This is a genomic window from Arthrobacter sp. 10N44_2 (assembly GCF_056394385.1).
This window is the reverse complement of sequence record NZ_JBFTHT010000013.1, coordinates 57,672-113,222: the sequence shown is the minus strand read 5'-3', so window position 1 is coordinate 113,222 and position 55,551 is coordinate 57,672. Positions and strand designations below refer to the sequence as shown.

The following is a 55,551-nucleotide window of genomic DNA, read 5'->3' as shown; positions in this document are numbered from 1 at the left end:
GGGCACGGCGTGGCCACCACGAGGACCTCCGCGAAGCGTTCCGGGCTGCCGCTGATGATCCAGCCCACGGCGCCGAGCACGTACGCGAGGGCCGTGAACGGCACGGCATAGCGGTCAGCGAGCCGGACCATGGGCGCCTTGCTGTCCGCCGCCTCCTGCACGAGGGCGACGATCCGGCTGTACTGCGAATCCTCCATGCGCGCCGTGACCCGCATCCGGACCGCGGCCTCACCGTTCAGCGAACCGCTCATGAGCCCGTCCCCGGCGGACCGCTCCACCGGCAGGCTCTCCCCGGTGAGCGATGACTCATCGAAAGAGCCGGACTCGGAGAGCAGGACGCCGTCCAGCGGGACCACCTCGCCGGGCCTGACCAGCAGGACGTCCCCGATCTCGACGTCGGCGGCCGCCACGTCCTCGTGTTGGCTCTCCGTTGGGGTTCCGGCTGTGTGGGTTCCGGCGGCGGCAGAGCCGTTGCGCTCCCGATGGGCCGTCTGCGGGACGCGTTCAAGCAATGCGGTGAGTTCGCCCTTGGCCCTGCCGGCGGCGTAGTCCTCAAGGGCAGTGCCGCCCGCGAGCATGAGTACGACGATCATCGAGGCGACGTACTCGCCCACCAGCACGGTGCTGACGATTGCGGTGACGGCCAGGATGTCGATGCCGAACTGGCCGCCTGCGAGCCGGCGCGCCATCCCGACGGCGAGGTAGGCCGCCACGGCCAGGGCATAGACGCTCGCAGCGGCCCGGGCTATGCCTTCCTGCCCGGAGAACAGCAAGACCAGCACCGCCAGCAGGACGACGAGGGTCCCGGCCACGAGCGGATACCGGAGTACGAATTTCACGGATGTTCCGCCTTAGCTTCGTATCAGTTTTGGCGTCTCCCTGAATCCTACTGCGCGGCCGCGCCCGGCTTGCCGGGGACGGCCTCCCGGACCGTCCCCGGACGCCGGCATGAGAGGCTGGAAGAGCATCCGTCCCGATCAAGCGGGCCGGCGCGCAGGGACCCGATACATGCAATGGGCGCGGCGCAGCACAAGCGATGCCAGGAGGAATGACGTGCGAAGCAGTTCAGAGACCGTCGACACCCGGACCGCCCTGGTGGTGGGGGCAAGCGGAATTGCCGGATCCGCCTTGGTGGACAGGCTCGCCGAGGAGGGCTGGGACGTGGTGGGGCTCTCCCGCAATCCCCTTCGCCGCCGTGACGTGCGCCATGTGAGCGCGGACCTGACATCCGTGGAGAACCTGCGCGAGGCCCTGGCAGGTGTTTCGCCCACCCATGTGTTCTACACCGCCTGGTCCAGGCGGAAGACCGAGCAAGAGAACATCGACACAAACGCGGGCATGCTGCGGGACGTCCTCGCCAGCCTCAACGGCAAGCCTGTGAAGCACGTGGCCCTCATGACCGGGCTGAAGCACTATCTGGGCCCGTTTGAGGCGTATGCGGCCGGGGAAATGCCGGACACCCCCTTTCGGGAGAGCGAGCCGAGGCTGCCGACGCCGAACTTCTACTACGCCCAGGAAGACGAGTTGTGGGCTGCGGCCGCGAAGCAGGGCTTTGGCTGGTCCGTGCACCGGGCGCATACGGTGATCGGACATGCGGTCGGGAACGCCATGAACATGGGGCTCACCCTCGCCGTTCAGGCATCCATCTGTAAGGACCTGGGCCAACCGTTCATCTTCCCGGGCTCCGAGACGCAGTGGAACAGCCTCACGGACATGACCGACAGCGGACTGCTGGCGGACCACATGATCTGGGCGGCCACAGCGGACAACGTTGGCGACCAGGCCTACAACATCGTCAACGGCGATGTCTTCCGCTGGCGGCGCATGTGGCCTGCGCTGGCCGACTACTTCGGGGTCGAGCCGGTAGGTTACAGCAACGAACCGCGGCCGTTGGGGCAGCAAATGCGCGGCATGGAAGGCGTGTGGTCGGCCATCGCCGCCCGCCATGGGCTGGCCGAACCCGACCTCGCGCAGGTCGCCTCCTGGTGGCACACGGACGGCGACCTGGGCCGGAATCTCGAGGTGGTCACGGACATGAGCAAGAGCCGGCTTGCCGGTTTCACCGGGTACCGCCGCACGGAAGACGCATTCCTGCAGCTGTTCGACCGGTACCGTGCGGACGGCCTGATTCCGGCGGCCTCCTAGGCTGCGGCACGGGCGGGGCCTTTGAGCCCTAGCCTGCCGTAGTGCGTGGTGCCAAGGTGAAACATGGGGTCCATGACCGCGGGCCGCCGCCGGCTGTTGGTGATCGCGGCCGTGGTGGTTGCGCTGCTTCTGGCCGCCGGTGCCGCGGTCGTGCTGCTTCAGGCGGCGCCGACGGCGTCACCGCCCCCATCTGCGCCCGTCACCGCACCGGTATCCGGACCCGTCAGCGCAAGTGCCTCCGGGGCCGCGCCCCCTGCCTCCCCGTCCCCTGAACCGACCTCGGCATCGCCGGCCCCGGACACCAGCGGGCCAGTTCCGGCCGAGCCGGTTCCCGTCCCCCCGCCGAGCCGGGCACCGACGGCTCCCGCTCCCGTGCCCCCCGCGGCGCGGTTCCCCGCCGCGCTCGCCGGCCACGACGTCGAGACCATCCCGGGCGCCGGGACCGTAGTGGCCCTGACCTTCGACGCCGGCGCCAACGCTGCCGGACTGCCGAGCATCCTGCAGAGTCTCGCAGCCGCGGACGTACGGGCCACGTTCTTCCTTACCGGCAGCTGGGCCGCCGCGAACCCCGGAAGCGTGGCGGCGATCGTCGCCGGCGGGCACCGGGTGGGCAACCATTCCATGACCCATCCGGCCTTCACCGGGCTGCCCGACGCCGGCATCAAGGACCAGGTCCGATCGGCCGAACAGGCCATCCGGGCGGCCGGGGCTGACCCGCGGCCGCTCTTCCGGTTTCCCCTCGGCGACCGCGACGCCAGGACCATCGCCACCGTCAACAACCTCGGCTACCTTCCGGTGCGCTGGAGCGTCGACACCCTGGGCTGGAAAGGCACCAGCGGCGGAGCGACGGCGCAGCTCGTCGCGGACCGCGTCCTGGCGGGCCTGCAGCCGGGGGAAATTGTCCTGATGCACATCGGCTCCAACCCCGACGACGGCACCACGCTGGACGCCGCTGCCCTGCCCCAGCTGATCAGCCGCATCCGCCAGGCCGGCTATGGCTTCACCACCCTCGACGCACTCCTGGGCTAAGGGCGGGCCCAACGCCACTGTCGCGGCGCACCGATCGCTGATAGGACAGGGCCATGACGGAGTCGCCCACAGTTGCCGCCGCGCTGGCTCCCGTCGATGCCGTGATCTTTGACCTCGACGGCGTCGTGACCGATACCGGCGAGCTCCGCGCGGCAGCCTGGAAACAACTCTTTGACGACGTCATGACGGACCCCCGGCTTCCCGCGGACGCGAGGCGCGCGCCCTTCACGGACGATGACTTCGCACGCTGGATCGAGGGCCGGACCTGGGAGGACGGCGTGGCCGCATTCCTGGCCTCGCGCGGGGTCCCCATTCCCCGCGGCTCGCCCGCGGACGGCCCGGACGAGTGGACGGCGTTCGGACTCGCGCAGCGCCAGAACGGAATTTTCGAAGCCATGCTCGCGGGCCGGCCCGTGCCCGTTTTCCCCGGCACCGTGGCGCTGCTCGAGCGGCTCCGGGCCGGGCGGATCCCCGTGGTCCTCGCCACCTCCAGCCGGAACGCCGCCGCGATCGTGGCCGCCGCGGGCCTTGGCGAGGTCTTTGACCACATCGTGGATGGCCAGACGGCCCTGGACCACGATGTCGCCGGAATGCCGGCGCCGGCTTTGGTCCTCGAAGCCGTGCGCCGGCTGGAGATCACCCCCGCCCGGGCCATGGTGATCGCCGACGCCGCAGCCGGCGTGGAAGCCGGGCGACGTGGGGGATTCGGGCTCGTGGTCGGCCTCGACCGGGCCGGGCGGCGGGCTGCGCTGGAAGCCGCAGGCGCCGACGTCGTGGTTGAAGACGTCAGCGAACTGGACATCGGGCTGGTCATTACGCACCCGTGGCTGCTGGTGTACGAGGGTTTCGATCCCGCCCACGAAGGGCACCGGGAGGCGCTGACCACGCTCGGCAACGGCTACCTCGCCACCCGCGGCGCCGCCCCGGAACACCGCGCGGGGGACGCCCACTATCCCGGCAGCTACCTTGCGGGCGTCTACAACAGCCTTGCGAGCGTCGTCCAGGGCGTAGAAACCGTGGATGAGCACATGGTTAACATCCCGGACTGGCTGCCGCTGGATGTCCGGGTGGGCGACGGTGCGTGGTGGTCCGGCGGCGGCCTGACGCTCCGCAGCGAGCGGCGCACCCTGGACCTCAAGCGGGCCCTGCTGAGCCGGGAAGCACTCGTGGCGGACGACGCCGGACGGCAGCTTCAGGTACTCCAGCGCCGGCTCGTGTCCATGGCCGAGCCCCACCTGGCCGCACTGGAAACCACGCTGACCGCCGTCGGGTGGAGCGGGTCCATCAGCATCCGCAGCGGCTGCGACACCGGCGTCACCAACTCCAACGTGCCCGAGGACGCCCAACTGGCCAACCGGCACCTGACAGGGGTGGCGGTGTCCTCGTCGGAGGACGGTTCGGACGCTGCTGAGCTGACGGTTCAGGTGCAGACGTCCGGGAGCAGGATCGGGATCGCCCTGGCACTGCGGACCCGGATTTCCGGCGGCGGGGTGCCCGTCGGGGCCGGCGCAATTCCCGAGGTGGCAGGAGGGATGTACAGCCACCGCTTCGAGCTGCAGGTCACTGACGGTATCCCCGTCACGGTCACCAAGGCAGCGGCCGTCGCCACCTCCCGGGACCACGCCGTCGCCTCGCCACTCTCAGGGGCGCTCGCGGTGCTGTCGCGCGCACCCCAGGAGTTCGACGCGCTGCTGGCGGACCACGACGCGGCATGGCGCCTGCTGCTGGCACCGTTCATCATCGAATCCGATGCCACGTCCCAGGCCCAGCTGATACTGAACCTTCACGTTTTCCATCTGCTGCAGACACTCACCACCCACACAGCCGAGCTCGATGCCGGGGTCCCGGCCCGGGGGCTCCACGGGGAAGGCTACCGGGGGCACATCTTCTGGGATGAACTCTTCGTCTTGCCGGTCCTGAACTCCCGGCTGCCCGCGGTGGCCCGCGAGCTGATTGACTACCGCTGGCGGCGGCTGGGAACCGCGCGGGACGCGGCCCGGAAGGCCGGGCTGCGCGGCGCGCTTTTTCCGTGGCAGAGCGGCAGCGACGGCACCGAGCAGACACCCAAGTTCCTGTTCAACAAGCTCTCCGGGCACTGGATGCCGGACTACTCACGCCTGCAGCGGCATGTCGGACTGGCGGTCGCCTACAACGCCTGGCAGTACTTCGAAGCAACCCAGGACCGGGGCTGGCTGACCCGGCACGGCGCCGAGATTGTGGTGGACGTCGCCAGGCTGTTCGTCTCCCTGGCGGAGCACGACGCCGCCCAGGACCGGTTCCACATCAAGGGCGTCATGGGCCCGGATGAATACCACACCGGCCCCCCGGGCAACCCCGGCGGCGGCCTGGACGATAACGCCTACACCAACATCATGGCGGCCTGGGTATTTGACCAGGCGGTCTGGATCATGCATTCAGTACAGGGTTTCGACATGGAGGAACTCCGGGCACGGCTGGGGATCACGGGCACGGAAATCGACGCCTGGGCGCACCTGAGCCGGCGCATGTTCGTTCCCTTCCACGACGGCGGCATCATCAGCCAGTTCGACGGTTACGGCGCACTGCGGGAACTCGACTGGAATCACTACCGCCGCGCCTACCGCAACATCGAACGGCTGGACCTGATTCTCGAAGCCGAAGGGGACACCACCAACCACTATCGGCTGGCCAAACAGGCGGACGTCCTGATGCTCCTGTATGTCCTGGGCGAAGACCAGCTCCTGGGGTTTCTGCGCCGGATGGGCTACGACGTCGAGCCGGCGCAGATCGCGGCCACCGTGGACTTTTACCTGGCCCGGACCGCGCACGGCTCCACCCTTAGCCGGGTCACCCATGCCTCGGTGCTGGCGCAGCACGATCCGGAGCGGGCGTGGGCGACATTCCGGGAAGCCTTGGACACGGACCTGGACGATACCCAGGGCGGCACCACGCGCGCGGGCATCCATTTGGGCGCCATGGCAGGCTCGATCGACGTGGTCCAGCGCAGCTTCGCCGGGCTACGGATCACCCGGGACGCCTTGGACTTCACCCCGCGGCTGCCGGCCGAGCTGTCCCGGGTGGAGTTCCAGGTCCGCTACCGTGACCAGTTGCTGTCCGTGCACCTCGGGCCGGACCTGCTGCGGGTGTCCGCCGCCCCGGGGGACGCGGCTCCGGTGCTGGTGCGGGTGGGCGTCGAGAAGGTGCTGCTCCGGGCGGGCCAGGAGCACGAGTTCCGCCGGGACGCCGGGACGCCCGGCTGACGCGCCGAAGCGTGTCCCCGGCGTTGTCGTGGTGACTTGCTTGCGATGGTTCCGGGCTATGTCGTGTCCATGTGCAGCACGGCCGCTCCGGTGATCCGGTCCTCCGCCAGGTCCCGCAGGGCCCGGTCCGCGGCCTCGAACGGGTAGGCCACAGTGGTCGGGCGGAGCGGGATCTCGGCGGCGATCCGGAAGAACTCCTCGCCGTCGGCCCTGGTGTTGGCTGTGACACTGCGCAGCTGGCGCTCTTCGAAGAGCTCGTCGGCGTAGTGCAGCGGCGGAATATCGCTCAGGTGGATGCCCGCGACGGCGAGCGTCCCGCCGCGGTCCAGGGCCCGGAGCGCAACCGGCACCAGCCCGCCCGCGGGGGCGAAGAGGATCGCGGCATCCAGGGGATCGGGCGGTTGTTCCTCGGCCCCGCCCGCGAACGTCGCGCCGAGGTCCAGGGCCAGCGCGCGAGCCTGCGCGGACCGGGTCATGACGTACACGCGGGCACCCCGGTAGAGGGCGATTTGGGCCGCCAGATGCGCGGAGCCGCCGAACCCATAGATGCCCAGCCGTCCGCCGATTGGCAATTCGGCCCGGGTCAGGGCCCGGTAGCCGATGATGCCTGCACACAGGAGCGGCGCAGCCTCCTCATCGCTGAACGTCTCCGGGATCCGGTAGGCGAAGTTCTCCGCCACGGTGATGAGCTCGGCGTACCCGCCGTCGCGGTCCCAGCCGGTAAACGTGGGGGACAGACAGAGGTTTTCCTGGCCGCGCAGGCAGAACCGGCAGGCGCCACAGGTGCCGCCCAGCCAGGCCACGCCCACCCGTTCGCCGATGCCGAACCTGGCGGCCCCCGGTCCCTGCCCGATCACCTCACCCACTACCTCGTGGCCCGGGATGACCCCGGCGTGCCGCGGCGTGAGGTCGCCCTCGGCCAGGTGCAAGTCCGTGCGGCACACACCGCAGACCCGCACTTTCAGCAGGACTTCACCGCGTCCCGGCACAGGATCCGGGCGGTCGGTGGCCACGAGGGGGCCGCTGGACATGGGCCCCGGAAGTCCAACTTGCCATGCTCGCACCGCGGCCTCCTTCTTTGCAGCGTCTGCAGGTCCGAATCGGTTGCGCTCGCGGCGGCTAGCGGGTGACCAGCACGTTGCAGCGCGCCTTGTGCAGCACGGCGGAGACCGTGTTGCCGGCTCCGGCCGCAGGGTTGTGGGTCCCGAGCACCAGGACGTCGGCGTCGTCCGCGGCGTCGAGGAGCTCCCGGGCCCCATGGCCCTCACGCAGGGCGCCGGTAACCTCCAGCCCGGGCGCCATCCCGCGGGCCTCGTCGATGGCGCGGTCGAGCAGCTCCTGGCCGTGGAGCAGGGCATGGCGGCCGTGCTCTTCCCGTGCCCCGCCGCGCAATGGATCGACGTGGACGAGGTGCAGCGGGGCGCCGAGGACTTTGGCCAACCGGATGGCCTCGGCCACCGTGGCGGGGCTGCGGGGCGAGGCATCGACTCCCACCACGACGGGGTGGGCCCGTCGGCGCGGGCGCCGGATTATCATTACCGGGCAGGGTGCCGAGCCGGCCAGATCGATGCAGACCGAGCCGGCCACCTGGCCCAGGACGGCGCCGAGGCCCCGGCTGCCCACTACCAGCAGCCGTGCGTCCCGGGAGGCGTCGCGCAGCACGGGTGCCGGGAGCCCGGCCTCCATGACGCCGTCGACGGCGGGGCCCGGACGTTCCGGCTCCTGCCCGGTAACGGCGCGCTCGGCCCCCAGCGGTGCGCCGCCGGCCGCTTCGCGGGCGGCGCCGCGTGCCAGCTCGATGCCCTCGGCGAGGACGGCTTCCGCGGAATGCCGCAGCCCGCTGCCGGCCACGCCCTTGACAGGGCCCAGGTTCTTGGTGAAAACCGGCCAGACCCAGGCGTGGATCACCAGGAGGTCCAGCCCGGCCGCGGCCGCGTATTCGGCCGCCCAGCGAACGGCGAGTTGGGCGGCCCCGGACCCGCCGTAACCGACCGCCACGGTGCCGCCCTGCTGCCCTGTGGGTGCCGACATTATTCCTCCCGGCTCGTCGGACGCACCCCTTCGCCCGGCACTATGTGCAGCCCCAGTAGAACCCTGCGGCCCGGGAATGTGTAGGGGCTTTGGTCCCGCGGGCTGGCCGCGCCCGGGGCCGCCGGTGGGGCCGCCGGTGAACTAGGGTTGAAACATGCACAATGCGGGGGATAGCTGATGGCCAAGCGGGGCAAAGGGCGGGGCGCCCAAACCGCCGGGCCGGGAGTGGTGGAAGTGCCCAAGGGTTCCCGCCCGGCCGGTCCTTTGGCCGGGGTGTACTACATCGATACCGGGGACTGCGAGCTGATCCCGGACCAGGACAATTCCACCGGCTGGCTCCTGCGCATCAACGGCGTCATGAGCTCGCACATTGACCTCGCGGACCCGTTGTTCCTCGACTTCGAGTACATGCGCTGGATGGCAGCCCTGGTGGAGTCGCGCTGGCCGCGGGAGCCTGGGCCCAAGCTGCGCGCCCTGCACCTTGGCGGGGGAGCGTGCTCACTGGCGCGCTATTTCCACGCCGCCTACCCGGACGCCCGCCAGGTGGTGGTGGAGCTGGACGGCAAGCTGGCCGACTACGTCCGGGGCTGGTTCGACCTGCCCAAGGCGCCGTTGCTGCGCCTGCGCGTGGGAGAGGCCCGCGAGGTCACCGAGAGCCTGACCCCGCAGACCCGGGACCTGATCATCCGCGACGTCTTCGCCGGCTCGCTGACCCCGCGGCCGCTGACCACCAGGGAATTCATCGAGCACGCCAAGCGCGTCCTGGCCCCCGGCGGGATATATGTGGTCAACTCCGGCGACGCCCCGGACCTCAAGAATGCCCGCGAGGACGCCGCCACCATCGCCGACGCCTTTGCCTACACCGTGATCATCGCGGATCCGGCCATGCTGAAGGGCCGGCGCTACGGCAACATGGTCATGGCCGGCAGCGATGTCCCGTTCGACGACGACCCCGGCCTCGCGCGGCGCCTGCTCGGCGGTGCGGTGCCGGCCCACATCTGGAACGACGAAAAGGTGCGGGCGTTCGCGGCCGGCGCCGTCGTCCGGCATGACCCGAAGTCGCCCGTTCTCGCTGAGCCGGCCGCGGAACCGCCCGTTCTCGCTCAGCCGCCCGCCGAGCCCCCGGCTGGGCCCCGCGCAGGGACGCCGACTGCTCCGTAGCAGCCCTTTTGCGGCACTATATTTGCGGCACTATAGAGGCGGCTACGGAGCAATCGATGGGGCTGCTCCCCGGCCCAGCAGGGCATCGCGGTGCGCCGCGGTCTGCTCCCGCAGCGCCTGCACGAGCGCGGCCACCGCCGGCCGGCGCATCGAATCGGGCCGGAGCACCATCCAGTAGGGCAGCAGCTCCGCGAATTCCTCCGGCAGGAGCCGGACCAGGTCCGGATGCAGGTCGGCCGCGAAACAGGGCAGGAACCCAATCCCGGCGCCGGCCCGGGTGGCCTCCACGTGGACGAAGACGTTGGTGGAGCTCAGCCCGTCCCGCATGGTGGGCACCAGCCGCCGCGGGGCGTCCAGATCGTCCACCTGCAGCATCGAATCGACGAAGTAGACCAGCGAGTGGGCCGTCAGTTCCTCCACGGTGGCCGGGGTGCCGTACTCGGCGAGGTAGCCGCGGGAGGCGTACATTCCCAGCATGTACTCGCCGAGCCGCGCGGCCTCTGCCCGGTGCACCTGCGGCTCGCCGACCACCACCTCGATGTCCAGGCCGGACCGCTGCTGGAGCGCCCGGCGCGTCACGGTGATGATCTCGACGCTGAGGCCGGGATGGTCGCGGCGGAGCCGGGCCACGGCCGGGGCGGCGATGTAGGCGCTGAATCCATCCGTCGCGGTCATCCGTACGACGCCGGTGATGGGGTCCGGGGTGTGCCCGGGCTGCTCCAGGGTGCGCACGGCGCTCTCGACCTGCTCGGCCACCCGAACGGCCTCGGCACCGAGCTCGGTGAGCTCCCAGCCTCCCGAGGCGCGGGAGAGCACGCGGCCGCCCAGCGCCTTCTCCAGCGCCGCGATCCGGCGGGAAACGGTGGTGTGGTTCAGTCCGAGCGTCTGTGCCGCCGTCGTGAATTTCGCCGAACGGGAGACTGCGAGCAGGACCAGCAGGTCATCGGGATTGGCGTTCATATCTGCAATTCTGCACATAGCGGGTGCTGGTTTGGCCATTGAATCGCCGTGGATGTGCGGTAATACTCAATGAAGCCATTTCAGTGCTGTGCGTCACAGCGCGTGTCACCGTGGACACTAAGGAGAATCAGATGAGCGTAAACGAACGCTCTGCAACAACCGCCGCAGCACCCGCATCCAAGGGTTCCGGGCTCAAGAAAATCGTCGCCGCATCGATGGTGGGAACCGTCGTCGAGTGGTACGAATTCTTCCTCTACGCCACCGCCGCCACCCTGGTGTTCGGCAAGTACTTCTTCCCCGCCACGGGCAACGAACTGGACGGCATCATCCAGGCGTTCCTGACCTACGCCGTCGGTTTCGTGGCCCGCCCCCTGGGCGGCATTGTCTTCGGCCAGATCGGCGACAAGCTCGGCCGCAAGCCCACCCTGCAGCTCACCATCATCATCATCGGTGTCTCCACCTTCCTGATGGGCTGCCTCCCGGGCTTCGCCACCCTCGGCTACCTGGCGCCGGCGCTGCTGGTCCTCCTGCGCTTCATCCAGGGCTTTGCCCTCGGCGGCGAATGGGGCGGCGCAGTCCTGCTCGTCGCCGAGCACAGCCCCAACAAGTCCCGTGGCTTCTGGTCCAGCTGGCCCCAGGCCGCCGTTCCCGTCGGCAACCTGCTGGCCACCCTGGTCCTGTTCATCATGTCCAACGTGCTCAGCTCCGCCGACTTCCTCAGCTGGGGCTGGCGGGTGGCGTTCTGGCTTTCCGCCGTGATCGTGTTCGTCGGTTACTACATCCGCACCCACGTCTCCGAATCGCCCATCTTCCTCGAGGCCAAGGCCCAGCTGGAAGAGGATCAGTCCGCCAGCTACGGCGTCCGCGAAGTCATCCGCAAGTACCCCAAGGGCATCCTGCAGGCCATGGGGCTCCGGTTCGCGGAAAACATCATGTACTACCTCGTGGTCAGCTTCGCGATCGTCTACCTGAAGTCCGTGCACAAGTACGACACCTCCTCGCTGCTGCTGGCCCTGCTGATCGCCCACGTCGTCCACTTCCTGGTCATCCCGCAGGTCGGGCGCCTCGTGGACAGCTGGGGCCGGAAGCCGGTCTACCTCATCGGTGCCGTCACCGGTGCCACCTGGCCGTTCTTTGCCTTCCCGATGTTCGATACCCGCAACCCGGTGATCATCGTCTTGGCCGTCACGATCGGCCTGTGCCTGCACGCCTTCATGTATGCCGGCCAGCCGGCCCTCATGTCGGAGCTGTTCCCGACCCGGATGCGCTACGCCGGGGTCTCCCTTGGCTCGCAGGTCACCTCGATCTTCGCCGGTTCGCTGGCGCCGCTCCTGGCCACCCAGTGGCTCAAGGACACCGGCTCCTGGCTGCCCACCGCGATCTACCTGCTGGTCGCCTGCGCCATCACCACCGTCGCAGTGCTGAGCCTGAAGGAAACCAAGGGCATCGCGTTGGAGGACGTGGACCGGGCCGACGCCGAACGCGAAGGCCTGCCCGTAGCAGCCACCCGCTGAGCTGCTTGAGTTTTGGGCCGGCTCCAGCCACGCTGGAGCCGGCCGCCTCATCGAATTTTTGACACGGAAGGCTGAGTTATGGAAAACACGCTGAACGGACGCAAGGCCCTGGTCACCGGCGGCGCCGGCGGGATCGGCGCGGCGAGCGTCCGGGCCCTGGCGGCACGCGGGGCCAAAGTGGTGATCGCGGATAGGGACGAGGCCGCCGCCGCCGCGCTCGCCGACGAAATCGGCGGCACCGCGTGGGCCGTCAACCTGCTCGACGTCGAATCCCTCCAGACGCTCAGCCTGGACTGCGACATCCTGGTGAACAACGCCGGAATCCAGCGCATCAGCCCCATCGAGGAGTTCGATCCGGCCGACTTCCGCCGCATCATCACCCTCATGCTGGAGGCCCCGTTCCTGCTGATCCGGGCCGCGTTGCCGCACATGTACGCCAACAACTTCGGCCGCATCATCAACCTGTCCTCCGTGCACGGGCTCCGGGCCTCGCCGTTCAAGAGCGCCTATGTCTCGGCCAAGCACGGGCTCGAGGGCCTGAGCAAGGTGACGGCCCTCGAAGGCGGGGCGCACGGGGTCACCTCCAACTGCATCAACCCCGGCTACGTCCGCACGCCCCTGGTTGAATCGCAGATCGCGGACCAGGCCAAGGTGCACGGCATCCCGGAGTCCGAGGTGCTCGCCAAGATCATGCTGACCGAATCAGCGGTCAAGCGGCTCGTGGAGCCCGAGGAAGTGGCGTCCCTGGTGGCGTGGCTGGCATCCGACGACGCCGGCATGGTCACCGGCGCCAGCTACACGATGGACGGCGGCTGGTCCGCGCGGTAGCCCGTCGCCGCTCAAACCAACGCGGGGTCAGCTACGGCCCATTCGGAGGGCATTAATGGGCGCTAATTGACCCCGCGTTGTGCTGCTGGAGTTGAGCGGCTGGAGCAGCGCGCTAGTCCTTGGTGCCTGTCAGGGCCAGCGTGCCGCCCAGCCCGATCATCATCACGCCGCCGGTGGTGCTGAGAGCGGCGATCCGCCGGGGGGAGCGGGCAAACCAGTGCCGGGCCGTCCCGGCCGCGAGGGACCACGTGCTGTCCGAGACCAGGGCAATGAGCAGGAAGACCGCACCCAAGGTGGCGAGCTGCACAGGAATCGCTCCGGCCGAGTAGTCCACGAACTGGGGAAGCACGGCCACGAAGAACACAATCGACTTGGGGTTGGTCGCGCCGACGATGAAGCCCTCCCGGAGCACGCGGGCGGTCGAGGCCGGGTTCGAGGTCGACGCCGTCGCCGCGCCGCCGCCGCGGTGCCGGATCGCCTGGATCCCGAGGTAGACCAGATAGGCGGCGCCGGCGAATTTCACCACGCTGAACAGCAGCAGGGACTGGGCCAGCACCCCGCCGACGCCCAGGGCCACGGCGGCGATCTGCACCACCTCTCCGGCCGCGTTTCCCAGAACGCTCAACAGCCCGCCCCTGCGTCCCAGGGCCAACGTCCGTCCGATCACGAACAGCACGCTGGGCCCCGGGATGGCGATGAGCACCAGGGCGGCAAGGGCAAAGGCCAAGAGGTTGGTGGCGGGGACCATGCCTGATCCTAACCCCGTGAGGGCCCGCCCGGGAGCGTCTTAATCCCTTGGGGGCGAGGCACCATCACCGCCCGGCGGGAACCTGCGGGAGCTGGGCGGTTTCGTCGACCAGTTCCGCCCGCGCCCGGCCGTGGCCGCGGACCCAGAGGCGGTAAGCGAGCACCAGGACGCCCAGCCAGGCGGCGCCCACGTACAGCGCCACCCGGGTGTCCTCGAAGGCACCCAGAATCACGATCACCAGGGCCATGAACGCGATCGTCAGTATGGAGGCGGCGGGCCACCACGGCGACGGGAACTCCGACGCCGGCAGGCACTTGCGGGCGATCTCGCGTTTCATGGCGACATGGGAGGCCAGGATCATGGCCCAGACCCAGACGGTCGCGAAGGTGGCGATCGAGGCGATCAGCAGGAAGACGTCTTCCGGGATCACGGCGTTCAGCACCACCCCCACCAGCAGGATGCCGGTCATCATTACCACGGTCATCCACGGCACCCCGTGACGGGAAACCTTGCCGAAGCTCGCCGGTGCGTGGCCCTGCCGGGCCAGGCCGAAGAGGATCCGGCCGGCGCCGAAGATGTCGCTGTTGACTGCCGAGAGCGCCGCCGTGATCACCACGGCGTTGAGGATGTGGGGTGCGGCGGGGATGCCCAGGCCGCTGAAGATCTGCACGAAAGGGCTGCCGTTGCTGCCAATTTCGTCCCACGGAAACAGGCTCATCAGCACGCCGAGGGTCAGCACATAGAACAGCAGGACCCGGACGGGCACGGTGTTGACGGCCTTGGGGATGACCTTTTTCGGATCGGCGGCCTCACCGGCGGTGATGCCGAGGGTCTCCACGCCGCCAAACGCGAACATCACCACGGCGAAGGAGGCAAGGAGTCCTTCGAATCCGTTCGGGAACAGGCCTCCGTGGTCCACGAGGTTGCCGAGCCCTGGTGCCACGGTGGCGCCGCCGGCCTGGAAACCGAAGACGATGATCGCCGCCCCGCCCGCGATCATGGCGATGATGGCCGCCACCTTGATCAGGGAGAACCAGAATTCCAGCTCGCCGAACACCTTGACGCTGAGCAGGTTCAGGGCAGCCAGGAAGAAGATGATGGCCAGAATCCAGACCCAGCGCTCCACGCCGGGGAACCAGAATCCCATGTAGATGCTGAACGCCGTGACATCCGCGATGGCCACGATCGCCATCTCAAAGACGTAGGTCCAACCGGTCACAAACCCGGCCAGCGGTCCCAGGTAGCGGCTCGCGTACTGGCCGAAGGACCCGGACACCGGATGCCGCACCGCCATCTCGCCGAGGGCGCGCATCACCATGAAGACCGCGGCGCCGCCGATCATGTAGGCCAACAAGACGGCGGGCCCGGCCTTCTGGATGGCGGAGGCGGAGCCGTAGAACAGCCCCGTGCCGATCGCCGAGCCCAGCGCCATGAAGCGGATGTGGCGGACGTTGAGTCCCCGGCTGAGTACGGAGTCGACGGCTGCGCCGACGGCGGTGGCAGCGCTGCCGGTGCCGGCCTCGGCAGGAGCCGCCTTCGTAGCGGTTTGGGCTTGTTGCATGCGAATACCTTCTCGTCATTGGGAGGGGGATCGCCATCCAGCAGACCATGTCCGGCCTTGCTGTGAGGAGTCTCACGGGAACTTCGTGTCTTTGATTTCAGACTGTGCGGCGCCCCCGCGCGCGGAGCCGGCCGCCGCCGTCGAACCCCAACCGGCGGGGGAGCGGCGAAAGAGCTTGACAACATGTCAGGATTTCTTCACATTCAAGGTGTCGCCCGGCGCATGCGGTTACGGAATGGCGAGCTGACCCAGAGGAGAAGCACCATGAAAGCGATCGTCCAGGATGTTTACGGTTCCGTTGAGGTGCTGGAACTGCGCGACGTCGACGCCCCGGTGCCCGGCGACGACGACGTGCTGATCCGGGTCCGGGCCGCCGGCGTCGACCAGGGCGTCTGGCACCTCATGACGGGCCTTCCGTACCTGACCCGTGTGGTCGGCTACGGGCTCAGGAAACCGAAGACCCGGATCCGGGGCCGGGCCGTGGCCGGCCGGGTGGAGGCTGTCGGCCGGAATATCGTCGGCTTCCGGACCGGGGATGAGGTGTACGGCACCTGCGAGGGATCCTTCGCCGAATACGCGTGCGCAAAAGAAGGCCGGCTCGCGCTGAAGCCGAAAAACCTCAGCTTCGAACAGGCCGCCGCCGTCCCGATCTCGGCCGTCACGGCCCTGCAGGCGCTCCGGAACGCCGGCAGGATCCAGGCCGGGCAGGAGGTCCTCGTCATCGGCGCGGCCGGCGGTGTCGGCGCGTACGCCGTACAGCTCGCCAAGGCGTTCGGCGCGCAGGTGACGGGGGTGTGCAGCACCGCGAAAACCGATCTGGTCCGCTCCATCGGCGCGGACCACGTCATCGACTACACACATGACGATTTCGCAGACGGATCCCGGCAATTCGACCTCATTGTGGACACCGCCGGCAACCGCCCGCTCACCGTCCTGCGGCGGGCGCTCAAGCCGAAGGGCACGCTCGCGATCGTCGGCGGGGAAGGCGGAGGGCGGCTGACGGGCGGATTTCAACGCTCGCTCGGCGCCGGGCTGCTCTCCGTGTTTGTCGGCCAGCGGCTCAGAGGCGTCATGGCTGCAGAGCGGGCGGAGGACCTCCGGTTCCTGACCGGGCTCATCGAGGCGGGCGCGGTGACCCCGGTCATCGGCAAGAGCTACGCCCTGGCGGACGCGCCGGCGGCAATCCGGGACCTGCGTGATGGACACCTCCGCGGGCAGGCCGTCGTCATCATTTGAGCCCGCTTGCCGGTTGGCCGGCGTCACGGTTTTGGGCGGAGCCGCCTAGGGCGTTCCGGTCCGGAAGCGGGTCACGTACTGCCGCTGCCAGGGGGTTTCCACTGTCCGGCGCCGGTACTGGCGGCGGACGTAGGACACTGCCTGGCCGGGCGGGACTCCGTCCAGGATCGCGATGCAGGCCAGTGCGGTGCCGGTCCTGCCGATCCCGCGCCAGCAGGCCACTTCAACCCGTTCGGTCTCGGCCCGGCGCCAGGCCTCCCGGAACGCCTCGAGGGCATCCGGCTGGTCGACCGGCAGCCGAAGGTCGGGCCAGGGCACCCATCGGGACTCCCACCCCACGGGCGGCGGCTGCTTGCCCAGCAGGTACACGCCGAACTCGGGAAACGGCCCGGCCGGAAGCGGATAGTGCAGGCCGCGCCCACGAATGAGCCGGCCGGACGGAAGAGCCATGATGCCGTCCGCGGAAGTTTCCCACGTGTGCTTCATGAACCCGATCGTAGTCTTTCCCGCCGCCGGTTGTCCGTGACACGGAACGGCCGGATGTCAGCGGTATCCGGAGGCGTCGGCGTGGAGTCCTGCTTCCTGGACCTCCACGAGGTACCTCCAGCAGTCCGGCTGCGAGCCGTCGGTGTCGGTGAAGCCGTACTCGCGGGCCAGCGCGCCGGACGAATACGAGCCGCCCGTGCGGCTGAGCACGTGGGGGTCCGCCGCCAGGGCCGCGACCGCACGCCCGACGAACAGCGGGCTTTCCGAGATCGCGGCAAAGTGCGGCTGCGTCCCGGCGGCCTCCCGCCAGTTTGCCTCGGTGACGCCAAAGTGTTCGAGCATCATCTCCGAACGCATCCAGCCGGGCGTCAGCGCCACCGCCGCGCAGCCGGAGGATCTCAGCTCCTCCGCCTGGCTGAACGCCAGGCGGAGCACCGCGGTCTTGACGAGGTCGTAAAAGACGGAGACCCGGTAGTGCTGTGCGTTGTACTCGCGGGTGCCGTCGGTCATCTCCACCACCAGGCCGCCGGGGCGGCGGGTGAGCAGCGGCAGCGCGAAGTGGCTTGTGATGAGGTGGGTGTCCAGACCGAGGTGGAGCATCTGCAGTCCGGCATTCAGATCGTGGGCCCAGAGCGGGGTGTTCCATTCGATGAAGTCCTCGCCGCCCCAGATGTCGTTGACAAGGATGTCCAGGCGGCCCTGCTCGGCGTCGATCCGCTGCACGAGGGCTTCCACCTCCGCAGCCTGGCGGTGATCGACCTCGATGGCGATTCCAGTGCCGCCAGCGGTGCTGACAAGCCCGGACGTCTCCTCGATCGTCTCGGGCCGGTTGTAGTCCGAACGGTGGCGGGAGGTCGTGCGGCCGGTGCAGTACACCACCGCTCCTGCCTCGCCGAGGGCGACGGCGGTGCCGCGGCCGGCGCCGCGCGTGGCCCCGGCAACCAGGGCGACCCTGCCCGACAGTGCTGCATCCACGTCTGTGCCTTCCCTCCGGAACCATCCCGCATGGGGCTCAGCCGGCGACGGGCTGTTTCCAATGACCGGGCATACCACGGGGAAGCCGGCGCCCACATTCATCGGAACACCGGGGGGCTGGCCGGGCTAGGGGCGGAAGGCCCGCCGCAGGTATGTGGCCTTTGTCCGGCATTCCAGACAGCCGTTCCTGTGCGAGGCTGTCGGTTGACCGTCGCCGGGCGCATGCTTAAGTACGGGATACCGGACACCACCGACCCTGAAGAGGATCCATGCCACCCACCAGTACTGCCGTGAGCCCCGCCGCCGAGACTTTGTCGGCTGCGACCGACGCGACTCCGGCGCAGTCCGCCGCGACTTTGTCCGCAGCGCCTGACACACCCGCGCCCAAGGCCGTCCACCGGGCCGCCGGAACCAAGGCGGCGTCGAAGGTGCCGGCCGCCGAGAACACGCTGCGCATCCTCAAGCTGCTGGCCTCCCGGCGCGGGCCGATGGCGGCGTCGAACATTGCCACCGCGCTGGGACTGCCGCGCTCCAGCGTCTACCACCTGCTCGGGGTGATGGAGGCGAACGGCTTCGTGCTGCACCTGCACGAGGAGCAGCGCTACGGCCTGGGCATCAGCGCATTCGAACTCAGCTCGGCCTACTCCCGGCAGGAGCCGCTGTCCCGGCTGGGCCGGCCGATGCTCGCCTCGCTCGTGGACGTGATCGGCGAAAGCGCGCACCTGGCGGTGCTGCACGGCCGCGACGTGCTCTACATCGTGGAGGAGCGGGCCAAGAACCGGCCGTCCCTGGTGACCGACGTCGGCGTCCGGCTGCCCAGCCATCTCACGGCCAGCGGGCGGGCCATCCTCGCCGCGCTGCCGAAGTCGCAGGTGCGGGCGCTGTACCCGAACGCTGCCGCCTTCACGGCCCGGCACGAAACCGAATCGCCCATCATGAAGTACTCCGCGCTGTCTTCGCATCTGGACCAGGTCCGCCAGCGCGGCTACGCCACCGAACACGGCGAGGTCACGCCCGGATTCGGTTCGATCGCCGCCGCCGTGACCGACCACGTGGGGTGGCCCACCGCCGCCGTCGCCGTGACGTTCCTGGAGGACAAGCTGCCCGCGGATCAGTGGCCGGTCCTGGCCGCCCGGGTCCAGAAGGTCGCCAACGAGCTCTCGGTCCGGATCCACGGCCGTCCCGCCTGACCGGTTGCCCCATCCCACCCCACCCCCGGTTGCGCTGTCACTTAGGGCTCCCATTCGCCCTTTTTGGCAACCGGAAGTGATAGCGCAACGGGGGAGGGGAAGGGTCTGGAATCCCGGACAGCACCCCTCCGGCAGGCCTGTTTCCGCGGCCGCGAAGGGGCTTTAGTTGATACAGAACCTCATTCCTCCGGATACACCAGGACACCAGTCCGAACAGACATCATCCGGCCACATATCCAGCGACAAAGGAGACCCTCATGGCACCCGCCGATTTCACCACCGGTGCCCGCCCGGTCAAAGCAGCCCGCGGCACCGAGCTCACCGCCAAGAGCTGGCAGACGGAAGCCCCGCTGCGCATGCTCATGAACAACCTCGATCCCGAGGTCGCCGAGCGCCCCGATGACCTGGTGGTCTACGGCGGCACCGGCCGCGCCGTCCGGTCCTGGGCCGCGTTCGACGCCATCACCCGCACCCTGGAAACCATGGAAAAGGACGAGACCCTGCTGGTCCAGTCCGGCAAGCCGGTTGGCGTCTTCCGCACCAACGAATGGGCACCGCGCGTGCTGCTGGCAAACTCCAACCTCGTCGGCGACTGGGCGAACTGGCCCGAGTTCCGCCGGCTCGAGGCCGAGGGCCTGATGATGTACGGCCAGATGACCGCCGGGTCCTGGATCTATATCGGCACCCAGGGCATCCTGCAGGGCACCTTCGAGACCTTCGCCGCGATCGCCCGTAAGCTCACCGGGGACGAGAACGGCACGCTCGCCGGCACCCTGACCCTCACCGGCGGCTGCGGCGGCATGGGCGGCGCCCAGCCGCTCGCCGTCACCCTGAACGACGGCGCCTGCCTGATTGTCGACGTCGACGAGACCCGCCTGCGCCGCCGGGCCGGGAAGCGCTACCTCGACGAGGTCGAAACTGATCTCGACGCCGCGATCGCCAAGGTCCTGAAGGCCAAGGAAGAACGCCGCGGCTGGTCCGTGGGCTACGTCGGCAACGCCGCCGAGATCTTCCCCGAGATCCTGCGCCGCCACAACGCCGGCGAGCTCACCGTCGACATCGTCACGGACCAGACCTCCGCGCACGACCCCCTGAGCTACCTGCCCGAGGGCACCACGGTGGAGGAATGGCACAGCGAGGCCGCGGCAGATCCCGAGGGCTTCACCAAGAAGGCCCAGGCCTCGATGGCCAAGCACGTCCAGGCGATGGTCGAGTTCCAGGACGCCGGCGCCGAGGTCTTCGACTACGGCAACTCCATCCGCGACGAGGCCCGCAAGGGCGGCTACAACCGCGCCTTCGAATTCCCCGGCTTCGTCCCGGCCTACATCCGGCCGCTGTTCTGCGAGGGCCTCGGCCCGTTCCGCTGGGTGGCCCTCTCCGGCGACCCCGAGGACATCGCAGTCACGGACAAGGCCATCAAAGAGCTCTTCCCCGAGAACAAGCACCTGCACCGCTGGCTCGATGCCGCCGCCGAACGGGTCGAGTTCGAAGGCTTGCCCGCCCGCATCTGCTGGCTCGGCTATGGCGAACGCGCCAAGGCCGGCCTGCTGTTCAACCAGCTCGTCAAGGAGGGCAAGGTCAAGGCGCCCATCGTGATCGGCCGCGACCACCTCGACTCCGGCTCCGTCGCCTCCCCGTACCGCGAGACCGAGGCCATGGCCGACGGCTCCGACGCGATCGCCGACTGGCCGCTGCTCAACGCCCTTCTCAACACGGCCTCCGGCGCCACCTGGGTTTCCATCCACCACGGCGGCGGGGTCGGCATCGGCCGCTCCATCCACGCCGGCCAGGTCTCCGTTGCCGACGGCACCGACCTCGCCGCGGAAAAGCTCGCGCGCCTCCTGACCAACGATCCCGGCATGGGCGTCATCCGCCACGCCGACGCCGGCTACGACCGCGCCGTCGAAGTCGCCAAGGAACGCGGCGTCCGCATCCCGATGAACGAAACGAAGTAGGACTTCACCATGACTATCACCACGCATTCACCGCTCACCGTCACCCTCGGCTCCAGTGGTGTCACCCCCGAAGACGTCGTCGCCGTCGCCCGCCACGACGCCCACGTCACCATCGCCCAGGACGCCCTGGACGCCGTCGCCGAGGTCCGTGCCCACATCGACGACCTCGCCCACAGCGAGGTCCCGGCCTACGGGATCTCCACCGGCTTCGGGGCGCTGGCCAACCGGCACATCCCCAACGAGCTGCGCACCCAGCTGCAGAAATCCCTGATCCGCAGCCACGCCGCCGGCATGGGCCCGGCCGTGGAACGCGAAGTGGTCCGCGGCATCATGTTCCTGCGCGCCAAGACCCTTGCTTCCGGCCGCACCGGCGTCCGCCCGGTGGTGCTGCAGACCATGGTGGACGTGCTCAACGCCGGCATCACCCCGGTGGTCCGCGAATTCGGCTCCCTTGGCTGCTCGGGCGACCTCGCGCCGCTGTCCCACTGCGCCCTGGTCCTGATGGGCGAAGGCGAGGCGACCGGCCCCGACGGCACACTGTACGGGAGCAAGGATGCCCGCCCGGTCGCCGAGCTCCTCGCCGCGCACGGCATCGAACCCGTCACGCTGGCCGAAAAGGAGGGCCTGGCCCTCGTCAACGGCACCGAGGGCATGCTCGGCATGCTGCTGATGGCCATCGCGGACATCCGCCAGCTGCTTACGACGGCGGACATCACCGCCGCGCTCAGCGTCGAGGCGCTGCTCGGCACCGACCAGGTGTTCCTGCCGGAGCTGCACGCGGCGCTGCGCCCGCACCCGGGCCAGGCCGCCGCCGCGGACAACATGCTCCGTGTGCTGTCCAACTCCCCGATCGTGGCCTCGCACCGGATCAACGACACCAAGGTCCAGGACGCCTACTCGCTGCGCTGCGCACCCCAGGTGGCCGGCGCCGTCCGCGACACCGTGGACCATGCCGCCCTGGTCGCCTCCCGCGAACTGGCCGCCGCGATCGACAACCCGGTGGTCCTGCCCGACGGCCGGGTCAGCTCCAACGGCAACTTCCACGGCGCCCCGGTGGCCTACGTGCTGGACTTCCTGGCGATCGCCGTCGCGGACCTGAGCTCCATCGCCGAGCGCCGGACCGACCGGATGCTGGACCCGGCCCGCTCGCACGGGCTGCCCGCCTTCCTGGCCTCGGACCCCGGCGTCGACTCGGGCCTCATGATCGCCCAGTACACGCAGGCCGGCCTGGTTTCGGACAATAAGCGGCTGGCCGTCCCGGCGTCGGTGGACTCGATCCCGAGCTCGGCGATGCAGGAGGACCACGTCTCCATGGGCTGGCACGCGGCCCGCAAGCTCCGCCGCTCGGTGGAGAACCTGCGCCGGGTCCTGGCGATCGAACTGGTGACCTCGGCCCGGGCGCTGGACATCCGCACCCAGCTCTCCGGCGGCGAACTCACGCCGGGACCTGCGGGCGCGGCCGTGATCGCCGCGCTGCGCGACGTCGTCGACGGTCCGGGCACCGACAGGTTCCTGTCACCGGAGCTCGAAGCGGCGGATGTCCTCGTGGCCTCGGGCAAGGTCCGGGCGGCGGCCGAATCCGCCGTCGGAAATCTCGCCTGAGAAGAAACAAAATGCAGGGCAGCTGAACAATTCCCGGCGCCCCCGAAATCTTTGGCGACACGGACGGCGGGGGCCCGGGAACTGTAGTACAAATGGAGAGTCCACACCAACGAAGTTGTGGCAAAGAACACATACAAAGGGGTAGAGGTTCTATGAAAGCACGCGGCACGGTACTGTCCAGGCGCCTTGCATCCGCAGCTACGGTTTCCGACTGGAGCGGCCTTCGGGTCGGCGAACGCGTCGAAATTGTCAAGCACGCACAGGTCATTGCGGCCGGTGAGGTCGAAGAGGTCTCGGTAAGCGGGAATGTGCTCTGGCTGGTCCCCGCGGGGCCGTCCGAGACGCAGCTTTTCCTGCAGTCCGACGGCGTGCAGGTCCGCCGCAGCTAGGCTGAGCGTTTTCACCAGAAAGTCCCCGCCACGGCGGGGACTTTCTGCGTTTCGGGGCCCAGGGCCCAGATGTGGGCGCGGTGCTTTCAGTGCCCAGTGAACGGCGGCGGACCCAGCAGCACGATCCCGCCGTTTTTACGTGCCGACTCCTGGACTCTGCCAAAGTCAACCAGGCCCGGCGCGACGGATTCGCCGGCAGGGTCCCCGGCATCGTTGCCGGGGGAGAGGGGTATGCTCGCGTCCCAGTAAAAGGCCTCGCAGCATCCGGGGGTGTGCAGGCAAAGCATCCGGGCGGAGTCGGAGACCACCATGAAGGCGTGTGGAACGCCCCGCGGGGCCACGGCCAGTCCGCCGGGGCCGATCCGGTGCTCTCTCCCGTCCATATGCACGAGGATCTCGCCGTCCAGGATGTACATGGTTTCATCCGAATCGGGGTGGCTGTGCAGCGGTGTCATTTTCCCGCCGGACATCTGGTCCTCGAACAGCAGGAAGGCCCCGGCGGTCTCTTCCGCCCTGGCCTTCCAGGTGTGGACTCCGCCGCCGAAAAACCATCGGCGCTCGCCCTGGTCTTCCGCGCGGATGATGGCTGCCGGGTTGCTGGCCGTTTCCATAAGATCGCCCCTTCGCCGAGGACTACATGGGACGCGTGTCCCATGACAAGACTCGAGTACCATGAGATCCATGTCAACCCCCTATCAGGACGCCGGCCGGACGGGGCAGAAGCGCCGCACTTTTGAGGCCCTGTTGGCTGCAGCCCGCGAGGCCGTCGCGGACGGGGTCGCCCCCACCGTTGACGGCACCGCGGCAGCGGCCGGGATTGCCCGGAGCACGGCCTACCGCTACTTCCCGAGCCAGCGGGAATTGCTCGCCGCAGCCCACCCGGAAACGGCCCGGCAGTCCCTGCTGCCGGCGGATGCCCCCGAGGATCCAGCGGAGCGGCTCGACGCCGTCGTGCTGGAGTTCACACGGCTGATCCTCTCCACCGAGGCGCAGCAGCGGACCATGCTCAGGCTGTCCCTGGAACGTGACCGCGGAAAGTCGGACTTGCCGCTGCGGCAGGGGCGCGCGATCGCCTGGCTTGAGGAAGCACTCGCGCCGCTCCAGGGGAAGCTGTCCGGACCTGAAATCCGGGCGCTAGCGCTGGCCATCCGCAGTGCCATCGGGATTGAGGCCCTCGTCTGGCTGACGGACATCGGCGGTCTCACGCAGGAACAGGCTGTGGCGTCGATGCGTTGGTCCGCCCAGGCCCTGCTCGCACAGACCCTGACGTCCGGGCCGCCGCCTATCCCAGCAGCGTATTGACCAGCCGGGCGGCCACTTTGGCGGTGCGGCCGTCGATGTCGAACTCCGGGTTCAGCTCGGCGATATCCAGATGCAGGAGCTTCCCGCTCGCGGCCACCTGGCGGCACACGGCGCTGATCACCGGCAGCGGCACACCAAAGGCCGCGGGAGCGCTCACCCCGGGGGCCACGGAGGCCGGCAGCACGTCCAGGTCGATGGTCAGGTACACCGCGTCCACCTGTGCCAGGAAGGCTGCCACAAACGCGTGCGCGGCGTCCGCCGAGCAGTCCTCGTCCAGCAGATAGTCCACGCCGAGCTCGTCTGCCGTCCGGAACAGCGTCCGGGTGTTGTTCGGCTCGGAAATCCCGACGACGGCGTAGCGCAGCTCCCGGCCGGCGGCTGCTTCGGCGCGGGCCATCTGGAGGAACGGCGTGCCGGAGCTGGGCACCGGCTCATCGCGGAGGTCGAAGTGCGCATCGAGATTCAGCACGCCGACGCTCAGGCCCTCGCGCACGGCCGCCGACCCGGCCACGCCGAGATAGCTGGCAAAGGCGGTCTCGTGCCCGCCGCCGAGCACCACGGGAAGCCCGCCGGCGTCGAGCAGACTGGTGATCGCGAGCCCGGCGCGTGCCTGTCCTGCCTCTAGCGCGTCCCCGGCCACGGTGACGTCGCCGGCGTCGTGCACGGCCCGCGTCAGGTGGAACGCGAGCGGGCCGAGCGCGGCCCGGATGGCGGCGGGGGCGGCCGCGGCGCCGGTCCGGCCCTTGTTGCGCCGCACCCCGGCGTCGCTGCCGAAGCCGAGGATGACGGCGGGGCGCGCAGCAGGGACACCCGCCGGAACCGTGCCGGGAGCGTAGGGGGTCACCCCCTGCCACCAGCGCCGGTGCTCGTCGCCGTCGCCGTCGAACCTGCCGGTCCAGGGCTGGGGCGGGACATCAACGGGGAGCGCGGGAGAAACCATGCCCCTAGCTCACCGCAGCCCGGGCCGGAAAACCAGCCGGGCCGCCGTCGGACTGTCCGGAATCCCGGAAACTGAGCTTAACAACGGTTAAGCAGCGCCGGGTGGGCCACGCCCGGGTGGGCGTGGCCCACCCGGCGGCGTGACCGCGGGCGGGGCTGCGTTAGTGGATCCCCAGGACGGCCTCGATCGGGCCGATCGCGAAGAAGAGCAGGAACGCGGACGCCACGGCCCACATGAGCGGGTGCACCTCGCGGGCCCGGCCCTCGAACAGGCGGATCAGCACGAAGCTGATGAAGCCCGCGCCCAGGCCGTTGGCGATCGAGTACGTGAACGGCATGAGGGTGAAGGTCAGGAAGGCCGGGATCGCGATGCCCCAGTCCTGCCAGTCGATCTTGCCCACCTGGGAGACCATCATGAAGCCGACCACCACGAGGGCGGGGGCCACGGCCTCGAACGGCACGAGGTTGATCAGCGGGGTGAAGAACATCGCCACAAGGAACAGCAAGCCGGTGACGACCGAGGCCAGGCCGGTGCGTGCGCCTTCGCCGATGCCGGCGCCGGACTCGACGTAGATCTGGTTCGAGGAGACGGAGGCGCCGCCGCCGATGATCGCGCCCAGGGCGTCCACCTGCAGCACGCGGTCGACGTCGGGGATGTTGCCGTCCTTGTCGATGGTGCCGGCCTCGGTGGCCAGGCCAACCATCGTGCCCATGGCATCGAAGAAGATGCTGAGCAGGATCACGAACGCCAGCAGGGTCGCCGCGACGAAGCCGAGGTGTTCAAAGGCGCCGAAGGGGTTGGCCTTGCCGATCAGGGACAGGTCCGGGGCCGCCCACTCGGAGAACTGCGGTGCCACGAGGGACCAGCCCTGCGGGTTGTGGTTCTTGCCGTCAAAGCTGGGCCCGATGTGCAGGATGGATTCCAGGATCACGGACAGGATGGTCGAGGCCACGATGCCGATCAGGATGGCGCCCTTGACCTTGCGGACCACCAGCGCGATGGTCAGGATCAGGCCGAAGACGAACACGAACGTCGGCCAGCCCAGGAGCTTGCCGTCGAAGCCCAGGCCGACCGGGACGGTGGTGCCGGCGACATCGGGGACGCGGCGCACGAAGCCCGCGTTGACGAGACCGATCAGGGCGATGAACAGGCCGATGCCCACCACGATCGCGGTCTTCAGCCCCTCGGGTACGGCCTTGAACACGGCCGTCCGGAAGCCGGTGAGGACCAGGATCAGCATGGTGATGCCCGAGAGCATCACCAGGCCCATCATGTCCGGCCAGGTCAGGCCGGGGTTCGTGGCCACCGTGACGGCGACGAACGCGTTGACGCCGAGCCCGGTGGCCAGGGCGAAGGGATGCTTGGCCCACGCGCCCATGAGGATGGTCAGGATGCCGGCCACGAACGCGGTGACGGCGGCGACGGCGGGGAAGCCCAGCGTGGCGCCCGAGGAGTCCGGCCCGGAGAGGATCAGCGGATTCAGCACCACGATGTAGCTCATGGCGAAGAACGTGGCGAACCCTCCGCGGATCTCGCGCGAGACGTTCGACCCCCGCTCGGATATTTTGAAATACCGGTCGAGTGCCGAGCCCTGCTTGAGCATTAGGTCTTGCATTAGTCCTCCGGGAGTGATGGGTGTTGCATATATCTTATTTGGCGCCCGAGGGCCAACCCTGCGTTTTCGCCTAGTCTGTAAGGAAGCCAACACTAGGAGTAGCCTGCCCATGCGCCGTATCCGCCAGCTTCGCAGTGCCCTGCTGGGCGCCGTCGTCCTTGTGGCCGTCCTGCTGGGAGCAGTGAGCCCGGCGTCGGCGCACGATACCGCGGAGTCCACCAGCCCGGCTGCCGGAGCAACCGTCGCGGCACCGCCGGAGCAGGTCTCGGTCACGTTCAACCACAATCCGCTCGCCCTGGGGTCGCAGATCGTGGTCAATGATGCCACCGGCGCCAACTGGTCGGACGGTTCCGTGGAAATCGTGGACAACGTCGCTGCGCAGAAGCTGAAGTCCGGCGCCCCTAGGGGGCAGTACACCGTGCACTGGCGGGTGGCCAGTTCCGACGGCCACCCGATCGAGGGCAGCTTCACCTTCACAGCGACGGCGGCTGCGGCAGGCACGACGGCGGCTGCCGCAGTCCCCACGATGGGCACCGCCCAGCCGGGGACCACGCCCGCGCCTGCCCCTGCGCCGGCCGGGTCGCAGCAGTTTCCCTGGAGCGTCATGGTCTTCGTCGCCGTCGGGGTCGGCATCCTGGTGGCCCTGGGCCTGATGGCGAAACGCCGCCTCACACCGGACGAGGGCGGCGACACCGAAGGCTGAAACAAGCCAATGCAACTCCGGCAACGCGGCCAAAGCGCTGCTAGGCGGGGGCGGCCAGGGCAAAGCCGCCGGGCAGCAGTGCGGGGATCCCGTTCGGGTGGACCTTGGCCGAGATTGCCTGTCCCACCACTTTGGCCTGGCGCAGGACTTCCTTGGGCGTCGGGGTAATGAGCTCGCCCACCCCCACGAGGTACATACCCAGGGCATGCATCGCCGCCATGAGATTCTGCCCGGCTGCCATGCCAAGTTCCGAGAGCATGCGGCGCAGCTGGCTGTGGGCGCAGCGGGTCAGGACGAGGTGGTCGGCCAGCAGGACGCCGCCCGGGGTCTGGACGGCCCACTTCTCCGTGGGTGAGCCGTCCGTGCCGGCCTCCAGGAGGTCCAGCTGCAGGGCCCGGATGTTGTTCCGCACGTCGAGCTTGTGGCTTGCGGCGTAGTTGCGCAGGTGCCGCAGGATTTCGTTGCGCTCCCTCAGGCTGCCGGCGTCCGCCGCGTCGCAGCGCTGGAGCGAGGAGGTGTTGGCCGGATGGCCGGCACCCAGGAGGTCGAGCCCGTCCACAATGATGGACGCAACGCCCCGGCGCTGGAGCTCGCTGGCCACAGCCAGGCCGGAGAGCCCCGTCCCGATGACTACGGCGGTGGTCCGCTCAATCCCGCCGTACAAAGGCATGCTCGACACTGCAGGGTACCTCCTTGAAATGGTGCGAGTCGCGGGGGAAACCCCGGACGCCAACCCGTGCCTGGTTCCACAGCCCCAGCGGCTGCTTTCTGGAACACCAGTCTCGGTTCAGCAATGCCTCGAAGGATACCTAAGATTCCCGCCCGTGGATAGGGGAGGTAGGACATTGGCTGTGGTGCCGGATTCCGGCGGTTTCCGCGCTCCCGCTCCAGCGGAAACCGTCTCAAAAGCCTGAATTTCCGGGTCAGGAAACGGCGTGTTAATTCTGCGTAAATCCTTCCGCCGCGGGCGGCCGGGGGCGCCTTGCCACCGTCTTGAATGTTCGCAATTAACCGAGAATAGTGAGGAAAATCAGGGGTTCCTGCACGCAGATTCCGGGTCGCCTCGCCGGTGGACGCCGGGCGGCAGTACTTCTGGCAGAATAGCCGCAACATCAGGCAAGAATCGCGAGGAGGCGGACCCTATGGGCCGTGAACAGGTGCATCCGGACCCGGCATGGGAGACCGGTGGCGAGCCGGCGCCGCCCCGCGGAATCGTCGTGGGAGTGGACGGCTCGGACCACAGCCACTGCGCCTTGGTGTGGGCGGCCCGTGAGGCGGAGCGCCGCCGCCGCCCGCTGCACATCGTGACCGCCTATTCCGTTCCGATCTTCGCCGCTTCCGGGCTCGACGGCGGCTACGCCACGGTGGACGACTCCGTGATCCGCGAGGGCGCCGAAGCCATCCTCAAGCACGCCATGGACAAGATCGCCTTCTACAACATCGACGTCGACGCGTCCGTCGAAAACGGGGACGCGTCCGGCGTGCTGCTGGAAATCAGCGAAACCGCGGAGCTTCTGGTCTTCGGCACCCGCGGCCGCGGTGGCTTCGTGGGCCGGCTGCTCGGCTCCGTCAGCAGCGCGCTGCCCGCCCACTCGAAGTGCCCCACCGTGACTGTGCCGCTGATCTGCGCGGACCGCCTGGGCGAAACCACAGACGACAAGCACGTCCTCGCCGAACGGGCCAAGTCGGGCAGCCAGCCGGTGGAGAACGTCGTGGTCGTCGGCGTCGACGGTTCCGAGCAGGCCCGCGTCGCCGTGCTGGAGGCCGCAGCGCAGGCCGAGCGGCTCTCCGCCCGGCTCCGCGTGGTGTGCGCGGTGCCGCAGTACACCGGCTCGTTGGCATGGGTGCCCACCCCGATGGACCGCGACGCACTGTTCGCCGACATCAAGGTCCAGCTCGACGCCGGCGTGGCCTGGCTGCGGAGCCACTTCCCCGCCCTGCAGGTGGAGACGCAGCTCGTGGACGGCTCGCCCGTCGACATCCTCGTCGACGCCAGCCGGCACGTGGAGCTCGTGGTGGTCGGCACCCGAGGGCGCGGCGGATTCACCGGAATGCTGCTGGGCTCCACGTCCGACGGCGTCCTCCACCACGCCAAGGGGCCGGTCATGGTGGTGCCGGACCGCGACGACCCGCGGCTGGCGGACAGAGCCAGCTTCGGCCCGATGCTCGGCGACTCCTAGAAGGCGACGGGCCCGGCGTCGGAAGGACGGTTAACGGATGGAGCACCCCGGGACGCCGGACCCTGCCGAGGGCGGGCCGGTCCTGGCCCTTGAACGCCTTGGCCCGGACATGCTCGCCACCGTCGGCGGGAAGGCGGCGAACCTGGGCGAACTGGCACGCGCCGGCCTACCGGTGCCCGCCGGCTTCTGCCTGACCACCACTGCGTATCTGGACGCCACGGCATCCCCGGCGCTGGCGGACGTGCACCGCGCCCTCGCCGCAACAGCCCCCGACGACCTGGCGGGGCTGGCTGCGCTTGCGGCGAAGGCCCGCGCGCTGGTGCTCGACGCCGATGTCCCCGCCGGCATCGACGCCGCCGTGCGCGCCGCCTACGCGGCGCTGGGCACCGACGCGGCGGTCGCCGTGCGGTCCTCCGCGACCGCCGAAGACCTGCCGTTTGCCAGCTTCGCCGGCCAGCAGGACACTTTCCTGAACGTGGTGGGCGCGGATGCCGTGCTGGCTGCCGTCCGCCGGTGCTGGGCCTCGCTGTGGACAGACCGCGCGGTGACCTACCGCGCGGTGCAGGGGATCGAGCCCTCGGCGGTGTCCCTCGCCGTGGTGGTCCAGCGCATGGTGGACGCGGCCGTGGCCGGGGTGCTGTTCACAGCCAATCCCGTGACCGGCCGGCGGCACGAGGCCGTCATCGACGCCAGCCCGGGGCTGGGGGAGGCCGTGGTGTCCGGGGCGGTCAACCCTGACCACTTCGTAATCGACGGCACCACGGGACGGATCCTCGAGCGACGAATCGGGGACAAGGGAATCATCATTCGTCCCCTGCCCGGCGGCGGCACCGAGCGGGTGGCGCAACCGGACGCCGGGCTGGCGCCCAGCCTGGACGACGCCCAACTGGCCGCACTGGAGCTCCTGGGCCGACGCGCGGAGGTGCACTTCGGCTCGCCGCAGGACCTCGAATGGGCCATCGGCCGGGACGGTGCCGTGTGGCTGACGCAGTCCAGGCCCATCACCACGCTGTATCCGAGGCCGGAGAGACAGCCGTCCGGGCCCGCGCCGCGCGTCTATCTGTGCTTCAGCCTGGCCCAGGGGCTGACCCGGCCCCTGACGCCGATGGGCCTCGCCGGCATCCGGCTGATTGCGTCCTCGGTCGCGGGGGCGGCGCATTTCCCGGTGCCGGTGCCCCGTGACGGGCCCGCGCCGTATGCGGAAGCCGGACAGCGCATATTCTTCGACCTCACGCCGGTTCTCCGGAGCAAGGCCGGACGCGCAATCGTCCCCCGGGTATTCGACATCATGGAGGCGCGCTCCGCGGCCGTGCTGCGCAACCTGTTCGACGATCCCAGATTCTCCGTCACCATAGGATCGCCTGGGCCGCTCCTGCGCCACGTCGCTCCGGTGGCGGCGCGGGCGAAGGTCCCGGAGACCTTGATCCGCGGCCTCCTCCGGCCCGAGGCGGCACTGCGCCGGGCAGACCGTGTGGGCGAACAGCTCCGCGCGGCACTCGCGGTGCCCGCCGGCGCCACCGCCACGGAGCGTCTGGACCACGTCGAGCGGATCCTTGGCCAGCATGTCTTTGCCGTGGTTCCCGCGATCCTGCCGCTGCCCGCCCTGGGGTTCGCCTTGCTGGCCATGGCCGGAAAACTCGCCGGGAACCCCGGGAACGGGGCGCTGCAGGAAGTCCTGCGGGGGCTGCCCAACAACGTGACCACCGAGATGGATCTGGACCTGTGGTCGCTGGCTACTGCCATCCGCAACGACCCGGCGTCGGCGGCGGTGTTCGGGGAAGCCGCATTGCCCGAGATAGCCCGGCGTTACCGGGCGGCGGACCTGCCCGGCGTCGTGCAATCCGGGCTGCGGGAGTTCCTGGGCCGGTACGGCCACCGCGCCGTGGCGGAGATCGACGTCGGCATGCCCCGCTGGTCTGATGACCCGACCCACATCCTCGGGGTTCTGGCCAACTATCTGCGCATGGATGATCCTGCGCTCGCCCCGGACCGGCAGTTCGGCAAGGCGGCCCGCGAGGCGGAGGCGCAGGTGGCACGGCTGGTGGCAGCGGCGGGGCAGCGCAGCCGCCTTCGCGGTGCACTCGCGCGGGCCGCGCTGCGGCGGACCCGGATGTTCGCCGGGCTGCGTGAGCTGCCCAAGTACCACCTCGTGGAAGCGCTCGGCGCCGTCCGGCAGCAGCTCGCAGCCGTCGGGGCCGAACTCGCCGCGGCCGGGGCCATCGATGCGGCGGACGATATCTTCTTCCTCGACCTGGCTGACGCGCACCGGGGGCTCGGCGGCGCCGCGCTGCAGGGGCTCGTGGCCCGGCGCCGGGAGGCTTACGCGGCCGAACTGGGCCGCCGGCACATTCCCCGCGTGCTGCTCTCGGACGGCACCGAGCCCGAGGCGGTGCAGACCACAGCCGGCGGAAGGGGGCCGGCAGGCTCTGACGGCGGCGCGGGGCGGCTCTCCGGCACGCCGGCTTCGGCCGGCACCATCACGGCCCGGGCCCGGGTGATCCTGGACCCCCAGGGCGCGCACCTGGAACCGGGCGAGATCCTCGTGGCGCCGTCCACCGATCCGGGCTGGACGCCTTTGTTCCTGACGGCCGGCGGCCTCGTGATGGAAATGGGCGGCCCCAACTCCCACGGCGCCGTCGTCGCCCGGGAATACGGGATCCCCGCAGTGGTGGGGGTCCCCGACGCGACGTCGAGGATCGCCACGGGCCACAGCATTACAGTCGACGGCGCCGCCGGCACCGTGACTCCGTCAACGTCGCCGGCACCCTGACGCCGTCACTCTGACGCCGGCCAATTCGTGCCGGGCCGCCCGCGGCGGCGGGCTCCGCACCATCGTGTCGGCCGGCTCGCTACAGTGGGGCCATGAGCGAAGTGCGCGGCTCCGAGGGCCGGGAGCCCGGGAGCGCCGGAGTTCCCGCGGCGGGCATACCGGCGCCTGACACCCGCCCGCCCGCAAGCCCCGCGCCCGGAGCCCCCGAGCCCGCGACTGACGCCCCCGCGCCCGCAGCCCCCGCGCCCGCGACTGATGCGCCCCCCGCGCCCGCGGACCCGGACGCGTGGCTGCCGGAGTGGTTCGTGGGGCGTCCGCTCACGGCCGGCTGGGCGTGGGCCGGGCTCTGGGCGGTGCTGATCGTGGCCGACGAGTTCCTGGATCTGCCCGGCTGGTCCTGGTACGTGCTCGTTGGCCTCGCCGCCCTGCCGACGCTGCTGGCAAGCATCGCCCTTCTGCACGCCACCCCGCGCCGCTACCTGAAGCCGCGCCGGGACTCCGTCCTGGGCCACTTCTTCGTCCGCTTCCTGGCCCTGATCGCCGCCTTCCTCGTGTGGGGCGTGTCCGTGGTCATGAGCGCCTCGATCTCAACCACCCTCCAGTCACTCGTCGGGGCGTCCGAACGCGAGGTCACCGCGGTGGGCTTCAACCTCCTGCTGGCCGCGATCCCGCTGGTGGTCTCAGTACTGTGGCTGGCCTTCATCATTCGCTGCGCCTGGTTCCTGCGGCGGCTCCGGGGCTGGAAACAAACGCCGGAACCGGGCGCCGTGCCCAAGAAGTTCCTGCGGGACAGGCCGCGGCTGAGGCGGGTGGTGGTGGGCCTGGCCCATCCCGGCCTGCTGCTCGTGGCGGGCCTGGGCACCTCCGTGCTCGCGTTCCTGCTGGGCGCCGTGGAACTGACCATTAATGTGCTGAAGTAGGATAACCGGGCCGCCGGGGCCAGGCGTACTGTTGACCTATGAGCTGCACTGAAGCGCGCATTCCCCAGGCGCGGATAGTTGGAACATCTCTTTCCGGAGCGCGGTCACGATGACGCGCACGTGGCTGCGCTGGCTGCCCGCTGCCGCCGTTCCTGCCGTTATTGCCGCCGGCGCGCTGGCCGGATCCCTGCCCGCCAGCGCCGGGGATCCCCTGCCGCCCAAGACGCCGGAGCAGGTGCTGCAGTTGATTGCCCAGCACCGCCAGCCCGCTCTCTCCGGAACCCTGGAACAGTCCTCTGCGCTCGGGCTTCCTGAGCTGCCCAAGACCGGTGCCGGCCCGGACGCGTCAGGGACGGCATGGCTCGAACTGCTGACGGGGCCGCACACCGCGCGGGTTTATCGCGACGGCCCGGACAACGCCCGCGTCCAGGTGATGGACCGGCTGGCCGAACGCAACGCCATCCGCCACGGCAACGACGTGTGGTTCTACAACTCCAAGGACAACACGGCCGCCCATGCCCAGCTCCCGGCCGGCGACGCCGGTGACACAGGCCGTCACAGCGCCGGCACCGACGTCACCGCCACCCCCGACCAGCTCGCCGCGATGCTTCTGGCCAAGATCGAACCGGGCACCGACGTGGCGGTGGGCGCCGATGTCCAGGTAGCCGGCCGGCCCGCCTACAACCTGGTGCTGACACCAAAGTCCGATGCGACGCTGGTCGGGTCCATCGCAGTAGCCGTTGACGGCCAGACCGGGCTGCCGCTGGGCGTCGAGGTGAAGGCGCGCGGACAGTCGGATCCCGCCTTCCGCGTCGCCTACACCAGCCTGACCCTCGGGGCCCCCGACGCGTCGGTCTTCACGTTCACCCCGCCGCCGGGCGCCACGGTCGAGGAGATTCCGGTAAAGGAGCACAAACACGGAAACGACGCCGGGAACGCCACAGCGCCGGCGGCCAAGGACCGCGCCGGCAAGCCGGCCGTCACCGGCTCTGGCTGGGACTCGGTTGTTGAGTTCCCGGCGGGAACGGCCGGCCCGGCGTCGGACGCCACGGCCCTGCTCGAACAGGCCACCGTCCCGGTCCAGGGCGGCCGGCTCTTGTCCACCGCGCTGGTGAACGTGTTGGTGCTCGACGACGGCCGGGTCGTCGCCGGCTCCGTGCCACTGGAGCGGCTCCAGGCCGCTGCCGCACAGAAGTGATGTCCGGTGCGGTATCCGGTGGCCGACGGTTGCTCCCTGACCATCCGGTGACGGCCGCGTGAGCGCCGCCGGGCCGGCGGCCGAGCTGAGCATTGAGACCACGGGCCTGACCAAACGGTTCGGCCAGCAGATGGCTGTCGACGGCGTCGACCTGGCCGTGCCGAAAGGCGCGGTCTTTGGTTTCCTGGGCCCGAACGGTTCGGGGAAGACCACCACCATCAGGCTCCTGCTCGGCCTGGCCACGGCCACCGGAGGTTCCATGCGCGTGCTGGGCGAGGAGATGCCCGGCAAACTCAATGACGTGCTGCCCCGGGTCGGGGCGCTGGTGGAAGGACCGGCGTTCTACCCTTTCCTCTCCGGCGCCGCGAATCTGCGCCGCATGGACGCCGCGGACCCCTATGGTTCGGGCGCCACTCGGCGTGCCCGCGTCCAGTCAGCCCTGGAACGGGTGGGTTTGACGCACGCCGCGGGCAAGCTGGTCCGGGCATATTCGCTGGGGATGAAGCAGCGGCTGGGGATCGCCAACGCCCTGCTCGCCCCGCGGGAACTGCTCGTGCTGGACGAGCCCACCAACGGGCTGGATCCGCAGGGCACCCGTGAGGTGCGGAGCCTGGTGCGATCGCTCGCGGCCGACGGCGCCACGGTGTTCGTCTCCAGCCATCTGCTGGCCGAGGTCGAGCAGATCTGCACCCATGCGGCCATCATGAGCGCTGGCCGGCTTGTGGCGCAGGGAACCCTGGCGGAACTGCGCGGGGCCGGCCAGGCAAGGATCCGCGTGTTGACCCCGGATCCGGGTACTGCGGCGCAGGTGCTGGCCGGCCTCGGCCTGACCGCGACCCTGGGCACCGACGGCCGTACTCCCGGTGGCGCTGGTTCCGGTGCCGCCGGCTCCGGGACCGACGCGGCCCTGTTCGTGTCACTGCCTGGGGCTCCGGCTGCCAGGGAAGACGGAGGATCGTCCCGGTCCGTGGAGCGGGCGGCCGTGCAGCCGGAGGCCGTGGTGGCGGCCCTCGTGGCGGCGGGGGTCCGGGTCCGCGGCTTCGCGACCGAACAGGCCAGCCTTGAGGACCGGTTTGTGGCATTGACGGGGGAGGGGTTCGACGTTGTCCAGTAACAGCTCATCCGCGGGCGATCCGGCAGCCGGCCCGTCAGTTGCCCCGGCGCCGGGCCCCAGCGAAGCGGCCGCAGGCGCTGGCGGGGACGGCGGGGCGGGCGCTGCGCCGGTCCGGCACGGGTCCCTGACCGGTGACCTGCTGGCGTCCGAGCTCGGGGTGCTGTTCCGCCGCCGCAGGACGTGGGCCATGTTGTGCGCGCTGGCGGCCATCCCGATCCTGATCGCGGTGGCGGTGCGGGTCTCCTCGGCCGTGCCGGCAGGCCGCGGGCCGGCCTTCCTGGACCGGATCGCCCAGAACGGCCTGTTCGTGGGCGTCACGGCAATGGTGGTCTCCGTTCCGCTGTTCCTGCCCCTTACCGTCGGCGTCGTGGCCGGAGACACGATCGCCGGAGAGGCCGGACAGGGGACCCTGAGGTACCTGCTGGTGGCTCCCGCCGGGCGGATCCGCCTGCTGATCGTCAAATATGCCGGGGCGGCCGTGTTCGTGATCGTTGCCCCGCTCGTGGTGGCCCTGACCGGGGCCGGAATCGGCGCGGCGCTCTTCCCCGTGGGGCCGGTGACCCTGCTCTCCGGCGACACGATCGGCACCGGCGAGGCCCTGGTCCGGCTCCTGCTGATCGCCGCCTATCTGGCGGTTTCGCTGCTGGGGTTGTCGGCGATCGGGCTGTTCATCTCCACCCTGACCGATGTTCCGGTGGGGGCCATGGCGGCCACCGTGGTGCTCTCTGTCGTCGCGCAGGTCCTGGACGCGCTGCCGCAACTCGAGTGGCTGCATCCCTGGCTTTTCAGCCACTACTGGCTGGACTTTGGCGATCTGCTCCGGCAGCCGGTTTCCTGGGATTCCTTTGCCGCCAATGCCCTGCTCCAGGGCGGTTACGTCGCCGTCTTCGGCGCGCTGGCCTACGGCAGGTTCATCACCAAGGACGTGCTCTCCTAGCCGCCAGTCTCAGTAACGGGCCGCGTAGCCGTACAGCTGCATCCCGGACATGGCGGCAACATCGGTCACGGTAATGCCGGCGTCGGGGTTCAGCGCCTGGACCACGCGGCCGCCGCCGAGGTAGATGGCCACGTGGTAGAAGCCCGGGGCCGAACCCCAGACGAACAGATCGCCCGGACGCGCCTGGGAGAGCGGGACATGGACGGGGGCCTGGGCGAACTGCTGGGAGGCCGTGCGGGGCAGGTACTTCCCTGCCGCGGCGAACGCATTCTGCACCAGGCCCGAGCAGTCAAACCCATAGCTCCCGGTTCCGCCGTACTGGTAGAAGAACGGCGATCCGGTCTTGCCGAGCGCCACCGAAATCGCGGTCTGGTTTGACCCGCCGGAAATCGGCGCCGGAACCGGAACGGGTACTGGCGCCGGGGCCGGGGCAGGAATCGGTGCGGGGACCGGAGCAGGTACTGGCGCGGGATCCGGCGCGGACGCTGGTGCCGGGGCGGAGGCCGGTGCGGGCGCGGGTGCGGGCGCTGCAGCGGGGGCCGGCACGTCGGCGGGAGCCGGAGCGGCTGGCTGTCCTGCGGCTGAATCGTCCCGTCCCGGTGCTGCCGGTGCCGGCTGTGAACCCGTGCCAGGCTGCGGCGCTGGGCCTGCCGCCGCGGTCAGTGCTGCGAGCCGAGCCTGCTGGCGCTGGCGGTCGAGGGCGTCCACCCGGGCCGATTCCAGCGCCGCGGTGGTGTTTCTCAGGCTTGCCAGCTGGTCCACGAGCGCGCTGCGCTGCGCTTTGGCATCGGCCACGACCTGGCGCTGGGCGGCGTCGGCGCGGCCGGCGTCGGCCTTGCGGTCCGCGGCAGTCGCGGCGGCCTCGTCGGCGGCGCGGTTGGCGTCCGCTGCGGCTTCGGTCAGGGACTGCGCGGCCGTGGCCGCGTTTTCCGCGGACTCGAAGGCCCGCGCGCGTCCGGCCGTTACAGCCTCCAGCGTGGCTGCATCCTCCAGGGCCCGCCCGGAGCCGCTGACAAAGCTGCTGAGGGCCGGGTTCAGCCCGCCGTTGCGGTACAGGTCACCGGCCAGCTGGCCCAGCTGTTTGCGGGTTTTGGCCTGTTCTGCCCCGGCGGCGGCAGCCCTGGCGGCCGCCACAGCCGCCGCGTCACGGCGTGTGGCCAGCTCCACGAGGGCCTCGCCGTACGCGTTGTTTGCTTGCAGGGATGCGGCGAGGCTGGTTTCCTGGCCGGCCGACGCGTCGGCCAGAAGCCCGTCGATCCTGGTGACCTCTGCCGCCGTCGAGCTTGCACTGGACTTGGCGGCAGCGATCTCTTCCGGTGAGGGGATCTCCGGCGACGCCGGAACCCGGCCGGCAGTCTCCAGCGGCGGGCGCCCCTGCGGAGAAATCTGCGAAGAAATCAGCGGCGCGGCCTGGGCCGGGAGCGCGAGCGTTCCGAGGAGGACGACGGCGGTGCAGAGCACAGCCGTCTTGCGGCCGGATCGGATCCAACTCATGGGCAACCTCGCTGAAGTCTCAGGCTGGAGTGAGCGAGGTCGGATTTGGCGCGTGAAAGCCCTCTGCGGATCACCCAGCAGGCATGAGGCTACGTGCCAAAGGCTACTTTGGCAACACGAGTCACATGAATAACATAAACAACACGAGTGTCATTTGGCCACGTCCGTGACGGGTGTGTCCTGCCGACGGTCAGGCGTGCTGGTGGGCCTCGTGCTCTGAATGCGTGGTGGGCTCGAGCTGGAACGTGCAGTGTTCGGTGTCGAAATGGGAGCCAAGGCAGCTGGTGAGTTTGTCCAGAACCCGGTCGGCGCCTTTGGCGCCGAGCGCTGCGTCTTCCACCACCACGTGGGCGGAGAAGACGGGGACACCGGAGGTAATGGTCCAGATGTGGATGTCGTGGACGGATACCACGCCGTCCACCGCAAGGATGTGGTCGCGGATCATCTGAACGTCCACGCCCTTGGGCGTGGCCTCGAGGAGCACGTCGACGACGTCGCGCAGCAGGTGCCAGGCCCGGGGCAGGATCATGAGGGCGATAAGGATCGAGGCAATGGTGTCGGCCGCCTGGAACCCGGTGACCATGATGACCACCGCCGCCGCGATGACGGCAAAGGACCCCAGCAGATCCCCCAGGACTTCGAGGTAGGCGCCGCGGACGTTCAGGCTTTCCTTCTGGGCGCCGCGCAGGATCAGCAGGGAGACCAGGTTGGCGACGGCGCCGAGGACCGCCGCGGCGAGCATGACGTCGGTGTGGACCTCGGGGGTGGTGCCGAGCCTGCGGATGGCCTCGGTGAAGATGACCACCGAGATGACGATCAGGACCAGTGCGTTCGCCAGCGCCGCCAGAACTTCGGCGCGCTGGTAACCGTAAGTGCGCAGGTCGCTGGCGGGCCGGGTGGCGATCCATGCGGCCAGCAGGGCGATGAAGACGCCGGCGGCGTCCGAGAGCATGTGTCCGGCATCGGCGAGCAGGGCCAGGGATCCGGAGACCACCGCACCGATCGTCTGCACGAGCACCACGGCGAGCGTGATGGCCAGGACGGCGACCAGGCGCTTGCGGTGCTTGCCGGTGGCAGTGATGCCATGCGAGTGGCTGTGGTCGTGTCCCATGCCTACAAGGCTATCCCCAGCCGAGCTCGTGCAGGCGCTCGTCGCTGATGCCGAAGTGGTGGGCGATCTCGTGCACCACGGTGACGGTGACTTCCTCGATCACGTCCTCCCGGGAGGTGCAGATGTCCAGGATGGGTTGGCGGAAGATGGTGATCCGGTCCGGCAGCGAGCCGGCGTCCCACCAGGAGTCCCGCTCGGTCAGGGGCACCCCCTCATAGAGCCCCAGCAGCACGGTGTCCGGATCCTCGCCGGGCTGCGGGGTGTAGTCGTCCTCGATGAAGATCGCGACATTGCTCATGGTCTTTGCCAGATCCGGCGGGATCCGGCCGAGGGCATCACTCACGGCGGCCTCGAAATCGGCCTCGGACATCGGGAAGGGGCTGTCACCACCGTCCCCGCCGTTCGGAACGATCGGCAGGCCGGGCGGGAGGGAGGAGGGCATAGGCAAACCCTAGCGGGACCGGCGCCGGGTCAGCCCCACGCCCACAAGGCAGATCGCGCCGCCCACCAGGCCCCAGATGGTCGGAATCTCGCCCAGGACCAGCCAGGAGATCAGGATTGTGGTGCCCGGGACCAGGTAGGTGGTGGCCGCGAGGCGTCCCGCATCAATCATCGAGAGCGCATAGGCCCAGGTGGTGAATGCGATCGCAGTGGGGAAGATGCCCAGGTAAACCAGGCCGAGGGTGGCCGGCAGTGGAGCGGCCTGCAACTCGGTGACCAACTGGCCGCTGAAGGGCAGGCAGCACAGGGCGCCCACCATGATGCCGAACCAGGTGGCCTGGGCGGCCGGGAACTTGCGGAGCACCGGTTTTTGGACGATTACGCTCACGGCGGCCAGCGCGGCCGCAAGCAGGCAGAGCAGGACGCCGGCCACGTCCGCCGTCGACCGCTGGCCGGAACCAAGCGCAATCACGGCCACGCCGCCGAACGCGATGAGGCTGCCGATGATGAGCCAGCGCGGGAACCCTTCCTTCAGGATCACACCGGCCATGACGGCCACCAGGATGGGGTTGACGTTGATCAGCAGGGCGGCCGTGCCGGCGTCGAGCATGTGTTCGGCGGCGTTCAGGGCCAAGTTGTAGCCTCCGAACCACATGACGCCATAGGCGAGGATGGGCCACCACTCGCGGCCCCGGGGCAGGCCCCTGAGCTTGGGCACCACCAGCAGGCCCAGCACGACGGCGGCAACGGCCAGCCGGCCGAGCGTCAGGGAGCCAGGGGAGAAGCTCGGGCCCACGGCGCGGATGCCCACGAAGGCGGAGGCCCACAGGACCACGGTGACGACGACGGCGGCGATGCCGAGCCTGCTGATCGTGGCCGGCTGCCCGGGAGGGGGCGGCGCGGGTTGCGGGGCGGGTGCGGGGGCAGCGTGCGGAGACTCTTCGTGGGGGCCTGCGGACGGAGTGGGGCCGGATGCGGCGGTTGTTGCCATGCTGCCAATGTAGCCGTTCCCGCCTCCTCCCGGCTGGCGGGAATCGGTCACGTCTAGTCGAGATCCTGCCAACATCCCGAATGGCCTCAGCGCAGGACGCGCGCCGCCGTCCGGACAGCGGCCGCGACGTCGTTCAGCGCCGCCGAGCCGCGCCGCCACTGCTGCCAGTAGAGGGCAACGTCCACGTGCGCTTGCGGGGCGAGGGCCTCGAGCCTGCCGGCCAGCAGGTCCTCGCCGATTTCGATTTCGGGCATCATGCCCCAGCCCATGCCCCAGCGGATGGCATCGCCAAACTCCTGGGCGGCCGGGACATAGTGGCGCGGGGGCTGCAGGGAGGCCCGGCTGACCCGGCGCAGCCAGCGGTCCTGCAGGTCGTCCTTGCGGTCGAAGACCACAACGGGAGCGGCGGCGAGGGTCGCGCCGGTCGCACCCGCCCCAAACCAGCGGCGGGCGAAGTCCGGAGCGCACACCGGCAAATAGCGCATGGTGCCCAGCTTGCTCGATGAGCAGCCGGGCACGGGCTGGGCTGTTTCCGTGATGGCGGCCGCGGCGGCTCCTGCGCGCAGCAGGTCCAACGAGTGCTCCTGGTCTTCTCGCAGGATCTCGAGCTGGACGTTGTCACTGGCCGCCGCGAGGCCGGCCAACGCCCAGGTGTGCAAGGAATCGCTGTTGATCACCAGCGTCAGGCGCGTCCCTCCGCGGGGGTGCTCCGGCTGCAGTTCCTCGGCCAGGTCCGCAGAGAGCATTTCCAGCTGCCGGGCGAATCGCACCACGGCCTCGCCGGACTCCGTGAGTCCGGGCGGCCGCGCCCGGGTCAGGACCGGCCGCCCGACGGCGGTCTCGAGTGCCCGGACCCGCTGGCTGATCGCCGACGGCGTCACGGACAGGTGCGCGGCCGCGGCGTCGAAGCTCCCGTGCGTCAGAATCGCGGCCAGCGTCCGGGCCTGTTCGGGGGTGATCTCCATCATTAGCCCATCTTACGTATCAGCAGAATCTTTAACTGGTTTCATCTTCGGCGGGCGCCTACCGTGGAGTGGTGATCCTTCCCCTGTTTTCCGGTCTCTCCGCCGGGCTGTCCCTCATCGTTGCCATCGGCGCGCAGAACGCTTTTGTCCTCCGGCAGGGCATCCAGCGCTCGCACGTCGTCATGGTGGTGGCAGTCTGCGCGGTCTCGGACCTCGTGCTGATCCTGCTGGGCGTCGCGGGCATCGGCATCCTCCTGGACCGGGCGCCCGCTGCCCTCGTCGTGATCCGGTGGGCCGGGGCCGCGTTCCTCCTTGCCTACGGGGCGCTCGCGGCCCGGCGTGCGGTCCGCGGGGAGCAGATGGAGAATCCCGGCAACAAGCCCGCTGCCGGCCGGGCCGCCGTCCTTGGCACCTGCCTGGCCTTCACCTGGCTGAACCCGCACGTCTACCTGGACACGGTGCTGCTGCTCGGGTCCCTCGCTGCCGCCCAGGGCGAAGCCGGGCGCTGGTGGTTCGCCGCCGGGGCCGGCCTGGGAAGCATTGCCTGGTTCACCGCCCTCGGCGCGGGGGCGCGGTTCCTGACGTCCCTGTTCCGGCGCCGGACGGCCTGGCGTGTGCTCGACGCCGGAATCGCCGTCGTGATGGTCGCCCTTGCCGTGCTGCTGCTGGCCTGACACGCGCCCGCCCGCCGCTCCGCCCCGCCGCGCGCCGCCCATCGCGCGCCCACGCAAAGTGTCGGGAAAGCTCAGGCTGATCCCCCGTCCCAGGGGGGCGGTGGACCCTTGTCCGTTCAACGTGGCGGGGTCACGATTGCTGGTATGACAGCATCCCCAGCTTCGGCCAGCGAACGACGGCGTGCAGCCATCGGCACAGCCGTCTTCGCGGTCGCCCCCGCAACCGCCGCCGGCGTGGTGCCGTGGCTGCTGACCCGCTGGAAAGTGGAGTCCCCGGTCCCCGGTCCCCGGCGGGGTGCCCGCGCAGACCGCGGGCGCCATGATGATCGGTGCGGGCGCTGCCGTCATCGCGAACTCCTTTGTGCATTTCGCCGTCGAAGGCATCGGGACCCCCGCGCCATTTGCCCCGCCCAGGCAACTGGTGGTTGGCGGCCTTTACCGGTACGTGCGGAATCCGATGTACGTGTCCATTGCCGCGGCCGTCGCGGGGCAGGGGCTCCTGCTGGGCCAGCCGAGGCTCTTCCTGGCCCTGGGCATCGGCGCCATCCCGGTGGTGGCATTCGTCCGGCTGTACGAGGAGCCGGCGCTGACCCGGAAATTCGGCGCGGCCTACGAGGAGTACCGCAGCAACGTCCCGCGCTGGCTGCCCAGGCCCACGCCGTGGCGGCCCAACGGGCCGGAGCCGTCCCGGCCCTAGGCCTCGGCGGGCAGGCATTGGCGGGCTGGGCATCCCCGGGCTGGGGTAGCCCTGGGCCCGGGTAGGCCTGGTGCCTGGGCCCAGAGCCACTGTCCGGCCGTTATTTGCCGCTTCCGGCCCACTCCAGCAGCCGATCCAGCGGCCAGGTGGTGACGATCCGCTCGGCGGGTACCCCGTTCGAGGCCGCGCGCTCGGCGCCGTACTGCAGGAAATCCAGCTGGCCCGGCGCATGGGCGTCGCTGTCGATGCTGAACAGACAGCCGGCGTCGAGGGCCAGCCGGATCAACTCGTCCGGCGGATCCTGCCGTTCGGGGCGGGAATTGATCTCGACGGCCACATTATTGCCGGCGCACGCCGCGAACACGCGCGCGGAGTCGAACTCGGACTGCGGGCGGGTTCCCCTCGACCCCTGCAGCAGCCGGCCGGTGCAGTGGCCGAGGACGTTCGTGTGCGGATCATTGATGGCGCCCAGCATCCGCTCGGTCATGGTGCGCCGGTCGGAGCGGAGCTTCGAGTGGACGCTCGCCACCACGATGTCCAGCCGGTCCAGCATCTCAGGGGACTGGTCCAGGGTGCCGTCCTCCAAGATGTCCACCTCGATCCCGGCCAGGAGGCGGAAGTCCCCGCCGTCCGCGTTGATGTCCGCAACAATGTCCAGCTGTTCCCGAAGGCGTTCGGCGCTCAGGCCGTTGGCGATCTTGAGGTTGGGGGAGTGGTCCGTCAGGGCGAGGTAATCCCGGCCCAGCGTCCGGGCGGCGTCAGCCATCAGTCCGATCGGGGACCCACCGTCGGACCAGTCGCTGTGGCTGTGCAGGTCCCCGCGGAGGGCCGAGCGCAGTTCGGCGCCGCCGGTCGCGAGGGGTTGCTGCCCGCGTTGGCGCAGATCCTCAAGATAGTCGGGCACGCCGCCGTCGACCGCCTGCCGGATGACCTCGAACGTTCTGTCGCCGATCCCCTTCATGCTCTTGAGCCTGCCGTTGCGTGCCCGCGCTGCGACCTCCTCCGGGTCCAGGGCGCCGATAATCCCGGCTGCCTTGCGGAACGCCTGGATCTTGAAGGTGGGGGCGAGCCCGCGTTCGAGCCAGAACGCAATCTCATTGAGGGCATCAACGGCATCCATCAGTCCATCTTGCACCCACTCTGCCCGGTCCCGCCCCCATCTTGGCCCGGCTTTGTATCGGCGGGAAGGGCCGATTTTGGATAATCCGGGGGTCTGCCCTTATAGTTTTATAGTCCAGTTCGGAGGAACCCGAAAGGACAAAAACGACAGGCTTCGGCCCTTAATTTTTGCCCTGATATGTTCCGACGGATGGCATCCTGGCCCCCATCGTCTAGCGGCCTAGGACACCGCCCTTTCACGGCGGCGGCACGGGTTCGAATCCCGTTGGGGGTACGCAAGGAACTGGTCAAACCGGGTGAAAAAGTCTGGTAGGCTAAAGGCCTTGAAAATCTGCGGTAGCGATATCGCAGGCAGCAAGAACAAGCAGTAAACAAGCAAGGCCCTGTAGCGCAGTTGGTTAGCGCGCCGCCCTGTCACGGCGGAGGTCGCGGGTTCAAGTCCCGTCAGGGTCGCTCTGATTGCCGGAAGAAATTCCGGCCTTCAAGGTGACATGTCACCTAGGCTCTGTAGCTCAGTTGGTAGAGCGTTCGACTGAAAATCGAAAGGTCACCGGATCGACGCCGGTCGGAGCCACCACTGGGAAGCATCAGTTCTTTGAGAACTGGTGCTTTTCTTCTTTAACACCCATCTGGTGCTCCGCTTTATCGACGGGGGAGGCGGGCGGCGAGGGGCGGCCGACGGCGGCGACCGTTTGGGGGCCGTCCAGCCGGCCGGGCTAGACTCGCACGCTGGGGAAAGAACACCAAGGCCGCCGGCAGCCCGGTCCGGGCAGGCGGCGTAATCTCAACCGAAAAGTGATTCTGCAACGTGACTTCGAAGAATATTGCCCGTCCTCTCGCCGCAACCGCCCTCCTCGCAGCCCTGGCGCTTACCGGGTGTTCGGCCCCGCAGGCCGGCAGCGCGCCTTCGTCCGCCGCGGGCACGTCCGCCGGGGGCGAGTCCACCGCTTCCGCGTCCGCCACGCCGAGCCCCAGCGGGACCTCGGGACCGTTCGGCGGCTTCACCAGCGCCGCCGAGGCGTGCTCCAAGATCTCGGAGCAGGCAACCGGCGCCACGCTCCTTCCGCTGTCGGCAGCCCAAGGCAAGACGGCGGAACTGGAACAGTTCAAAAAGGAGCTGGCCGCGACGGCCGAACGCGTCCCGGACAGCCTCAAGGCCGACTTCGCCAACCTCAAGGAGGTGGCCGTTGCCGGCGTCACCGACCAGACGGTCTTCTCCAGCGGAAAGCTCCAGGCCGCCATGGCGCCGGTCACGACCTGGATCGCCACCAACTGCAAGTAGGGGGTTCGGCCAGGCCAACGCCCGCGTCGGCCCCCGGCTGACATCCCGCAGCCGACAGATGGCTGGCCTTGTCCCCAATGCAGGCCGCCCGTTCCCGCCCCCACCTGCATGGACTGTGGGAACGGGTGCCGCAAGATTCCCCCACGCGCCCCAAGGCAGGGACTAGGGTTGTGTCAAAGAGAAGGGGGAGTGCGTTATGGAATACCAGAATTCTCAACCCGTCGCCGGTCCCGCGGCCGGTCAACACGTTGCCGGGCTCGCAGCCGGTCAGCCCGGTCCCGATGCCCTGGTCAGTCCTACAGACGGTCTGTCCGCGCCGGCCGGCACCGGCCGCACGGTCATAGCGGAAACTGCCGTCGCCAAGGTAGCGGGCATCGCCGCCCGATCGGTGCCCGGCGTCTATTCGTTGGGATCAGGACCCTCACGCGCCCTCGGGGCCATCCGCGACGCCGTCGGCAACGCTGATCACGCAGCGGGCGTCCGCGTGGAAGTCGGCGAAACGCAGGTCGCCGTGGACATCGATCTTGTTGCGGTGTACGGCACCCCCCTGCAGACCCTCGCGGACCAGGTCCGCGCCGTCGTCTACGCCGCCGTCGGGGAACTGGTGGGTCTCGAAGTGATCGAGGTCAATATCGAGATCAACGACGTTTATGTGCCCGGCCCGGCCAAACCGGCCGCGTCCGCCGAGGCCCGGCCAGTCAGGGAGGCAATCCAATGAGTCTGACGGTAGTGGGAATCGCCATGGGCGCCTTCGTGGCCTTCATGTCCTTCCAGTTCGGTGTCTGGGGCTTCCTCGGCTCCCTGTTCTTCATGGCCATTGGCGCCCTCCTGGGCCGGGCCGCAGAGGGGAAGCTGGACCTGCGAAGCGTGTTTGACGCCCTCACGGGCCGGCGTTCCTCCTCATGAGCATCACGGCAGAAGCGCCGATCCCCGGCGCCGCGGTGGCCGGGCACAACCGCATCAGCACCCAGGCCCTGACGAGCGTGGCCCGGGCGGCCGCGGGGGAGGCCCTCGGTGTCCCGGCGCACGACGTCCGCGCCGACTGGTCGGACGATGACGGGCTGCTCGCCCTGTCGCTTGTCATGCCCGTCGCGGTCCCGAATCTCACCGCTGTGGTCCGGGACCCCGGCCGCGTCGCCGGATTCGGCGGTTCCATCTGGGAGCGTGCCGTCGCAGCCAAGGCCGAGATTCTGCGCCGCGTGACGGAACTGACCGGAGCGCAGCTGAGCCGGGTGGACATCCGCATCAGCGGGGCCGCCGTGCGCGGGGGAGGCCGGGTACATTGAGCCAGGACACCCAGAACGCCGGGATCGACTCCGCCGGGCACGACGCCGATGCGGTGCAGGGGAGCGCGCCGTTGGGTTCCGGCGCCGCGGGCATGGGCCGGATAGTGAAACGGGAGACGCACACATCGCGCGCTGTTGTGTCCGTGATCGCGGCCGGTCTGGTCATGGCCGTGTTCGGCTATGCGCTGCTTGAGACCGGGGTCCGTGCGATCGGGCAACCGCCGTGGCTCGTGGATCCGCAGACCGCGGCCGAGCGGGTAGTCGCGCTCCCGGCGGGAATCCCGCCGCTTCTGCTCGGCGTCACGGGCGCTGTGATCGCGATGGCCGGATTGTTCTTCTTCCTCAATGCCGTGCTGCCCGGCCGGCGGGCACGCCACCTGCTCCCGGACCGCCGGGCCGCCGTCGTGGTGGACGATGAGGTGATCGCCGCTGCCCTGGCGCGCCGGGCCCGGCTGGCCGCCAACGTGGCCAAGGAACAGGTGATGGTGGTCGTGTCGCGGAACCGGATCACGGTCAACGTCCGGCCGACCTCCGGTGTGCCGCTGCGCCCGGACGCCGTCCTGGAGGCTGTGCGCCGGGAAGTGGAGGAAATGGGCCCCTGGCCGATGCCGGAAGTGCGGATCCAGGTATCCACAGCCGGGGTGGTGGGGGCATGAACAACACCCCCCGGGCGCTGAACCGCGTACTGATTGGCATCCTTGGCATCCTGCTCCTCGCCATCGGCGTCCTCCTGATACTGCTTGCAAGCGTCCCGGCCGTGGGCGTGTGGTGGCATGAGTGGGCCGGCGGCGTCCTGAGCTTCTGGCTCGATTTGTTCGAACGGACGCAATTCCCCCGCCGCCAGGGGAGCTGGCTGTGGCTTGCCATCTGCGTGGCGCTGCTGGTGGTGATTGGCCTGATGATCGCCTGGATTGCCCAACAGGGTACGGGCCGGACCAGCCTGCTCGTGGCAGAGGAGGACCCGGGTGAAGTGCCCGGCAACGTCGGAATCAGCGGCGGCGTGGCGGAGCAGACGCTCCGCGCGGCGCTGGCGGACCGGCCCGACCTGGCCGGCGTCACGGTCGCCGCCTACAAGATCAGCGGTGAGCCGGCCCTCAAGATCCGGGTGGAACCGCGCCAGGGCGTCGCCCCGCACCGGCTCGCCGCCGAAGTTTCCGCCCTGGTAGAGGCGCTCGACGCGGTGATCGGCAAACGCACCCCGGTGCTGATCCACATCGGATCCGGCGCGCGGTCGCGGTTCGGCCGTTCCGAGCGGGTCCGCTGAGGTGGCCGGCCGACGGGCCACGGAATCTCCTTTGCATAAAGGTTTCATGTAAACGCTTGCATTCCGGACTGCCTGTTGATTACTGTGATGGTCGGCACACCATCAGTACGGCCGTTTTTCACCGGTACTCAGCGAGGAGCACTCCAGTATGAAAACCCGCAATTTCCTACTTCCCGTCGCCACGGCAGGCATTTTGGCTATCACCCTTTCGGCGTGTGGCGGCGGAGGTGGCGGCACTACCAGCGGCAGCGACGCCGCCTCGCAGGGCCTGGACGGGCGCGGCCCCATTACTTACGTTCAGGGCAAGGACAACAGCAACGTGGTCCGCCCGCTGATCGACAAGTGGAACGCCGCCCACCCGAACGAAAAGGTCACCTTCAAGGAGCAGACCGACCAGGCCGACCAGCAGCACGACGACCTCGTCCAGCACTTCCAGGCCAAGGACCCCGGCTACGACGTCGCGAGCGTCGACGTCGTCTGGACCGCCGAATTCGCCGCCAAGGGCTGGCTGCAGCCGCTCAAGGACAAGATGGCGCTGGACACCTCGGCCATGCTGAAGCCGACCGTTGATGCCGCTTCCTACAAGGGCACGCTGTATGCGGCACCGGAATCATCCGACGGCGGCATCCTGTACTACCGCAAGGACCTGGTCCCCACGCCCCCGAAGACCTGGGACGAGATGATGAGCATGTGCTCCATCGCCAAGACCAACAACATCGGCTGCTACTCCGGCCAGTTCAAGAAGTATGAGGGGCTGACCGTCAACGCCTCCGAGGCAATCAACTCCGCCGGCGGAGCCGTGCTGGACGAGAACGGCAAGCCCAACCTGCTCACCGCGGAGGCAAAGGCCGGCATGGCCAACCTGACCAAGGCCTACGCAGACGGCTCGATCCCGAAGGAAGCCATCACGTTCCAGGAAGAGGAAAGCCGCCAGGCATTCCAGGACGGCAAGCTGCTGTTCCTGCGCAACTGGCCCTACGTCTACAACCTGGCCACCACCGAAGGCTCCTCCAAGGTCAAGGACGTCCTGGGCATGACCGCACTCCCCGGCAAGACCGGTCCGGGCGCCTCGTCCCTCGGCGGCCACAGCGCCGCGATCAGCGTCTACTCCAAGAACAAGGCCACCGCGGTGGACTTCCTGAAGTTCCTCACCACCGAAGAGACCCAGAAGTTCTTCGCCACGCAGGGTTCGCTCGCACCGGTGCTCGGCAAGCTCTACGACGACAAGGAGCTCGTCGCCAAGCTGCCGTACCTGCCGGTCCTGAAGACCTCGATCGAGAACGCCGTGCCGCGCCCGGTCACCCCGTTCTACCCGGCCGTCACCAAGGCCATCCAGGAAAACGCGTACTCGGCCATCAAGGGCGAGAAGACTGTAGACGCGGCCCTGTCCGACATGCAGAAGTCCATCGAGTCCGCTAGCGCGGGACAGTAGGTCCATCATGGCAACTGAAGTAGGCCCGACGTCGGTCAAGGCACCGGCGTCGGGCGGGGCACCGATCCACCACGCACCCAAGGGTGTTGGGGAGGACAACCGCATCGCGACGCAGGGGCGCTGGGCAGCTTGGCTGCTGGCGCCGACCATCCTCGCATTGTCGGTAGTGATCGTGTATCCGATCATCACCGCCATTGTGATGTCATTCCAGAAGGATGCCGGTCTGGACCCCGCTACGGGTCTCTTCGTTGAGGGTGGCCCGGCCGGCTTCTCGAACTACTACAACTGGATTTTCCAGCAATGCCCGGCACCGTCCGGCGGAACCGTTGACTGCCCGCCGGGAACCCTCGGCGCGCAGTTCTGGTCCGCCACCGGCACCACGTTCTTCTTCACCATCGTGACGGTGGCACTGGAGACCGTGCTCGGCTTCTGGATGGCCGTCATCATGGCACGGGCCTTCAAGGGCCGCAGCCTGGTCCGTGCAGCCGTCCTGGTGCCGTGGGCCATCCCCACCGCCGTGACGGCCAAGCTGTGGCTGTTCATCTTCGCCTTCGAAGGCATCGGCAACAAGCTCTTCAACACCACCGTCCTATGGACCGGCAGCGAATGGCCGGCCAGGTGGGCCGTGATCATCGCGGACGTCTGGAAGACCACGCCGTTCATGGCGCTGTTGATTCTTGCCGGCCTGCAGATGATTCCCGCGGAAGTGTACGAGGCGGCCAAGGTCGACGGCGCCTCAGCCTGGCAGCGGTTCCGGATGATCACCCTGCCGCTGGTGAAACCGGCGCTCATGGTGGCCATCCTGTTCCGCACCCTGGACGCGCTGCGCATGTTCGACCTCCCATACATCCTGACCGGCGGAGCGAACAACACCACCACGCTCTCCATCCTGGTGATCAACCAGATCAGGCAGGGCTTCAACGCGGCGGCGGCTTTGTCCACCATCACGTTCATCATCATCTTTCTGGTGGCTTTCATCTTCGTGCGCTTCCTCGGAGCGAACGTGGTGGAGCAGCAGACCGGCGCAGGTAAGGGGAAGAAATGACCGCCGCGACGAGCGCCGCAACCGAGCTGCGCGCAGAGCAGGACCGGGGGCGGAAGGCCGCGCAGAACCGCGAGAAGTGGGCCCAGAGCCGGACCTACATCAGTGCGGTCGTGATCCTCTTCTGGTGCCTGGCTCCGGCCTACTGGATGGTGGTGACGGCGTTCCGCGACGTCGGCTACACCTACGACACCTCGATCCTGCCGACTCACATCACGCTGGACAACTTCAAGACGGCGTTCGACACGTCCTTCGGCAACCACTTTGGCCAGGCACTGCTGAACAGCTTGTTCATCGGCACCGTCGTCACCCTGGTGTCGCTGGTGATCGGCGTGTTTGCCGCCTACGCACTGGCCCGCTTGAACTTCAAGTTCAAGTACCTTGTGCTGGGCTTCATCCTGGGCGCTTCCATGTTCCCCGGCGTCGCCCTCATCACCCCGCTGTTCCAGCTCTTCACGAACATCGGCTGGATGGGCACCTACCAGGCCCTGATCATCCCGAACATCTCGTTCGTGCTGCCGCTGACGGTCTACACCATGACCTCCTTCTTCCGGGAGATGCCGTGGGAGCTCGAGGAATCGGCCCGGGTGGACGGCTGCACGCAGGGACAGGCCTTCCGGAAGGTCATCATGCCGCTGGCCGCACCGGCCATCTTCACGACCGCCATCCTGGCCTTCATCTCATCGTGGAATGAATTCCTGATCGCCAGCCAGCTTTCGTCCGACGCAACGCAGCCGGTCACCGTGGCCATTGCGAGCTTCGCCGGTGCGCAGCCGAACCAGATTCCGTACACCGCCATCATGGCTGCGGGCACTATTGTGACCATTCCCTTGGTCATCCTGGTGCTGGTGTTCCAGCGTAAGATTGTCGCGGGCCTCACGGCCGGCGCGGTTAAGTGACTGAGGCGTGATGACTGACGAGCAGAACCAGGGTCACGTGCCGGCGACGCGTCGAAAGGTGCGCTCCGGCGAGGACTTCGACATCATCATCGGGTTCCTCGGCTTTTGGGCCGTGGTGCTGCTGGTGGTCACTGTCTGGATGGAAGTGACCGCCCAGCCAGCCCTCTTCTGGGCCCTGGGTCTGCTCGCCATGTTGCTGGCCCTCTACGGGATGATCCGGCTGCGCCGGCGTTTGCCGCGCCGGACGGCCAGCCGGCACTCCTAGCAGGGGGACAGCAGCCGGGCAGGAGCCGGGCAGCAGCCGGGCAGGATTATTCAGCCGCCGGGGGGAGGCGGACGCAACACGTCTGCGGGCAGCCGCCAGGCTTCCACGGACCGTTAATTAGGGGGCACAGGTGGCACGGACGGAACGGGCGCAGCGCGGAGGCCACTCGGGCGTCAGCATTGAGGATGTCGCCGCCGCTGCGGGCGTGTCAACGGCCACCGTATCCCGTGCCGTCCGGGGACTGCCCCGTGTTTCCCCGGCAACCCGCGAGAAGATCCTCGGCATCGCCGAATCCTTGGGCTACGTCGCGTCGTCCTCGGCGTCCGGCCTGGCGACGGGCCGGACCAAAACCATCGGCGTCCTGGCCCCGTTCGTCAGCCGCTGGTTCTTCTCCAAGGCCATCGAGGGAGCCGACCGGGAACTCCACTCCCGGCAGTACAACCTTTCCCTCTTCAACCTCGGCGGCCACGGCAGCCACCGTGAGCGGCTCTTCAGCAAGACCATGGTCTACAAGCAGATCGACGCCCTGCTGGTCCTCTGCATGGCGCTCACCCACGAGGAAATCGAGCATCTCCAGAAAATCGACATCCCGCTGGTGGTGGTGGGAGGCCACGTCGAGGAGTGCCCCTACATCGGCATCGACGACTACGCCGCGGCCGCCACCGCAGTGCGCCACCTGATCGGGCTGGGCCACACGGACATCGCGCTCCTGCACGGCGACGACGAAACCGACCTCAACTTCGACGTCCCCAGGGTCCGGATCCAGGCTTTCCACGACATCATGGGCGAGTCGCGGCTGCCCGTCCGGGCCGAATGGGACCTCTGGGGGGACTTCACCGTCCGCAGCGGTCAGGAGGCATTCCGCCGCCTCTGGGCCACCGGCGGTGCCAAGCCCACAGCAATCTTCTGCGCCTCCGATGAGATGGCCATGGGCGTCATCTTCGAGGCCAACAAAGCCGGTGTGCGCGTCCCGGAGGACCTCTCGGTCATCGGCATCGACGACCACGACTTCGCCGAGGCCATGGGCCTGACCACAGTCGGGCAGCGCCCGGACCAGCAGGCCGAACTCGGCACCAAAATGCTGCTGGACGAGCTTGACGGCATTTCCGGCTCCGTGCAGTCCGCTGTGGCGCCGCACCGGCTGATTATCCGGACGACGACGGCGCCGCCGCTGCGCCAGTCCGCGCGGCTCAGCTAGCGGAGTTCGGGCCGCGCTAGGACGCGCGGGCCAGCTGGCGGATCGGCACCCAACGCGAGGCCAGCCGGCGGTAGGCCGCGGCGGCGCCGGTCATGTCCCCCTCCGCCAGGCACTCGATGCCGAGGCGTACGTCCAGCGGCGAATCATCCGGATAGACCTTGTCTGCCACCCCGCCGTAGTCGAGTTCCACCGCCGAGTCCGGGTGGAAGAGCTCAAGCCATTCCGTTAACTGGGTCAGGTCCTCAAGCATGTCGAGATCGGGCGCGGCGAGGGCCAGGTGCGCCACCGCATAGCTCACCCGCTCCAGCGCGTTGCTGATGCCGGCGCGGATGCGGACCGTCACAATGTGGCCGTCGGCTTCGACGACGTCGGTGGGATCCGATTCCTGGAAAAGGCAGAACCAGCTGAACGGAATGCCCCACGTGGACGCCCTGGTGTGGACCCGGCTCAGGCCATCGTGGGCGCGCACCTCATCAATGCGTTCCTGGTGTTTGTCCCGCTGTTCTTCCGGGATCAGCAGCTGGGCCAGGGGCCCGTGGATGCCTTCCATCAGGGCATTGGCGGCCAGCCCGGCGCGGAGGACCAGCTGGCTGGGGCAGTACAGCAACCGGTCGGGCTGCGGGGCGGCCGCAGTCCCGGACGTGGCGGCGTCGTGCGCTGCGCCGGACGGGGCCCGCCTGGCCGGGGCCGCGACAACGCGCACCAGATCGGTCCGGCCGGTGGGAAACGGATCCCCGTCGGGCCGGGTGATGCGGCCCAGGGACGCCAGGAGCTCAGCGTTCTCCACAGCCGCGCGGGACGCCTGGCCGGCGCCGGCGGCCTCCAGGGTCTTCCGTTGCTGTTCGGGGAACGCCTCGAGGGGCTCGTAGATCCGGAGCGCGGAAGAGAACGGCAGCCCGGACTGTCCGTGGTAGATGCTCCCCGTCATTGGATCACGACGCTTCCCTGGCCGGCAGCCATTAGTCCGCCAGTTCCGCAATCACCGGGGCATGGTCCGAGGCGCCCTTGCCCTTGCGCTCCTCGCGGTCGATCATCGCACCGGTGACCCGTGCCGCCAGGGCCGGGGAGGCGAGGATGAAGTCGATCCGCATGCCCTCCTTTTTCGGGAAGCGGAGCTGCGTGTAATCCCAGTAGGTGTAGACGCCGGGCCCCGGGGTGTGCGGGCGGACGACATCCTGGAAGCCGGCCTCCTCGAAGGCATGGAAGGCGGCCCGCTCAGGTTCACTGACGTGGGTGAGGCCTCCGGAGCGGAAGTAGTCGATGTCCCAGACGTCATCATCCAGGGGTGCGATATTGAAGTCGCCCATCAGCGCAATCTGCGCCTCGGGGTCCTCCTTGACCCAGGTGCCGGCGTGGTTTTTCAGGATGTCCAGCCAGTTGAGCTTGTAGGGCATGTGCTCATCGTCGAGGGCGCGGCCGTTCGGGACATAGAGGCTCCAGACCCGGACGCCGCCGCACGTGGCGCCGATGGCGCGGGCCTCCTGCACGGCGTCCTTGCCGCTCTTGCCGAACACGGGCTGGTCCAGGAAGGTGCGTTCGACGTCGTCGAGTCCCACCCGGGAGGCGATCGCGACGCCGTTCCACTGGCTCAGGCCGAAGTGCGCCACCTCGTAGCCCATGTTCTCGAAGAGCTCCCAGGGGAAGTTCTCGTCCTTGCATTTGGTTTCCTGGATGGCCAGGACGTCGCAGTCCGTGCGCTGAAGCCAGGACTCCACACGGTCGGCGCGGGCACGGAGCGAGTTCACATTCCAGGTAGCAATCTTCACAGTCCCTAACTTACCGAACTTGGCCCCCGGACGAAGCCGCCGGCCGGCTCCGTCCTCTGGAAATTAGTAGGAAGTCCGAGTATATTCGGCTGCAGAGATGATCTAGGTCACATGCAAAGGAGCATTCGGTCATGGTTCGAGAACTATCCCATTACATTGACGGGCAGCGGGTTGAGGGAACCTCCGGCCGGTTCAGCGACGTCTATGATCCCTGCACCGGCGAGGTCCAGGCCCGGCTGCCGCTGGCCAGCACCGAGGAGGTGCGCAACGTCATCGCCAGCGCCGAAAAGGGGCAGGTGGAATGGGCCGCGATGAATCCGCAGCGCCGCGGCCGGATCCTGCTCAAGTTCGTGGACCTGGTCAACGAGCACATGGACGAACTCGCCACCCTGCTGTCCTCCGAGCACGGCAAGACCTTCCCGGACGCCAAGGGCGACATCCAGCGCGGCATCGAAGTGGTCGAGTTCGCCGCCGGCGCCCCGCACCTGCTCAAGGGCGAGTTCTCGGACAACGCCGGAACCGGCGTCGACGTGCACTCGATGCGCCAGCCCCTCGGCGTCGTAGCCGGCATCACGCCGTTCAACTTCCCGGCCATGATCCCGCTGTGGAAGTCCGGGCCGGCGCTCGCCGCCGGCAACGCCTTTATCCTCAAGCCCTCCGAACGGGATCCCTCCGTGCCGCTGCGGCTGGCCGAGCTCTTCACCGAAGCGGGCCTCCCCGACGGCGTCTTCAACGTCGTCAACGGGGACAAGGAAGCGGTGGACGCGCTGCTGGAGGATCCCCGGGTCCAGGCCATCGGGTTCGTCGGCTCCACGCCCATTGCCCAGTACATCTACGCCACCGCCGCGGCGAACGGCAAGCGCGCGCAGTGCTTCGGCGGCGCCAAGAACCACATGG

General features: G+C 69.1%; 53 protein-coding genes and 3 tRNA genes (2 of these 56 running past the window's edge). 36 read left to right on the top strand and 20 right to left on the bottom strand.

The features are described 5' to 3' along the window. Positions 1-839: the 5' portion of a heavy metal translocating P-type ATPase gene (locus tag AC1DBX_RS14640; RefSeq protein ID WP_476873278.1), read on the bottom strand. It extends 1,081 nt beyond the left edge of the window; only the first 839 of its 1,920 coding nucleotides appear in the window; its start codon is at positions 837-839; its stop codon lies off the left edge, out of view. A 214-nt stretch (positions 840-1,053) separates the two neighbouring features. On the opposite strand from AC1DBX_RS14640, the gene AC1DBX_RS14635 reads away from it, so the two are divergent. From AC1DBX_RS14635 to AC1DBX_RS14625, 3 genes are all read left to right on the top strand, one after another. Next, positions 1,054-2,145 carry an SDR family oxidoreductase gene (locus AC1DBX_RS14635; protein ID WP_476932061.1) on the top strand — a complete coding sequence of 364 codons (1,092 nt, stop codon included), beginning with the start codon at positions 1,054-1,056 and terminating at the stop codon, positions 2,143-2,145. Between the two features lie 72 nt (positions 2,146-2,217). Next, the gene (locus tag AC1DBX_RS14630) at positions 2,218-3,174 is read left to right on the top strand and encodes a polysaccharide deacetylase family protein (protein ID WP_476932060.1); all 957 of its coding nucleotides are present in this window, start codon (positions 2,218-2,220) and stop codon (positions 3,172-3,174) included. Between the two features lie 53 nt (positions 3,175-3,227). Continuing rightward, complete coding sequence (locus tag AC1DBX_RS14625; protein WP_476932059.1) at positions 3,228-6,413, top strand: HAD family hydrolase; 3,186 nt, start codon at positions 3,228-3,230, stop codon at positions 6,411-6,413. Positions 6,414-6,469: 56 nt separating this feature from the next. Here AC1DBX_RS14625 and AC1DBX_RS14620 read toward each other — a convergent pair whose 3' ends face one another. Beyond that, positions 6,470-7,477: a zinc-dependent alcohol dehydrogenase family protein gene (locus AC1DBX_RS14620; protein WP_476849842.1), complete on the bottom strand. Its 1,008-nt coding sequence runs from the start codon at positions 7,475-7,477 to the stop codon at positions 6,470-6,472. Between the two features lie 55 nt (positions 7,478-7,532). Beyond that, a complete protein-coding gene (locus tag AC1DBX_RS14615) occupies positions 7,533-8,444 on the bottom strand; it encodes a universal stress protein (protein WP_476849841.1) in 912 nt (303 codons plus the stop codon). Between the two features lie 177 nt (positions 8,445-8,621). Between AC1DBX_RS14615 and AC1DBX_RS14610 the strand changes: the two genes are divergently transcribed. Next, positions 8,622-9,605 (top strand): spermidine synthase, encoded by a 984-nt coding sequence (locus tag AC1DBX_RS14610; protein ID WP_476932058.1) that lies wholly within the window; start codon positions 8,622-8,624, stop codon positions 9,603-9,605. A gap of 42 nt (positions 9,606-9,647) precedes the next feature. On the opposite strand, the gene AC1DBX_RS14605 is transcribed toward AC1DBX_RS14610, so the two are convergent. After that, positions 9,648-10,565: a LysR family transcriptional regulator gene (locus AC1DBX_RS14605; RefSeq protein WP_028277129.1), complete on the bottom strand. Its 918-nt coding sequence runs from the start codon at positions 10,563-10,565 to the stop codon at positions 9,648-9,650. Between the two features lie 131 nt (positions 10,566-10,696). Here AC1DBX_RS14605 and AC1DBX_RS14600 point away from each other — a divergent pair, with 131 nt between their 5' ends. Together AC1DBX_RS14600 and AC1DBX_RS14595 are read left to right on the top strand one after the other, a co-directional pair. Then, positions 10,697-12,079, top strand: coding sequence for an MFS transporter (locus AC1DBX_RS14600; protein WP_223914618.1), 1,383 nt, complete (start codon positions 10,697-10,699; stop codon positions 12,077-12,079). A gap of 78 nt (positions 12,080-12,157) precedes the next feature. Continuing rightward, positions 12,158-12,907, top strand: a complete 750-nt coding sequence (locus AC1DBX_RS14595; protein ID WP_223914617.1) for a 3-hydroxybutyrate dehydrogenase — start codon at positions 12,158-12,160, stop codon at positions 12,905-12,907. Positions 12,908-13,019: 112 nt separating this feature from the next. Here AC1DBX_RS14595 and AC1DBX_RS14590 read toward each other — a convergent pair whose 3' ends face one another. Continuing rightward, on the bottom strand, positions 13,020-13,655 hold the full coding sequence (locus tag AC1DBX_RS14590) for a LysE family translocator (RefSeq protein WP_476932057.1): 636 nt from the start codon (positions 13,653-13,655) through the stop codon (positions 13,020-13,022). Positions 13,656-13,719: 64 nt separating this feature from the next. Continuing rightward, a complete protein-coding gene (locus AC1DBX_RS14585; protein WP_230007225.1) occupies positions 13,720-15,216 on the bottom strand; it encodes an amino acid permease in 1,497 nt (498 codons plus the stop codon). 264 nt (positions 15,217-15,480) lie between these two features. On the opposite strand from AC1DBX_RS14585, the gene AC1DBX_RS14580 reads away from it, so the two are divergent. Next, positions 15,481-16,452: an NAD(P)-dependent alcohol dehydrogenase gene (locus AC1DBX_RS14580; protein WP_230007226.1), complete on the top strand. Its 972-nt coding sequence runs from the start codon at positions 15,481-15,483 to the stop codon at positions 16,450-16,452. 45 nt (positions 16,453-16,497) lie between these two features. Here AC1DBX_RS14580 and AC1DBX_RS14575 read toward each other — a convergent pair whose 3' ends face one another. Then, a complete protein-coding gene (locus AC1DBX_RS14575; protein WP_230007227.1) occupies positions 16,498-16,938 on the bottom strand; it encodes a protein-tyrosine phosphatase family protein in 441 nt (146 codons plus the stop codon). 57 nt (positions 16,939-16,995) lie between these two features. Then, positions 16,996-17,913 carry an SDR family oxidoreductase gene (locus AC1DBX_RS14570; protein ID WP_476932056.1) on the bottom strand — a complete coding sequence of 306 codons (918 nt, stop codon included), beginning with the start codon at positions 17,911-17,913 and terminating at the stop codon, positions 16,996-16,998. Between the two features lie 269 nt (positions 17,914-18,182). On the opposite strand from AC1DBX_RS14570, the gene AC1DBX_RS14565 reads away from it, so the two are divergent. The 4 genes from AC1DBX_RS14565 (at position 18,183) to AC1DBX_RS14550 (ending at position 23,049) form a co-directional block, all read left to right on the top strand. Continuing rightward, positions 18,183-19,103 (top strand): IclR family transcriptional regulator, encoded by a 921-nt coding sequence (locus AC1DBX_RS14565; protein WP_476849836.1) that lies wholly within the window; start codon positions 18,183-18,185, stop codon positions 19,101-19,103. A gap of 257 nt (positions 19,104-19,360) precedes the next feature. Beyond that, on the top strand, positions 19,361-21,058 hold the full coding sequence (hutU, locus tag AC1DBX_RS14560) for a urocanate hydratase (RefSeq protein ID WP_476932055.1): 1,698 nt from the start codon (positions 19,361-19,363) through the stop codon (positions 21,056-21,058). A gap of 9 nt (positions 21,059-21,067) precedes the next feature. Further along, positions 21,068-22,660: a histidine ammonia-lyase gene (gene hutH / locus AC1DBX_RS14555; protein ID WP_476932054.1), complete on the top strand. Its 1,593-nt coding sequence runs from the start codon at positions 21,068-21,070 to the stop codon at positions 22,658-22,660. Positions 22,661-22,812: 152 nt separating this feature from the next. After that, entirely contained in the window at positions 22,813-23,049 is a 237-nt protein-coding gene (locus tag AC1DBX_RS14550) for a hypothetical protein (protein ID WP_018774814.1), read from the top strand. Between the two features lie 86 nt (positions 23,050-23,135). Here AC1DBX_RS14550 and AC1DBX_RS14545 read toward each other — a convergent pair whose 3' ends face one another. Further along, a complete protein-coding gene (locus AC1DBX_RS14545; RefSeq protein WP_476856175.1) occupies positions 23,136-23,660 on the bottom strand; it encodes a cupin domain-containing protein in 525 nt (174 codons plus the stop codon). 70 nt (positions 23,661-23,730) lie between these two features. Between AC1DBX_RS14545 and AC1DBX_RS14540 the strand changes: the two genes are divergently transcribed. Next, positions 23,731-24,351, top strand: a complete 621-nt coding sequence (locus tag AC1DBX_RS14540) for a TetR/AcrR family transcriptional regulator (protein ID WP_476849832.1) — start codon at positions 23,731-23,733, stop codon at positions 24,349-24,351. On the opposite strand, the gene hutG is transcribed toward AC1DBX_RS14540, so the two are convergent. Then, positions 24,332-25,291: a formimidoylglutamase gene (gene hutG, locus AC1DBX_RS14535; RefSeq protein ID WP_476932053.1), complete on the bottom strand. Its 960-nt coding sequence runs from the start codon at positions 25,289-25,291 to the stop codon at positions 24,332-24,334. The genes AC1DBX_RS14540 and hutG overlap by 20 nt on opposite strands. A 160-nt stretch (positions 25,292-25,451) precedes the next feature. Then, positions 25,452-26,894 carry an NCS2 family permease gene (locus AC1DBX_RS14530; RefSeq protein ID WP_223915341.1) on the bottom strand — a complete coding sequence of 481 codons (1,443 nt, stop codon included), beginning with the start codon at positions 26,892-26,894 and terminating at the stop codon, positions 25,452-25,454. Between the two features lie 121 nt (positions 26,895-27,015). Between AC1DBX_RS14530 and AC1DBX_RS14525 the strand changes: the two genes are divergently transcribed. Continuing rightward, positions 27,016-27,609 (top strand): copper resistance CopC family protein, encoded by a 594-nt coding sequence (locus AC1DBX_RS14525; RefSeq protein ID WP_476856177.1) that lies wholly within the window; start codon positions 27,016-27,018, stop codon positions 27,607-27,609. A gap of 40 nt (positions 27,610-27,649) precedes the next feature. Here the strand turns inward: AC1DBX_RS14525 and AC1DBX_RS14520 are convergent, their stop codons facing one another. Further along, the gene (locus AC1DBX_RS14520) at positions 27,650-28,279 is read right to left on the bottom strand and encodes an FAD-binding protein (RefSeq protein ID WP_476850003.1); all 630 of its coding nucleotides are present in this window, start codon (positions 28,277-28,279) and stop codon (positions 27,650-27,652) included. A gap of 472 nt (positions 28,280-28,751) precedes the next feature. Here AC1DBX_RS14520 and AC1DBX_RS14515 point away from each other — a divergent pair, with 472 nt between their 5' ends. The 6 genes from AC1DBX_RS14515 to AC1DBX_RS14490 all read left to right on the top strand — a co-directional run bounded on the left by AC1DBX_RS14515 (position 28,752) and on the right by AC1DBX_RS14490 (position 36,728). Then, complete coding sequence (locus AC1DBX_RS14515) at positions 28,752-29,789, top strand: universal stress protein (protein ID WP_230009431.1); 1,038 nt, start codon at positions 28,752-28,754, stop codon at positions 29,787-29,789. A 37-nt stretch (positions 29,790-29,826) separates the two neighbouring features. Beyond that, the gene (locus AC1DBX_RS14510; protein ID WP_476932052.1) at positions 29,827-32,559 is read left to right on the top strand and encodes a PEP/pyruvate-binding domain-containing protein; all 2,733 of its coding nucleotides are present in this window, start codon (positions 29,827-29,829) and stop codon (positions 32,557-32,559) included. A 92-nt stretch (positions 32,560-32,651) separates the two neighbouring features. Continuing rightward, positions 32,652-33,479, top strand: a complete 828-nt coding sequence (locus tag AC1DBX_RS14505) for a hypothetical protein (protein WP_476932051.1) — start codon at positions 32,652-32,654, stop codon at positions 33,477-33,479. Positions 33,480-33,588: 109 nt separating this feature from the next. Beyond that, on the top strand, positions 33,589-34,677 hold the full coding sequence (locus AC1DBX_RS14500) for a LolA family protein (RefSeq protein WP_476932050.1): 1,089 nt from the start codon (positions 33,589-33,591) through the stop codon (positions 34,675-34,677). A gap of 58 nt (positions 34,678-34,735) precedes the next feature. Beyond that, complete coding sequence (locus tag AC1DBX_RS14495; protein WP_476932049.1) at positions 34,736-35,791, top strand: ABC transporter ATP-binding protein; 1,056 nt, start codon at positions 34,736-34,738, stop codon at positions 35,789-35,791. A gap of 124 nt (positions 35,792-35,915) precedes the next feature. Next, positions 35,916-36,728 carry an ABC transporter permease gene (locus AC1DBX_RS14490; RefSeq protein WP_263407444.1) on the top strand — a complete coding sequence of 271 codons (813 nt, stop codon included), beginning with the start codon at positions 35,916-35,918 and terminating at the stop codon, positions 36,726-36,728. Between the two features lie 9 nt (positions 36,729-36,737). On the opposite strand, the gene AC1DBX_RS14485 is transcribed toward AC1DBX_RS14490, so the two are convergent. The 5 genes from AC1DBX_RS14485 to AC1DBX_RS14465 form a co-directional block, all read right to left on the bottom strand. Further along, positions 36,738-38,222 (bottom strand): C40 family peptidase, encoded by a 1,485-nt coding sequence (locus tag AC1DBX_RS14485; RefSeq protein ID WP_476932048.1) that lies wholly within the window; start codon positions 38,220-38,222, stop codon positions 36,738-36,740. 190 nt (positions 38,223-38,412) lie between these two features. After that, complete coding sequence (locus tag AC1DBX_RS14480) at positions 38,413-39,333, bottom strand: cation diffusion facilitator family transporter (RefSeq protein ID WP_476849824.1); 921 nt, start codon at positions 39,331-39,333, stop codon at positions 38,413-38,415. A 10-nt stretch (positions 39,334-39,343) separates the two neighbouring features. Then, positions 39,344-39,775 carry a metallopeptidase family protein gene (locus AC1DBX_RS14475; protein ID WP_476859451.1) on the bottom strand — a complete coding sequence of 144 codons (432 nt, stop codon included), beginning with the start codon at positions 39,773-39,775 and terminating at the stop codon, positions 39,344-39,346. A gap of 9 nt (positions 39,776-39,784) precedes the next feature. Continuing rightward, on the bottom strand, positions 39,785-40,765 hold the full coding sequence (locus tag AC1DBX_RS14470) for a DMT family transporter (RefSeq protein ID WP_476932047.1): 981 nt from the start codon (positions 40,763-40,765) through the stop codon (positions 39,785-39,787). Positions 40,766-40,851: 86 nt separating this feature from the next. After that, positions 40,852-41,733, bottom strand: coding sequence for an ArgP/LysG family DNA-binding transcriptional regulator (locus AC1DBX_RS14465; protein ID WP_230011364.1), 882 nt, complete (start codon positions 41,731-41,733; stop codon positions 40,852-40,854). Positions 41,734-41,801: 68 nt separating this feature from the next. Here AC1DBX_RS14465 and AC1DBX_RS14460 point away from each other — a divergent pair, with 68 nt between their 5' ends. Together AC1DBX_RS14460 and AC1DBX_RS14455 are read left to right on the top strand one after the other, a co-directional pair. Beyond that, positions 41,802-42,404 carry a LysE/ArgO family amino acid transporter gene (locus tag AC1DBX_RS14460; protein ID WP_476932046.1) on the top strand — a complete coding sequence of 201 codons (603 nt, stop codon included), beginning with the start codon at positions 41,802-41,804 and terminating at the stop codon, positions 42,402-42,404. Positions 42,405-42,699: 295 nt separating this feature from the next. Beyond that, positions 42,700-43,101, top strand: coding sequence for a methyltransferase family protein (locus AC1DBX_RS14455; RefSeq protein WP_476932045.1), 402 nt, complete (start codon positions 42,700-42,702; stop codon positions 43,099-43,101). A 100-nt stretch (positions 43,102-43,201) separates the two neighbouring features. Here AC1DBX_RS14455 and AC1DBX_RS14450 read toward each other — a convergent pair whose 3' ends face one another. After that, entirely contained in the window at positions 43,202-44,221 is a 1,020-nt protein-coding gene (locus tag AC1DBX_RS14450) for a PHP domain-containing protein (RefSeq protein WP_476932044.1), read from the bottom strand. Positions 44,222-44,421: 200 nt separating this feature from the next. Here AC1DBX_RS14450 and AC1DBX_RS14445 point away from each other — a divergent pair. From AC1DBX_RS14445 to AC1DBX_RS14380, 14 genes are all read left to right on the top strand, one after another. Continuing rightward, a tRNA-Glu gene (locus tag AC1DBX_RS14445) sits at positions 44,422-44,494 on the top strand. Positions 44,495-44,599: 105 nt separating this feature from the next. Continuing rightward, a tRNA-Asp gene (locus AC1DBX_RS14440) sits at positions 44,600-44,673 on the top strand. A gap of 48 nt (positions 44,674-44,721) precedes the next feature. Continuing rightward, positions 44,722-44,797 (top strand) — tRNA-Phe (locus tag AC1DBX_RS14435). Positions 44,798-45,028: 231 nt separating this feature from the next. Then, entirely contained in the window at positions 45,029-45,502 is a 474-nt protein-coding gene (locus AC1DBX_RS14430; protein ID WP_476859446.1) for a hypothetical protein, read from the top strand. Between the two features lie 196 nt (positions 45,503-45,698). Beyond that, positions 45,699-46,220: an Asp23/Gls24 family envelope stress response protein gene (locus AC1DBX_RS14425; protein ID WP_230012588.1), complete on the top strand. Its 522-nt coding sequence runs from the start codon at positions 45,699-45,701 to the stop codon at positions 46,218-46,220. Then, complete coding sequence (locus AC1DBX_RS14420; RefSeq protein ID WP_223914590.1) at positions 46,217-46,408, top strand: hypothetical protein; 192 nt, start codon at positions 46,217-46,219, stop codon at positions 46,406-46,408. Before AC1DBX_RS14425 ends, AC1DBX_RS14420 begins: the two co-directional genes overlap by 4 nt. Next, positions 46,405-46,788: a hypothetical protein gene (locus AC1DBX_RS14415; protein ID WP_476851809.1), complete on the top strand. Its 384-nt coding sequence runs from the start codon at positions 46,405-46,407 to the stop codon at positions 46,786-46,788. The genes AC1DBX_RS14420 and AC1DBX_RS14415 overlap by 4 nt, the downstream gene beginning before the upstream one ends. Beyond that, positions 46,785-47,444, top strand: a complete 660-nt coding sequence (locus AC1DBX_RS14410) for a hypothetical protein (protein ID WP_476859444.1) — start codon at positions 46,785-46,787, stop codon at positions 47,442-47,444. Before AC1DBX_RS14415 ends, AC1DBX_RS14410 begins: the two co-directional genes overlap by 4 nt. After that, entirely contained in the window at positions 47,441-48,052 is a 612-nt protein-coding gene (locus AC1DBX_RS14405; RefSeq protein WP_476859443.1) for a hypothetical protein, read from the top strand. The genes AC1DBX_RS14410 and AC1DBX_RS14405 overlap by 4 nt, the downstream gene beginning before the upstream one ends. A gap of 148 nt (positions 48,053-48,200) precedes the next feature. Continuing rightward, the gene (locus tag AC1DBX_RS14400) at positions 48,201-49,484 is read left to right on the top strand and encodes an ABC transporter substrate-binding protein (RefSeq protein ID WP_028277787.1); all 1,284 of its coding nucleotides are present in this window, start codon (positions 48,201-48,203) and stop codon (positions 49,482-49,484) included. A gap of 7 nt (positions 49,485-49,491) precedes the next feature. Beyond that, positions 49,492-50,529 (top strand): carbohydrate ABC transporter permease, encoded by a 1,038-nt coding sequence (locus AC1DBX_RS14395; protein WP_026266860.1) that lies wholly within the window; start codon positions 49,492-49,494, stop codon positions 50,527-50,529. After that, positions 50,526-51,425 (top strand): carbohydrate ABC transporter permease, encoded by a 900-nt coding sequence (locus AC1DBX_RS14390; RefSeq protein WP_223914586.1) that lies wholly within the window; start codon positions 50,526-50,528, stop codon positions 51,423-51,425. The genes AC1DBX_RS14395 and AC1DBX_RS14390 overlap by 4 nt, the downstream gene beginning before the upstream one ends. 10 nt (positions 51,426-51,435) lie before the next feature. Continuing rightward, the gene (locus AC1DBX_RS14385; protein WP_079552393.1) at positions 51,436-51,690 is read left to right on the top strand and encodes a hypothetical protein; all 255 of its coding nucleotides are present in this window, start codon (positions 51,436-51,438) and stop codon (positions 51,688-51,690) included. Between the two features lie 130 nt (positions 51,691-51,820). Further along, positions 51,821-52,888, top strand: coding sequence for a LacI family DNA-binding transcriptional regulator (locus AC1DBX_RS14380; protein WP_476851805.1), 1,068 nt, complete (start codon positions 51,821-51,823; stop codon positions 52,886-52,888). 16 nt (positions 52,889-52,904) lie between these two features. Here AC1DBX_RS14380 and AC1DBX_RS14375 read toward each other — a convergent pair whose 3' ends face one another. Both AC1DBX_RS14375 and AC1DBX_RS14370 read right to left on the bottom strand, forming a co-directional pair. Continuing rightward, a complete protein-coding gene (locus AC1DBX_RS14375; protein ID WP_476851804.1) occupies positions 52,905-53,816 on the bottom strand; it encodes a DUF8083 family protein in 912 nt (303 codons plus the stop codon). 31 nt (positions 53,817-53,847) lie between these two features. Then, positions 53,848-54,654, bottom strand: coding sequence for an exodeoxyribonuclease III (locus AC1DBX_RS14370; protein WP_476859440.1), 807 nt, complete (start codon positions 54,652-54,654; stop codon positions 53,848-53,850). A gap of 131 nt (positions 54,655-54,785) precedes the next feature. Here AC1DBX_RS14370 and AC1DBX_RS14365 point away from each other — a divergent pair, with 131 nt between their 5' ends. After that, positions 54,786-55,551, top strand: partial view of a CoA-acylating methylmalonate-semialdehyde dehydrogenase gene (locus AC1DBX_RS14365; RefSeq protein ID WP_476856194.1) — the 5' portion only. Its footprint extends 734 nt past the window's final position; the window shows 766 of its 1,500 coding nt (coding positions 1-766); its start codon is at positions 54,786-54,788; its stop codon lies beyond the right edge, outside the window.

What these genes read in the sequence shown, in the direction of transcription:
- AC1DBX_RS14630 (WP_476932060.1), top strand. Translation starts at nt 2,218, where the DNA reads ATGACCGCGGGCCGCCGCCGGCTGTTGGTGATCGCGGCCGTGGTGGTT.
- AC1DBX_RS14625 (WP_476932059.1), top strand. Translation starts at nt 3,228, where the DNA reads ATGACGGAGTCGCCCACAGTTGCCGCCGCGCTGGCTCCCGTCGATGCC.
- AC1DBX_RS14615 (WP_476849841.1), bottom strand. Translation starts at nt 8,444, where the DNA reads ATGTCGGCACCCACAGGGCAGCAGGGCGGCACCGTGGCGGTCGGTTAC.
- AC1DBX_RS14610 (WP_476932058.1), top strand. Translation starts at nt 8,622, where the DNA reads ATGGCCAAGCGGGGCAAAGGGCGGGGCGCCCAAACCGCCGGGCCGGGA.
- AC1DBX_RS14605 (WP_028277129.1), bottom strand. Translation starts at nt 10,565, where the DNA reads ATGAACGCCAATCCCGATGACCTGCTGGTCCTGCTCGCAGTCTCCCGT.
- AC1DBX_RS14600 (WP_223914618.1), top strand. Translation starts at nt 10,697, where the DNA reads ATGAGCGTAAACGAACGCTCTGCAACAACCGCCGCAGCACCCGCATCC.
- AC1DBX_RS14595 (WP_223914617.1), top strand. Translation starts at nt 12,158, where the DNA reads ATGGAAAACACGCTGAACGGACGCAAGGCCCTGGTCACCGGCGGCGCC.
- AC1DBX_RS14590 (WP_476932057.1), bottom strand. Translation starts at nt 13,655, where the DNA reads ATGGTCCCCGCCACCAACCTCTTGGCCTTTGCCCTTGCCGCCCTGGTG.
- AC1DBX_RS14585 (WP_230007225.1), bottom strand. Translation starts at nt 15,216, where the DNA reads ATGCAACAAGCCCAAACCGCTACGAAGGCGGCTCCTGCCGAGGCCGGC.
- AC1DBX_RS14580 (WP_230007226.1), top strand. Translation starts at nt 15,481, where the DNA reads ATGAAAGCGATCGTCCAGGATGTTTACGGTTCCGTTGAGGTGCTGGAA.
- AC1DBX_RS14575 (WP_230007227.1), bottom strand. Translation starts at nt 16,938, where the DNA reads ATGAAGCACACGTGGGAAACTTCCGCGGACGGCATCATGGCTCTTCCG.
- AC1DBX_RS14565 (WP_476849836.1), top strand. Translation starts at nt 18,183, where the DNA reads ATGCCACCCACCAGTACTGCCGTGAGCCCCGCCGCCGAGACTTTGTCG.
- hutU (WP_476932055.1), top strand. Translation starts at nt 19,361, where the DNA reads ATGGCACCCGCCGATTTCACCACCGGTGCCCGCCCGGTCAAAGCAGCC.
- hutH (WP_476932054.1), top strand. Translation starts at nt 21,068, where the DNA reads ATGACTATCACCACGCATTCACCGCTCACCGTCACCCTCGGCTCCAGT.
- AC1DBX_RS14550 (WP_018774814.1), top strand. Translation starts at nt 22,813, where the DNA reads ATGAAAGCACGCGGCACGGTACTGTCCAGGCGCCTTGCATCCGCAGCT.
- AC1DBX_RS14545 (WP_476856175.1), bottom strand. Translation starts at nt 23,660, where the DNA reads ATGGAAACGGCCAGCAACCCGGCAGCCATCATCCGCGCGGAAGACCAG.
- AC1DBX_RS14540 (WP_476849832.1), top strand. Translation starts at nt 23,731, where the DNA reads ATGTCAACCCCCTATCAGGACGCCGGCCGGACGGGGCAGAAGCGCCGC.
- hutG (WP_476932053.1), bottom strand. Translation starts at nt 25,291, where the DNA reads ATGGTTTCTCCCGCGCTCCCCGTTGATGTCCCGCCCCAGCCCTGGACC.
- AC1DBX_RS14530 (WP_223915341.1), bottom strand. Translation starts at nt 26,894, where the DNA reads ATGCTCAAGCAGGGCTCGGCACTCGACCGGTATTTCAAAATATCCGAG.
- AC1DBX_RS14525 (WP_476856177.1), top strand. Translation starts at nt 27,016, where the DNA reads ATGCGCCGTATCCGCCAGCTTCGCAGTGCCCTGCTGGGCGCCGTCGTC.
- AC1DBX_RS14520 (WP_476850003.1), bottom strand. Translation starts at nt 28,279, where the DNA reads ATGCCTTTGTACGGCGGGATTGAGCGGACCACCGCCGTAGTCATCGGG.
- AC1DBX_RS14515 (WP_230009431.1), top strand. Translation starts at nt 28,752, where the DNA reads ATGGGCCGTGAACAGGTGCATCCGGACCCGGCATGGGAGACCGGTGGC.
- AC1DBX_RS14510 (WP_476932052.1), top strand. Translation starts at nt 29,827, where the DNA reads ATGGAGCACCCCGGGACGCCGGACCCTGCCGAGGGCGGGCCGGTCCTG.
- AC1DBX_RS14505 (WP_476932051.1), top strand. Translation starts at nt 32,652, where the DNA reads ATGAGCGAAGTGCGCGGCTCCGAGGGCCGGGAGCCCGGGAGCGCCGGA.
- AC1DBX_RS14500 (WP_476932050.1), top strand. Translation starts at nt 33,589, where the DNA reads ATGACGCGCACGTGGCTGCGCTGGCTGCCCGCTGCCGCCGTTCCTGCC.
- AC1DBX_RS14485 (WP_476932048.1), bottom strand. Translation starts at nt 38,222, where the DNA reads ATGAGTTGGATCCGATCCGGCCGCAAGACGGCTGTGCTCTGCACCGCC.
- AC1DBX_RS14480 (WP_476849824.1), bottom strand. Translation starts at nt 39,333, where the DNA reads ATGGGACACGACCACAGCCACTCGCATGGCATCACTGCCACCGGCAAG.
- AC1DBX_RS14475 (WP_476859451.1), bottom strand. Translation starts at nt 39,775, where the DNA reads ATGCCCTCCTCCCTCCCGCCCGGCCTGCCGATCGTTCCGAACGGCGGG.
- AC1DBX_RS14470 (WP_476932047.1), bottom strand. Translation starts at nt 40,765, where the DNA reads ATGGCAACAACCGCCGCATCCGGCCCCACTCCGTCCGCAGGCCCCCAC.
- AC1DBX_RS14465 (WP_230011364.1), bottom strand. Translation starts at nt 41,733, where the DNA reads ATGATGGAGATCACCCCCGAACAGGCCCGGACGCTGGCCGCGATTCTG.
- AC1DBX_RS14450 (WP_476932044.1), bottom strand. Translation starts at nt 44,221, where the DNA reads ATGGATGCCGTTGATGCCCTCAATGAGATTGCGTTCTGGCTCGAACGC.
- AC1DBX_RS14425 (WP_230012588.1), top strand. Translation starts at nt 45,699, where the DNA reads ATGGAATACCAGAATTCTCAACCCGTCGCCGGTCCCGCGGCCGGTCAA.
- AC1DBX_RS14420 (WP_223914590.1), top strand. Translation starts at nt 46,217, where the DNA reads ATGAGTCTGACGGTAGTGGGAATCGCCATGGGCGCCTTCGTGGCCTTC.
- AC1DBX_RS14415 (WP_476851809.1), top strand. Translation starts at nt 46,405, where the DNA reads ATGAGCATCACGGCAGAAGCGCCGATCCCCGGCGCCGCGGTGGCCGGG.
- AC1DBX_RS14405 (WP_476859443.1), top strand. Translation starts at nt 47,441, where the DNA reads ATGAACAACACCCCCCGGGCGCTGAACCGCGTACTGATTGGCATCCTT.
- AC1DBX_RS14400 (WP_028277787.1), top strand. Translation starts at nt 48,201, where the DNA reads ATGAAAACCCGCAATTTCCTACTTCCCGTCGCCACGGCAGGCATTTTG.
- AC1DBX_RS14395 (WP_026266860.1), top strand. Translation starts at nt 49,492, where the DNA reads ATGGCAACTGAAGTAGGCCCGACGTCGGTCAAGGCACCGGCGTCGGGC.
- AC1DBX_RS14390 (WP_223914586.1), top strand. Translation starts at nt 50,526, where the DNA reads ATGACCGCCGCGACGAGCGCCGCAACCGAGCTGCGCGCAGAGCAGGAC.
- AC1DBX_RS14385 (WP_079552393.1), top strand. Translation starts at nt 51,436, where the DNA reads ATGACTGACGAGCAGAACCAGGGTCACGTGCCGGCGACGCGTCGAAAG.
- AC1DBX_RS14375 (WP_476851804.1), bottom strand. Translation starts at nt 53,816, where the DNA reads ATGACGGGGAGCATCTACCACGGACAGTCCGGGCTGCCGTTCTCTTCC.